The organism is Streptomyces sp. NPDC023527, from assembly GCF_055560115.1.
Map to the genome: position 1 here is coordinate 355222 of NZ_JBVHJJ010000003.1, position 56328 is coordinate 411549.

Annotated in this window: 51 protein-coding genes and 1 pseudogene (2 of these 52 cut by a window edge); 20 read left to right on the top strand and 32 right to left on the bottom strand. The window is 71.3% G+C overall.

Translation table 11 applies throughout. The annotated features are described in order from the left end of the window. Both ACZ303_RS08560 and ACZ303_RS08565 read right to left on the bottom strand, forming a co-directional pair. A protein-coding gene (locus ACZ303_RS08560) for a nitroreductase family deazaflavin-dependent oxidoreductase (protein ID WP_467336460.1) crosses the window boundary here: on the bottom strand, positions 1-181 show its start. 299 nt of this gene lie to the left of the window's left edge; the window shows 181 of its 480 coding nt (coding positions 1-181); the start codon lies at positions 179-181; its stop codon lies off the left edge, out of view. After that, the gene (locus ACZ303_RS08565; protein WP_467336462.1) at positions 178-1392 is read right to left on the bottom strand and encodes an acyl-CoA dehydrogenase family protein; all 1215 of its coding nucleotides are present in this window, start codon (positions 1390-1392) and stop codon (positions 178-180) included. The genes ACZ303_RS08560 and ACZ303_RS08565 overlap by 4 nt, the downstream gene beginning before the upstream one ends. Positions 1393-1479: 87 nt before the next feature. Here ACZ303_RS08565 and ACZ303_RS08570 point away from each other — a divergent pair, with 87 nt between their 5' ends. Next, on the top strand, positions 1480-2655 hold the full coding sequence (locus tag ACZ303_RS08570; protein WP_467336464.1) for a thiolase C-terminal domain-containing protein: 1176 nt from the start codon (positions 1480-1482) through the stop codon (positions 2653-2655). Positions 2656-2706: 51 nt separating this feature from the next. Further along, positions 2707-3426 (top strand): pyridoxine/pyridoxamine 5'-phosphate oxidase, encoded by a 720-nt coding sequence (locus tag ACZ303_RS08575; RefSeq protein ID WP_467336466.1) that lies wholly within the window; start codon positions 2707-2709, stop codon positions 3424-3426. Here ACZ303_RS08575 and ACZ303_RS08580 read toward each other — a convergent pair. Together ACZ303_RS08580 and ACZ303_RS08585 are read right to left on the bottom strand one after the other, a co-directional pair. Next, positions 3404-4003, bottom strand: a complete 600-nt coding sequence (locus ACZ303_RS08580) for a GNAT family N-acetyltransferase (protein ID WP_467336468.1) — start codon at positions 4001-4003, stop codon at positions 3404-3406. The genes ACZ303_RS08575 and ACZ303_RS08580 overlap by 23 nt on opposite strands. A gap of 8 nt (positions 4004-4011) precedes the next feature. Beyond that, positions 4012-4431, bottom strand: a complete 420-nt coding sequence (locus ACZ303_RS08585; RefSeq protein WP_467336470.1) for a Zn-ribbon domain-containing OB-fold protein — start codon at positions 4429-4431, stop codon at positions 4012-4014. 182 nt (positions 4432-4613) lie between these two features. On the opposite strand from ACZ303_RS08585, the gene ACZ303_RS08590 reads away from it, so the two are divergent. The 3 genes from ACZ303_RS08590 (at position 4614) to ACZ303_RS08600 (ending at position 8686) form a co-directional block, all read left to right on the top strand. Beyond that, on the top strand, positions 4614-6839 hold the full coding sequence (locus tag ACZ303_RS08590) for an acetate--CoA ligase family protein (RefSeq protein ID WP_467336472.1): 2226 nt from the start codon (positions 4614-4616) through the stop codon (positions 6837-6839). Positions 6840-6996: 157 nt separating this feature from the next. Beyond that, positions 6997-7953: an enoyl-CoA hydratase/isomerase family protein gene (locus tag ACZ303_RS08595; RefSeq protein ID WP_467336474.1), complete on the top strand. Its 957-nt coding sequence runs from the start codon at positions 6997-6999 to the stop codon at positions 7951-7953. Between the two features lie 94 nt (positions 7954-8047). Further along, on the top strand, positions 8048-8686 hold the full coding sequence (locus ACZ303_RS08600) for a flavin reductase family protein (RefSeq protein WP_467336476.1): 639 nt from the start codon (positions 8048-8050) through the stop codon (positions 8684-8686). Between the two features lie 15 nt (positions 8687-8701). On the opposite strand, the gene ACZ303_RS08605 is transcribed toward ACZ303_RS08600, so the two are convergent. Together ACZ303_RS08605 and ACZ303_RS08610 are read right to left on the bottom strand one after the other, a co-directional pair. Further along, on the bottom strand, positions 8702-9712 hold the full coding sequence (locus tag ACZ303_RS08605; RefSeq protein ID WP_467336478.1) for a hypothetical protein: 1011 nt from the start codon (positions 9710-9712) through the stop codon (positions 8702-8704). Positions 9713-9862: 150 nt separating this feature from the next. Further along, a complete protein-coding gene (locus tag ACZ303_RS08610) occupies positions 9863-11230 on the bottom strand; it encodes an MFS transporter (protein ID WP_467336480.1) in 1368 nt (455 codons plus the stop codon). A gap of 120 nt (positions 11231-11350) precedes the next feature. Between ACZ303_RS08610 and ACZ303_RS08615 the strand changes: the two genes are divergently transcribed. Beyond that, positions 11351-12403 carry a GlxA family transcriptional regulator gene (locus ACZ303_RS08615; RefSeq protein ID WP_467336482.1) on the top strand — a complete coding sequence of 351 codons (1053 nt, stop codon included), beginning with the start codon at positions 11351-11353 and terminating at the stop codon, positions 12401-12403. Between the two features lie 38 nt (positions 12404-12441). Here ACZ303_RS08615 and ACZ303_RS08620 read toward each other — a convergent pair whose 3' ends face one another. The 4 genes from ACZ303_RS08620 to ACZ303_RS08635 all read right to left on the bottom strand — a co-directional run bounded on the left by ACZ303_RS08620 (position 12442) and on the right by ACZ303_RS08635 (position 17214). After that, positions 12442-13512 carry a Zn-dependent alcohol dehydrogenase gene (locus ACZ303_RS08620; protein WP_467336484.1) on the bottom strand — a complete coding sequence of 357 codons (1071 nt, stop codon included), beginning with the start codon at positions 13510-13512 and terminating at the stop codon, positions 12442-12444. Positions 13513-13669: 157 nt separating this feature from the next. Further along, positions 13670-15133, bottom strand: a complete 1464-nt coding sequence (locus tag ACZ303_RS08625; protein ID WP_467336487.1) for an aldehyde dehydrogenase family protein — start codon at positions 15131-15133, stop codon at positions 13670-13672. Continuing rightward, a complete protein-coding gene (locus tag ACZ303_RS08630; protein WP_467336489.1) occupies positions 15130-16290 on the bottom strand; it encodes an acyl-CoA dehydrogenase family protein in 1161 nt (386 codons plus the stop codon). Before ACZ303_RS08630 ends, ACZ303_RS08625 begins: the two co-directional genes overlap by 4 nt. A gap of 12 nt (positions 16291-16302) precedes the next feature. After that, positions 16303-17214 (bottom strand): SDR family NAD(P)-dependent oxidoreductase, encoded by a 912-nt coding sequence (locus ACZ303_RS08635; protein ID WP_467336491.1) that lies wholly within the window; start codon positions 17212-17214, stop codon positions 16303-16305. 145 nt (positions 17215-17359) lie between these two features. Between ACZ303_RS08635 and ACZ303_RS08640 the strand changes: the two genes are divergently transcribed. Then, positions 17360-18286, top strand: a complete 927-nt coding sequence (locus ACZ303_RS08640) for a cyclase family protein (RefSeq protein WP_467336493.1) — start codon at positions 17360-17362, stop codon at positions 18284-18286. Positions 18287-18622: 336 nt separating this feature from the next. Here ACZ303_RS08640 and ACZ303_RS08645 read toward each other — a convergent pair whose 3' ends face one another. The 4 genes from ACZ303_RS08645 to ACZ303_RS08660 all read right to left on the bottom strand — a co-directional run bounded on the left by ACZ303_RS08645 (position 18623) and on the right by ACZ303_RS08660 (position 22981). Next, on the bottom strand, positions 18623-19099 hold the full coding sequence (locus ACZ303_RS08645; RefSeq protein ID WP_467336495.1) for an ATP-binding protein: 477 nt from the start codon (positions 19097-19099) through the stop codon (positions 18623-18625). 400 nt (positions 19100-19499) lie between these two features. Beyond that, a complete protein-coding gene (locus ACZ303_RS08650; RefSeq protein WP_467336497.1) occupies positions 19500-20603 on the bottom strand; it encodes an acyl-CoA dehydrogenase family protein in 1104 nt (367 codons plus the stop codon). A gap of 2 nt (positions 20604-20605) precedes the next feature. Then, entirely contained in the window at positions 20606-21775 is a 1170-nt protein-coding gene (locus tag ACZ303_RS08655) for an acyl-CoA dehydrogenase family protein (RefSeq protein WP_467336499.1), read from the bottom strand. Between the two features lie 6 nt (positions 21776-21781). Next, the gene (locus ACZ303_RS08660) at positions 21782-22981 is read right to left on the bottom strand and encodes an amidohydrolase family protein (RefSeq protein ID WP_467336501.1); all 1200 of its coding nucleotides are present in this window, start codon (positions 22979-22981) and stop codon (positions 21782-21784) included. A 140-nt stretch (positions 22982-23121) separates the two neighbouring features. On the opposite strand from ACZ303_RS08660, the gene ACZ303_RS08665 reads away from it, so the two are divergent. Next, entirely contained in the window at positions 23122-24717 is a 1596-nt protein-coding gene (locus ACZ303_RS08665) for a class I adenylate-forming enzyme family protein (protein ID WP_467336503.1), read from the top strand. Here the strand turns inward: ACZ303_RS08665 and ACZ303_RS08670 are convergent. Both ACZ303_RS08670 and ACZ303_RS08675 read right to left on the bottom strand, forming a co-directional pair. After that, positions 24702-27416 carry a protein kinase gene (locus ACZ303_RS08670; RefSeq protein WP_467336505.1) on the bottom strand — a complete coding sequence of 905 codons (2715 nt, stop codon included), beginning with the start codon at positions 27414-27416 and terminating at the stop codon, positions 24702-24704. The genes ACZ303_RS08665 and ACZ303_RS08670 overlap by 16 nt on opposite strands. Positions 27417-27683: 267 nt before the next feature. Then, entirely contained in the window at positions 27684-29621 is a 1938-nt protein-coding gene (locus ACZ303_RS08675; RefSeq protein WP_467336507.1) for a serine/threonine-protein kinase, read from the bottom strand. Positions 29622-29820: 199 nt separating this feature from the next. Here ACZ303_RS08675 and ACZ303_RS08680 point away from each other — a divergent pair, with 199 nt between their 5' ends. After that, positions 29821-30921: a serine hydrolase domain-containing protein gene (locus ACZ303_RS08680; protein WP_467336701.1), complete on the top strand. Its 1101-nt coding sequence runs from the start codon at positions 29821-29823 to the stop codon at positions 30919-30921. On the opposite strand, the gene ACZ303_RS08685 is transcribed toward ACZ303_RS08680, so the two are convergent. After that, entirely contained in the window at positions 30918-32624 is a 1707-nt protein-coding gene (locus tag ACZ303_RS08685; RefSeq protein WP_467336703.1) for a glycerol-3-phosphate dehydrogenase/oxidase, read from the bottom strand. The genes ACZ303_RS08680 and ACZ303_RS08685 overlap by 4 nt on opposite strands. Positions 32625-32892: 268 nt before the next feature. Here ACZ303_RS08685 and ACZ303_RS08690 point away from each other — a divergent pair, with 268 nt between their 5' ends. After that, positions 32893-34158, top strand: coding sequence for a nucleotide sugar dehydrogenase (locus ACZ303_RS08690; protein WP_467336509.1), 1266 nt, complete (start codon positions 32893-32895; stop codon positions 34156-34158). 19 nt (positions 34159-34177) lie between these two features. Here the strand turns inward: ACZ303_RS08690 and ACZ303_RS08695 are convergent, their stop codons facing one another. Then, complete coding sequence (locus ACZ303_RS08695) at positions 34178-35332, bottom strand: rod shape-determining protein (protein ID WP_467336511.1); 1155 nt, start codon at positions 35330-35332, stop codon at positions 34178-34180. Between the two features lie 189 nt (positions 35333-35521). Between ACZ303_RS08695 and ACZ303_RS08700 the strand changes: the two genes are divergently transcribed. Beyond that, the gene (locus tag ACZ303_RS08700; protein ID WP_467336512.1) at positions 35522-36073 is read left to right on the top strand and encodes a hypothetical protein; all 552 of its coding nucleotides are present in this window, start codon (positions 35522-35524) and stop codon (positions 36071-36073) included. A gap of 73 nt (positions 36074-36146) precedes the next feature. On the opposite strand, the gene ACZ303_RS08705 is transcribed toward ACZ303_RS08700, so the two are convergent. The 4 genes from ACZ303_RS08705 to ACZ303_RS08720 all read right to left on the bottom strand — a co-directional run bounded on the left by ACZ303_RS08705 (position 36147) and on the right by ACZ303_RS08720 (position 40592). Continuing rightward, a complete protein-coding gene (locus tag ACZ303_RS08705; protein ID WP_467336514.1) occupies positions 36147-37274 on the bottom strand; it encodes a GuaB3 family IMP dehydrogenase-related protein in 1128 nt (375 codons plus the stop codon). Between the two features lie 109 nt (positions 37275-37383). Continuing rightward, the gene (gene guaB, locus ACZ303_RS08710) at positions 37384-38886 is read right to left on the bottom strand and encodes an IMP dehydrogenase (RefSeq protein ID WP_467336516.1); all 1503 of its coding nucleotides are present in this window, start codon (positions 38884-38886) and stop codon (positions 37384-37386) included. A 120-nt stretch (positions 38887-39006) separates the two neighbouring features. Then, positions 39007-39612, bottom strand: a complete 606-nt coding sequence (locus ACZ303_RS08715; RefSeq protein WP_467336518.1) for a sigma-70 family RNA polymerase sigma factor — start codon at positions 39610-39612, stop codon at positions 39007-39009. 368 nt (positions 39613-39980) lie between these two features. After that, positions 39981-40592 (bottom strand): response regulator transcription factor, encoded by a 612-nt coding sequence (locus ACZ303_RS08720; RefSeq protein ID WP_003948568.1) that lies wholly within the window; start codon positions 40590-40592, stop codon positions 39981-39983. 453 nt (positions 40593-41045) lie between these two features. Here ACZ303_RS08720 and ACZ303_RS08725 point away from each other — a divergent pair, with 453 nt between their 5' ends. Further along, positions 41046-41354 carry a WhiB family transcriptional regulator gene (locus ACZ303_RS08725; RefSeq protein WP_467336520.1) on the top strand — a complete coding sequence of 103 codons (309 nt, stop codon included), beginning with the start codon at positions 41046-41048 and terminating at the stop codon, positions 41352-41354. A gap of 68 nt (positions 41355-41422) precedes the next feature. On the opposite strand, the gene ACZ303_RS08730 is transcribed toward ACZ303_RS08725, so the two are convergent. Next, positions 41423-42334, bottom strand: a complete 912-nt coding sequence (locus ACZ303_RS08730) for a LysR family transcriptional regulator (RefSeq protein ID WP_467336522.1) — start codon at positions 42332-42334, stop codon at positions 41423-41425. Between the two features lie 248 nt (positions 42335-42582). Between ACZ303_RS08730 and ACZ303_RS08735 the strand changes: the two genes are divergently transcribed. Beyond that, a complete protein-coding gene (locus tag ACZ303_RS08735; RefSeq protein WP_467336523.1) occupies positions 42583-43356 on the top strand; it encodes an SDR family NAD(P)-dependent oxidoreductase in 774 nt (257 codons plus the stop codon). A gap of 70 nt (positions 43357-43426) precedes the next feature. Here ACZ303_RS08735 and groL read toward each other — a convergent pair whose 3' ends face one another. The 4 genes from groL to ACZ303_RS08755 all read right to left on the bottom strand — a co-directional run bounded on the left by groL (position 43427) and on the right by ACZ303_RS08755 (position 47604). Beyond that, positions 43427-45049 carry a chaperonin GroEL gene (gene groL, locus ACZ303_RS08740; protein ID WP_467336525.1) on the bottom strand — a complete coding sequence of 541 codons (1623 nt, stop codon included), beginning with the start codon at positions 45047-45049 and terminating at the stop codon, positions 43427-43429. Positions 45050-45178: 129 nt separating this feature from the next. Continuing rightward, positions 45179-45487: a co-chaperone GroES gene (groES, locus tag ACZ303_RS08745; protein WP_010986397.1), complete on the bottom strand. Its 309-nt coding sequence runs from the start codon at positions 45485-45487 to the stop codon at positions 45179-45181. Positions 45488-45899: 412 nt separating this feature from the next. Next, a complete protein-coding gene (locus ACZ303_RS08750; RefSeq protein WP_467336527.1) occupies positions 45900-46769 on the bottom strand; it encodes a polysaccharide deacetylase family protein in 870 nt (289 codons plus the stop codon). Positions 46770-46848: 79 nt separating this feature from the next. Further along, positions 46849-47604 (bottom strand): GbsR/MarR family transcriptional regulator, encoded by a 756-nt coding sequence (locus tag ACZ303_RS08755; protein ID WP_467336529.1) that lies wholly within the window; start codon positions 47602-47604, stop codon positions 46849-46851. A gap of 223 nt (positions 47605-47827) precedes the next feature. Between ACZ303_RS08755 and ACZ303_RS08760 the strand changes: the two genes are divergently transcribed. From ACZ303_RS08760 to ACZ303_RS08770, 3 genes and pseudogenes are all read left to right on the top strand, one after another. Beyond that, entirely contained in the window at positions 47828-47986 is a 159-nt protein-coding gene (locus tag ACZ303_RS08760; protein ID WP_467336531.1) for a hypothetical protein, read from the top strand. Between the two features lie 90 nt (positions 47987-48076). After that, a complete protein-coding gene (locus tag ACZ303_RS08765) occupies positions 48077-49285 on the top strand; it encodes a THUMP-like domain-containing protein (RefSeq protein WP_467336533.1) in 1209 nt (402 codons plus the stop codon). A gap of 41 nt (positions 49286-49326) precedes the next feature. Further along, positions 49327-49569 (top strand): annotated as a pseudogene (locus tag ACZ303_RS08770) (MFS transporter); the annotation flags it as partial. Here the strand turns inward: ACZ303_RS08770 and ACZ303_RS08775 are convergent. The 5 genes from ACZ303_RS08775 to ACZ303_RS08795 form a co-directional block, all read right to left on the bottom strand. Next, positions 49547-50212, bottom strand: a complete 666-nt coding sequence (locus ACZ303_RS08775; protein ID WP_467336705.1) for a Uma2 family endonuclease — start codon at positions 50210-50212, stop codon at positions 49547-49549. The pseudogene ACZ303_RS08770 and the gene ACZ303_RS08775 sit on opposite strands and share 23 nt — an antisense overlap. Then, on the bottom strand, positions 50209-50787 hold the full coding sequence (locus ACZ303_RS08780; protein ID WP_467336535.1) for a Uma2 family endonuclease: 579 nt from the start codon (positions 50785-50787) through the stop codon (positions 50209-50211). Before ACZ303_RS08780 ends, ACZ303_RS08775 begins: the two co-directional genes overlap by 4 nt. 58 nt (positions 50788-50845) lie before the next feature. After that, entirely contained in the window at positions 50846-51739 is an 894-nt protein-coding gene (locus tag ACZ303_RS08785; RefSeq protein ID WP_467336537.1) for a hypothetical protein, read from the bottom strand. A gap of 335 nt (positions 51740-52074) precedes the next feature. After that, on the bottom strand, positions 52075-53154 hold the full coding sequence (locus tag ACZ303_RS08790; RefSeq protein ID WP_467336539.1) for a cobalamin-independent methionine synthase II family protein: 1080 nt from the start codon (positions 53152-53154) through the stop codon (positions 52075-52077). Next, positions 53151-53699 carry a hypothetical protein gene (locus ACZ303_RS08795; RefSeq protein WP_467336541.1) on the bottom strand — a complete coding sequence of 183 codons (549 nt, stop codon included), beginning with the start codon at positions 53697-53699 and terminating at the stop codon, positions 53151-53153. The genes ACZ303_RS08790 and ACZ303_RS08795 overlap by 4 nt, the downstream gene beginning before the upstream one ends. Before the next feature lie 248 nt (positions 53700-53947). Between ACZ303_RS08795 and ACZ303_RS08800 the strand changes: the two genes are divergently transcribed. From ACZ303_RS08800 to ACZ303_RS08815, 4 genes are all read left to right on the top strand, one after another. Continuing rightward, a complete protein-coding gene (locus ACZ303_RS08800; RefSeq protein WP_467336544.1) occupies positions 53948-54478 on the top strand; it encodes an EF-hand domain-containing protein in 531 nt (176 codons plus the stop codon). A gap of 186 nt (positions 54479-54664) precedes the next feature. Continuing rightward, positions 54665-55063, top strand: a complete 399-nt coding sequence (locus tag ACZ303_RS08805; RefSeq protein ID WP_467336546.1) for a WXG100 family type VII secretion target — start codon at positions 54665-54667, stop codon at positions 55061-55063. A 24-nt stretch (positions 55064-55087) separates the two neighbouring features. Next, complete coding sequence (locus ACZ303_RS08810) at positions 55088-55390, top strand: WXG100 family type VII secretion target (RefSeq protein ID WP_467336548.1); 303 nt, start codon at positions 55088-55090, stop codon at positions 55388-55390. After that, positions 55390-56328: the 5' portion of an RNase A-like domain-containing protein gene (locus ACZ303_RS08815; protein WP_467336550.1), read on the top strand. Its footprint extends 864 nt past the window's final position; 939 of the gene's 1803 nt are visible here — the first part of the coding sequence; the start codon lies at positions 55390-55392; its stop codon lies beyond the right edge, outside the window. The genes ACZ303_RS08810 and ACZ303_RS08815 overlap by 1 nt, the downstream gene beginning before the upstream one ends.

The window sequence follows — 56328 nt, forward strand, 5'->3', positions numbered from 1 at the left end:
CGCTCCTGGCGCCCGTCGACGTGAGGACGACGCTCGGCAGCATGCGCGCGCTGAGCAGCGTCCTGCCACCTGTCAGCCGGTGCACCGCGCGGTCCAGTGCCGGTACGAAGTGCGGCGCGAGCCGCGCGAACGTACGGGTCGAGGAGACCCTCTGCACGATGCGTTCCACGGCGGCGGTCACAGGGCCACCGCTTCCCGGCCGGTCCGGCCGGCAAACAGCCCGGCCGTCTCCGCCGCGTGCGCCCTCAACCGATGCGCGGGACCGAACAACAGCTCGTCCGAGGCCGCCCGTTTGAAGTACAGCTGCACATCGTTCTCCCACGTCACTCCGATGCCGCCGTGCAGCTGCACGGCCTCTCCCGCGACCTGCCGGAGGGCCTCCAGCGCTTGTGCGAGCGCGAGCCCCCCGGCGCCGCCATCCTCCGCCACACCGCCACCGGCCGCCCACGCCGCGTAGTACGCCGCCGAGCGGGCCGCCTGGACCGCCACGTAAAGATCCGCGAGCCGGTGCTTGACCGCCTGGAAGGAGCCGATCGGGCGGCCGAACTGCTCCCTCGTCCGTGCGTACGCGACCGTCCGCTCCAGCGCCCGGTCGGCCGCGCCCACGGCCTCGGTGGCGAGCATCGCGGCCACGCTCCGGCCCAGCAGGGAGAGCGCGCCCGGAACATCGGCCTCGGTGGCCCCCAGGAGCTCGGCTCTGGCGTCGCGCAGTTCGACGCGGGCCTGCGGCCGGGTCTCGTCCAGGGCGGTCAGGCGCGTACGGACCACACCGCGCGCCCCCTCCGGTCGCAGTGCGAACAGCAGCGTGCGGCTCCGCGCGTACCCGCCCGTATGGGCCGCCACGAGCAGCAGGTCCGCGCTGTGGCCGTCGAGCACCTGCGACGCCTCGCCGTACAGCCGCCAGCCCGAACCGTCCTCCGAGGGGCGCGCCTGTACGCCGCCCGCGCGGCCGCCACCGGACCAGTCGCCGCCGTTCGGGCCGGTCAGGGCGAGCGCCGTCGGGAGGGCGCCCGGCACGGCGAGCGTCCCCGTGAGCTCCCCGCGGGAGAGGCGCGGCAGCAGCTCGACACGCTGCGCGTCCGTCCCCAGCGCGGCGATCAGCGGCGCCACGAGGCCGGCGGTGGCCAGGAGGGGGGAGGGCAGCAGCACCCGGCCGGTCTCCTCGCAGGCCAATGCCAGCTCGGTGGGCCCGCAGCCGGCTCCGCCGTAACGCGTGGGCACCGCCAGCCCCGGCAGTCCCATGCGCTCCGCGAGCTGTCGCCACAGCGCTTCGTCATGGCCGGCCCGGGTGCGGACCGCGGCCTTGACCTCTTCCGCGCCGCAGGACTTGAGCAGCACATCGCGCACGGTACGCCGGATCTCTTCCTGCTCCTGGCTCAACGCCGCGTCCATGGGCGCACACCTCCGGATCTGACGGAGCGTCATCCTAGGCAGTCGGAGCTCAACTTCCCACCCCCGGGCTGATGTACCGTCAGATTCATGAGTCCCCGCAGCACGCGCAAGGTGGCCGTCGTCGGCGTCTCGCTCTCCGACTGCGGACGCGTCGACTCGGCCACCTCCTACGCCCTGCACGCACAGGCCGCCCGGCGCGCCCTCGCCGACTCCGGCCTCGACAGGTCCGTCATCGACGGCCTCGCCTCCGCCGGTATGGGCACGCTCGCCCCCATGGAGATCGCGGAATATCTGGGCCTGCGGCCCACATGGGTCGACTCGACCACGGTCGGGGGCGCGACATGGGAGGTCATGGCCGCCCACGCGGCCGACGCCATCGCAACGGGCCACGCGAACGCGGTCCTCCTCGTCTACGGTTCCACCGCCCGCGCCGACCTCAAGGCGGGCCGCCGCACCGCCGCCCTCTCCTTCGGCGCGCGGGGCCCGGCGCAGTTCGAGGTGGCGTACGGGCACACCCTCATCGCCAAGTACGCGATGGCCGCGCGCCGCCATATGCACCAGTACGGCACCACGATCGAACAGTTTGCCGACGTCGCCGTTCAAACCCGCGCCAACGCCTTTCACAACCCCCACGCCATGTACCGCACCCCGATCACGGTCGACGACGTCCTCGGCGGGCCGATGATCGCCGACCCCTTCACCAAGCTCCACTGCTGCGTACGGTCCGACGGCGGCTGCGCGGTACTGCTGGCCGCCGAGGAGTACGTCGCGGACACCGCGAAATCACCCGTGTGGGTGTTGGGCGCGGGCACCTCGGTCTCCCATACGACGATGTCGGAGTGGGACGACTTCACCGTCTCCCCCGCCGCGGTCTCGGGCCGGCTGGCCTTCCGGAGAGCGGGGGTCACCCCGGGGGATATCGACGTGGCGCAGCTGTACGACGCCTTCACCTATATGACCCTGGTGACCCTGGAGGACCTGGGCTTCTGTGCGAAGGGCGAAGGCGGCGCGTTCGTGGAGAAGGGAAGGCTGACGGTCGGCGGCGCGCTGCCGGTCAACACGGACGGCGGCGGGCTGTCCGCCTGTCATCCGGGCATGCGCGGCTTGTTCCTCCTGGTCGAGGCCGTACGTCAACTCCGCGGCGAGGCCGAGGAGGGGCGGCAGGTGCGCGGGCGCGACGGCGGGCTGCCACGTCTGGCCGTCGCTTCGGGGACGGGCGGCTGGTTCTGCTCGTCGGGAACGCTGGTTCTCGCTCGCGACTGACCGCCGCGGCCCTTCCGTCGGATCGGGGCCGCGGCGGGGTTTGATGAGGCCATGAGCAGTGACGCCGATGACCACCGCCGTGACTCCCGCAACGAACTCCAGGAGTCACGCGAGTCCCATGAGTTCCATGAGCTTCTGCGTTCCCTGCGGGTGTGGGACACCGAACTGCCGCGCTTCGATCCGGGCTCCGCGCCCGCCGAGCCGCTGCCGCTCTTCCGGCGCTGGCTGCGCGAGGCGGCGGCGGCCGGCAGCCCGGAGCCGCACACCATGAGCCTGGCCACGGCGGACGCCACCGGAAGGCCGTCGGTGCGGACGGTGATGCTCCACGACGCGGACGAGCGCGGCTGGCACTTCGCCACCCACCGCACGAGTCGCAAGGGCAGAGAGCTGGCCGCCCGGCCCGAGGCCGCGCTGAGCTTCTACTGGCCGGCGGTCGGGCGCCAGGTCCGCGTGCGGGGGAGGGTGGCCGAGGCGAGCGCGGCGGAGAGCCGGGCCGACCTCGCCAAGCGCTCGACCGGCGCCCTGGCGGCCGCGCTGGCGGGACGGCAGAGCGAGGAGCTGGCATCACGGGAGGAGCTGGAGCGGGCCTCGGACGCGGCTTGGGAACGGGCCCGGCGGGAGCCCGACGCGCCGGTGGAGAGCTGGACGCTGTACGTCGTGGACGCGGACGAGGTCGAGTTCTTCCAGGGGGACGCGGAGCGGCGGCACGTACGCCTCGTCTACCGCCGCACCGAGGGCGGCGCCTGGGTCACCGGGCTGCTCTGGCCCTGAGGTCGGGCGCGGGGTCGGTGGCGATCCGGGCGTGGACGTGGATGTCCCACATGCCACCGTCGATGCCCGCCATCGCGCCGCGCAGGGTGCCTTCGAGGGCGTACGCGCAGCGCTCGGCCACCCGGCACGAGGCGTGGTTGGCGAGGGCGTGACCCAGCTCGACTCGGTGCAGGCCCGGATCCTCATGGAAGGCCCACCGGGTGACGGCGTCCAACGCCCGGCAGGCGTAACCCCGGCCCCGGTACTCGGGCAGGAGCCAGTAACCGGCACGGGCGCTGCGATGAACGAAGTCGATCATGGCGAGGGAGACATTGCCGACGACGGTGTCGGGGCCCTCCGCCTGCGTGGTGATCGCGAACGAGGCGGCGTCACCCTGTTCCCACCCGGCGGCGCGCCGCTCCAGGAAGTCGCGGGCCCCTTCCTCGTCCGGAGTGGGGACGTTGACGACGTTCCAACGGCGGAAGCCGGGGTCCGATATGCCGCGCCGTACGGCGTCGAGGTCCCCGTCCTCCCAGGGGCGCAGCAGAAGGTCGTACTCACCGATCCAGACCGGGGCCAATCCCTTCGATTCCATCATGCCGTCATTCAACACGGGCCGAACACCGGTATTTTCAGCGGGGGTTCGGGGCCTGGGCGGAAGGTGACCCGGAGCGCCATGCCGATGCGCAGCGCACTCTCCGGGCAGCCGACGACCTCGGTCATCATGCGGGGCCCTTCGGCGAGGTCCACGACGGCGGCGACATAGGGCAGGCGGTCACCGAAGGGCGGCAGGTCGTTCATATGGACGACCGACCAGGTGTAGAGCGTGGCGTGGCCGCTCGCCTCGACCCAGACGACGTCCTCGCTCCAGCAGCGGGGGCAGAACTCGCGCGGATAGTGATGCGCGCTGCCGCACCCGGGCGCGCGACATCGGCGTATCAGCAGCCGGCCTTCCGCCGCCGCGTCCCAGTAGGGGCGGGTGAAGTCATCGATCTCGGGCACATCGAAGCGTCGCGTCGCACTCAAGATGCGGACCTCCCAACCGGTGCCGCCACTCGGCCGGCACCCACCCGACTCGATGATGCCGAGCCCGCGCTCCGCCCGTTGTGCCGCGGCTCCGGTCCCGCGCACCATTCCTGACGTCGCGTCAGATCTGTAGCCTGACCGTACGTCAGCTTATCGGCCATGAGCAGGAGTGGACGAGACCGATGCTTGGATCGACTCACGGCACCCTCACCACCACCTCCCGTCCGGCCCGCGTAGTGGCCTGCGGCGAGCGCCCGGGCCCCGCCGTCCACGGCATGGCCACCGGCGCCGACGACGTCGATGTCAGCGGTCGGCCGCTGCACTCGGACGTCCCCGACCTGGACCGCTTCTTCCACCCCGAGACCGTCGCCGTCATCGGCGCCTCGGACGCCGAAGGCCGTCCCCACACCGGGATCACCCGCCGACTCGTCACCTGGTGCGAGCGGGCCGGTGCCCGCCTGCATCCTGTGCACCCCACCCGTACGACCGTCTTCGGCCTCCCCTGCCATCCGTCCGTCAAGGATCTCCCCGAGCGGATCGACCTCGCCGTACTCCTCGTCGGCGACCCGCTCCCCGTGGTCGAGGAGCTGGCCGGCGCCAAGGCAGCGTTCGCCGTCGCCTTCGCCTCAGGCTTCGCCGAGACCGGGCCCGAGGGCGCCGCCGCCCAGGCCCGCCTCGCCGCCGCGGCCCGGCGGTCCGGCGTCCGGCTCCTCGGCCCGAACACCAACCTCAACGCCTTCGAGCACTTCCGCGACGACCTCGACGGTCCGGCCATCGCCCTGGTCACCCAGTCAGGCCACCAGGGCCGCCCCGTCTTCGCCCTCCAGGAGCTCGGCATCCGGCTCTCGCACTGGGCGCCGACCGGCAACGAAGCGGATCTGGAGTGTGCGGACTTCATCTCCTACTTCGCCACCCGGCCCGAGGTCGGCGCGATCGCCGCGTATGTGGAAGGGCTCAAGGACGGCCGGTCCTTCCTGCTCGCCGCGGACCGCGCCGCCCGGCACAAGGTTCCGGTCGTCGCCGTCAAAGTCGGCCGGACGGAGGCCGGCGCCCGCACCGCCGCCTCCCACACCGGCAAGCTCACCGGCGCGGACGCGGTGGTGGACGCGGCCATGCGGCAGTTCGGCGTGATCCGCGTCGACGGCCTGGACGAGCTCCAGGACACCTCGGCGCTGCTCGCCCGCGCCCGTCCCCCGCAGGCCACCGGCGTCGCCGTCTATTCGATCTCCGGCGGCACGGGCGCGCACTTCGCGGACCTGGCCACCGCGGCAGGGCTCACCCTCCCCACGCTCCCCGCCGCCCGACAGCGCGAGCTCCACCAGTGGATACCGGAGTATCTGACCGTCGCGAACCCCATCGACAGCGGCGGTCACCCCGTGGGCGACGCGCGCGGCCGCAAGATCATCGACGCGGTGCTCGCCGACCCGTCCGTCGGCGTCCTCATCTGCCCGGTCACCGGCCCCTTCCCGCCCATGAGCGACCGGCTCGCGAGCGACCTCGTGGCGGCCGCGGAGGAGACGGACAAGCTGATCTGTGTGGTGTGGGGCTCGCCCGTCGGCACGGAGGACGCCTATCGCACCACCCTCCTCGGATCCTCGCGCGTGGCCACCTTCCGCACCTTCTCCAACTGCGTCACCGCCGTCCGCGCCTATCTCGACCACCACCGCTTCACCGCCGGCTACCGCTCCCCCTTCGACGACGCGCCCCGCACCCTCTCCCCCTCCGCGCGCAAGGCACAGGAACTGCTGCGCCCCGGCGAGCAGCTCAGCGAACACGCGGCGAAGCAGCTCCTGCGCGCGTACGGCATACGCGTGCCACGGGAACAGCTGGTGACCAGCGCCGCGGCGGCCGTCCGGGCGGCCGCCCTGGTCGGCTACCCCGTCGTGATGAAGGCATCGGGCCCCCAGCTCGCCCACAAGACGGAGCTCGGCCTGATCAAGGTCGGACTGACCTCGGCCAGCCAGGTCCGCGACGCCTATCGCGAACTGATCGACATCGCCCGCTACGAAGGGCTGCCACTGGACGGCATCCTCGTCTGCCAACTCGTGGGGAAGGGAGTGGAGATGGTCGTCGGGATCTCCCCCGATCCGCTTTTCGGCCCCACGGTGACCGTGGGCCTCGGCGGCACCTTGGTGGAAGTGCTGCGCGACACGGCCGTGGGCGTCCCGCCGTTCGGTGAGAACCGTGCGCGGACGATGCTCACCGACCTGCGCGGGCGCGCCCTGCTGGACGGCGTCCGGGGAGCTCCCCCGGCCGACGTGGACGCGCTCGTGGAGACGGTCCTGCGCGTTCAGCGGATGTCCCTGGAGCTGGGCGACGGACTCGCCGAGCTGGACATCAACCCCCTCGTGGTGCTGGAACGCGGCCAGGGAGCCGTGGCCTTGGACGCGCTGGCCTTCTGCCACTGAGCCTTCCGCCAATGGCCCTTCCGTCCGTGAGCGCTCTGCCGCTGAGCCTCCGACCATTGGGCCCTCGGCCGCCCCGCCTCCGACCGTTGAGACACCGACCGCTGGGTCGCCTGACGCGGCGCCGCGCGCGACGGCTCGTAGAAACAGGAGTTCCCCCATGCCCGTATCCCCCCGTGCACACTCCGCGGAGCCCGTCGAGCCAGGGAATTCCCAGGCATCGGCGGAATCCGTCGAGCCCGTCGGACCCGATGACTCAGTGATACTCCACGCCACTGACAACGGCGTCTCGTGGATCACTCTCAACCGGCCCCGAGCGCGCAACGCCATCGCCCCTGACCAGCGCGAACACCTGATCTCACTTTTTTCCGCCGCCTCCGCGGACCCGGCCGTGCGAGCCGTCGTGCTCACCGCCACGGGCACGGCGTTCTGCGCGGGAGCCGACCTGCGAGCGACCTCGTCGGCCTCTCCGACCTCCTCCGTCTCGTCGGCCTCGCCCCACTCCTCGGCCTCAACCACCTCTACCAACTCCTCCACCCCACCCGACCACCGCGCGGCCGGCGACGTCGCCCGCACGATCCGTCGCGGCGCCCAGCGGCTGATCAGCGCGGTGCTGGACTGCGAGAAGCCCGTGATAGCCGCCGTGAACGGCACCGCCGCCGGCCTCGGCGCGCATCTCGCCCTGGCCTGCGACCTGGTCCTGGCGGCCGAATCGGCGACGTTCATCGAGGTGTTCGTCCGTCGCGGCCTGGTTCCCGACGGCGGGGGCGCGTATCTCCTGCCGCGCCTGGTCGGCCCGCAGCGCGCCAAGGAGCTGATGTTCTTCGGGGACGCGCTACCAGCGGTCGAGGCGCAACGCATGGGGCTGGTGAATCGGGTGGTGCCCGAGGCCGAGCTGGCCCGCACCACAAGCGCCTGGGCCGCGCGGCTCGCGGCCGGGCCGACCCGCGCGCTCGCCATGACGAAGCAGCTGGTCAACGCGTCACTCGACAGCGACCGCGCGACGGCCTTCGCGGCCGAGGCGGCGGCACAGGAGATCAACATGACGACGGCGGACGCCCGCGAGGGCCTCGCGAGCTTCGCGGAGCGCCGCGCCCCCGTCTACCGGGGCAGCTAGCGCGCACCCGCCAGGTATGGAAGCCGCAGATGCGTACGCGCACCCATCACGCGCCGCCCTTCCGACCTGACAGCCCATCAGTTTCAATGGAGGCATGATGGGACACGCAGGGATGGCCGCCGTCGCCGTGCGCTATCTGCGGTCGGCCGGCTCGCCGACCTCCGCCGCGCCACGGCCCGTCGAGCCCATGCCCCGCCCCGAGCTGCGGTCCGTACGGGCGGACGAGCGGCCCGCTCCGTCCCCGGACGAGTTCCGGCGGGTCCTGGGCCACTTCGCCAGCGGTGTCACGGTCGTGACGGCGCCGGGGGCGGGCGGGGAGCCCCCGGCGGGCTTCGCCTGCCAGTCCTTCGCCGCGCTCTCCCTCGACCCGCCACTGGTCGTCTTCATGGTGGCCCGGACGTCCACCACCTGGCCGCGCATCGCCCGGGCCGGGGTCTTCTGCGTCAACATCCTCGGCGCCGGCCAGGGGCAGCTGTGCCGGGCCTTCGCGGTCAGCGGTTCACGGACGGCCGACAAGTTCGCGGGCCTGCGGTACGAGCCGTCGCCGGTGACCGGATCACCCCGGCTCGCGGACGTACCCGCCTGGGTCGACTGCGTGGTCCACGCCGTGCACACGGGCGGGGACCACCTCATCGTCGTCGGTCGCGTGGAGGCGCTGGGGACGGACGAGGAGGCGGCGGACGGCGGGCCGCTGCTCTTCCACCGGGGCGCGTTCGGCACGTTCGGCCCATGAGCCGCAGCGCCGGACCTACCGCTTGGACTTCACGATCTTCGTCAGCTCGTAGCGCTTGCCCGAGCCGGGCTTGCCGACCTCGTGATAGATCCGCGGCGCCTTCTCGGTGCCGCTGACGCTCCAGTTGCGGCTGAGCTCGCAGGCGCCTATGCGCAGGGTCACGCCCTGGACCCTGCCGCCGTCCTTGACGGCCGTCCACTTGCCGGAGCCGTCACAGTCCTTCGGCTTGTCCTTGCCGGTGTCGTCCCACGCGTAGTTGTCGAGGCCGTTGGCGACCGCGACCCCGTCGGAGCCCAGCTCGACCGTGCCGCCGTGCCCGTCGGTCCACATGCCGGCCATGTCCGCCTTGCCGAACCGGGGTGGTTCGTGGACCTTCACCAGACCCGTGCCGTACGCGCCCGCGCCGAGCGCGGCGACCACGAGCCACGCGAGCGCGCCGTCGCGCACCACCCTCCGGGCCACGCCCCTCGCCCGGCCCGCACGGACGCGCCGGCCCGCGATGCCGGCGACGAGGGTGGCGGGCAGCAGGCCGGCCGTGAGAGCGCCCCACCATGCGAGATACCTCAGCGGTGACGCCAGGGAAAGGCTGCCGAGCGCGGCCACACCTCCGAACACCGCGACCGCGGCGGCCGACACCACCGGGACGGCGGCCGCGTTCCACCACCAGCGCTCGGCGCCTCCCGCGCGCCGTGCGATCCGGCGGGCGATCCCCAGGGCGGGCATCACCGTGACGGCCGTGACGAAACCGCTGACAAGTACTGCGAGAAGCGCCGCCCCGAGGACCACTCCGACGATCATGACGAGGTGGTCAGGCAGGCCCTCGTGTTCCCGGGAAAGCTTCACCAGGATCGCGATCGTTCCGCCTATGAGGGCTTCGGCGCACAGAGCGGCCATGGACGCACAGAAGGCGGCACCGAAGCCGTCCGCGTGCATCGCGCGCTTCGGCACCCGAGAGGTTTCCTCGGGTGCGGCGTCCTCCGCCTTCGCGTCGGCCGGCATCGCGTCCGGCTCAGCCTGCTTTGTCATAACCGCCCCTCTCTGCAAGAGAGATTCCCCCAGAGGCCGGGAGGTTGCTTCTGTGAGCCGAACGACACGGTGGGTGGCCCTCGGTGAGGCGCCGAGTGAGGCGGCGCGGCCGCGCCCCTCGAAGGGCCAGGGCGGCGCACAAGGGCTCGCTCAGACCGTCACCAGGGCGGCCGGTGTCGGCCGCCTGCGGATGATCAGGGCCATCAGCGCCGCCACCGCGCACAGCGCGCCCGAGGCGTACCAGACGAGGTCGTACGACCCGAAGGCGTCCCGCGCCACACCACCGAGGAAGGCGACGAGCGCTGCGCCCACCTGGTGGGAGGCCAGCACCCAGCCGAAGACGATCGCGCTGTCGTCGCCGTAGTGCTCGCGGCACAGGGCGATGGTGGGCGGCACGGTGGCGACCCAGTCGAGGCCGTAGAAGACGATGAAGAAGATCATCGGCGGGTGTACGGAAGGGGCCATCAGCATCGGCAGGAACATCAGGGACACGCCGCGCAGTCCGTAGTAGACCGCCAGCAGCCGGCGCGCCTCGAAGCGGTCGGTGAACCAACCGGAGGCGATCGTCCCCACGACGTCGAAGACGCCGACCACCGCGAGCAGTCCGGCGGCCGCCGTGACCGGCATGCCGTGATCGTGCGCGGCGGGCACGAAGTGCGTCTTCACCAGTCCGTTGGTGGACGCCCCGCAGATCGCGAAGGTGCCGGCCAGCAGCCAGAACGGTCCGGTGCGGGCCGCCGTGAACAGCGCCTTCAGAGCGCGCCGTGCCGCCCCCGGCGCGGGGGCGGGCTTGGGGGCGTACGACTCGGCCCCGTACGCCGCCAGTCCGACGTCCGCCGGGTGGTCGCGCAGCAGCAGCCAGACGAACGGGACGACGGCGAGGGCCGCGATGGCGACGATCACGGCGGCGGGGCGCCAGTCGTGGTGCTCGACGACCCAGGAGAGCAGCGGCAGGAAGATCAGCTGGCCGGACGCGCCGGCGGCGGTGAGGATTCCGGTGACCAGCCCGCGGCGGGCGGCGAACCACCTGTTGGTGACGGTCGCCGCGAAGGCCAGGGCCATCGAGCCGCTGCCGAGGCCGACGAGCACGCCCCAGCACAGGACGAGCTGCCAGCTCGCGGTCATGAAGACCGTCAGCCCCGCACCGGTCGCGATCACGGTCAGCGCGCAGGCGACGACCTTGCGGATGCCGAAGCGGTCCATGAGGGCGGCGGCGAACGGTGCCGTGAGCCCGTAGAGGGCGAGGTTGACGGAGGCGGCGAAGCCGATGGTGCCGCGCGACCAGCCGAACTCCTTGTGCAGGGGTTCGATCAGCAGCCCGGGCAGTGAGGCGAAGCCGGCCGCGCCGATCACCGTGACAAAGGTGACGGCGGCGACGAGCCACGCGCGGTGGACGCGGGTCCGGCGCGCCGGGGGCACTGAGCCGCTGTCGGGGTGGGCGATGCGTTCGGTTGTCTGGGCCACGCGAGCAGCATCGAACGCGCCGAACACGGGAACGAGTGGCCCGAGGGACAGCATTCGCAAGGATCGGGCCACGGCAGTGCGGGAATGGATGGTTCCGGGGCAGGCTTGTCAGTCAGAGGCCGGCAGACAGGTGGCCGGCAGACAGCGGGAACCGCTTGAGGGGGACGTACGCCCATGTCGCACAGGACCGAGGTCAGGCGGTCGGACCGGCATCCCGACGCGCCGCCCCACCGAGTCGTCGTGCTCGCCCTGACCGGCGTCATCCCGTTCGAGCTGAGCATCCCCTACCGCATCTTCGGCAAGGCCCTCACGTCCGCCGGGGAGCCGCTGTACGAGGTGACGACCTGCGCGCTCGCCCCCGGCCCGGTGCGTACCGACGCGGACTTCTCGATCACGGTGGAGCAGGGCCCGGAGGCCCTGGCCGACGCCGACACGGTCGTCGTGCCCGCCTCGTACGAGCTCGGCAGCCCGTTCACCGAGGGAACGCTCGAAGCGGACCAGGCCGCGGCACTGGAGCACATACGGCCCGGTACGCGCATGGTGTCGATCTGTACCGGATCGTTCATCCTCGCGGCCGCCGGGCTCCTCGACGGACGCCCCGCGACGACGCACTGGAGCAGCACGGAGCACTTCCAGAGGTTGTACCCGTCCGTCCGGATGGACGCCGATGTGCTGTTCGTCGACGACGGCGATCTGCTGACGTCCGCGGGGGTGGCCTCCGGCATCGACCTGTGCCTGCACATCGTGCGGCGCGACCACGGCGCGGCGGTGGCCAATGAGGTGGCGCGTCGCAGCGTGGTGCCACCGCACCGCGACGGCGGCCAGGCGCAGTACATCCAGCGGCCGGTGCCCGAGCCACAGCTCGCGACGACCACCACGGCGCGCGCCTGGGCGCTGGGCCGGCTGAACGAACCGATCCAGCTGCGGGACATGGCCGAGCAGGAAGCCATGAGCGTACGGACCTTCACGCGCCGCTTCCGCGAGGAGGTCGGCATCAGCCCTGGTCAGTGGCTGACGCAGCAGCGGGTGGAGCGGGCACGGCATCTGCTGGAGGACACCGATCTGCCCATGGACCAGGTGGCAAGGGATGCGGGGTTCGGGACGGCGGCGTCCATGCGGCAGCACCTTCAGGTGGCGCTCGGTGTCTCGCCGAGCGCCTATCGCCGTACGTTCCGGGCGGCTCCTGCGGAGTGGACGGGGGCGGGCGCGGGCAAGGCCCGCCGCTGACCCACAAGGGCCGGACAGTGGGCTGCTCCATGGGGCCGCTAGGTGAAGGTGAGGACCGCGCGGGCCACCCGGCCGTGGTGCACGTCGTCGGCGGCTTTCGCGAAGTCCTCGACGGGGTAGGTACGGGTGACGAGCTCGTCCAGCAGGAGCTTTCCCTCGCGGTACAGGCGCGCGTAGAGGGCGATGTCCCGCTGGGGGCGCGATGATCCGTAGCGGCAGCCGAGTATCGACTTGTCGAGGTACAGCGAGGAGACGAGGAAGGACGCCTGCGCGTCGGCGGGCGGCACACCGAGCAGGACGGCCTGGCCGTGCCGGTCGAGGAGGTCGACCGCCTGCCGGATGAGCGTGGTGTCGCCGACGCACTCGAAGACGTGGTCGGCGCCTGTCGGCAGGATCGCGCGAACGGCGTCCGTGGTACCGGGCGCGGCGGTGGCGTCGACGAAGTGCGTCGCCCCGAACCGCCGGGCCGCCGGTTCCTTGGCGGGGTTGGTGTCGACGGCCACGACAGTCGACGCGCCCGCCAGACGCGCTCCCTGGAGGACGTTCAGGCCGATGCCGCCCGTGCCGATGACGACCACGGACTCCCCGTGGCGGACCGCGGCGCGGTTGAGGACCGCGCCGACGCCGGTCAGGACCCCGCAGCCGATGACGGCCGCCGAGGTCAGGGGCATGTCCGCGGGAATCCTCACCGCCTGGACGGCTTTGACGACCGTGCGTTCGGCGAAGGCGGAGTTGGAGGCGAACTGGTGGAGTCGGGCGCCACGCCGGGAGAAGGGGCGGCCCGACCGGCCGATCGCGGTGCGGCACATGGTCGGACGGCCACGGTCGCAGTCGCCGCACGTGCCGCAGTTGGCGAGGGTGGACAGGGCGACGTGATCGCCGGGCGCGACGTGCCCCACCCCGGGCCCGACCGCTTCGACGACGCCCGCGCCCTCGTGGCCGAGGACGACGGGGAGGGGGTAGGGGATGGTTCCGTCGATAACCGAGAGATCGCTGTGGCACAGTCCGGCGGCGGCCAAGGCGACGAGGACCTCGCCGGGGCCCGGCTCGCGCACCTCCAGGTCGTCCACGACGTGAGGTCGGTCGCCGTCGAAGATCACGCCTCGCATGGGTGGGGTCCTCTCGGCCGGGTGCGTGGGGTAGTTCGGGTGGGGTGGATCGAGATCGGTGGTTTCGGTTGTGGTCGGTTGTAGTCGGTCGGGGCCATGGAGGCGGATGGGTTCGTCGCAGCAGTCGGGATGCCCGGGAACGGCGTGACAGGTGCGGTCAGGAAGGCCAGACCACCGACTGGAGTTCGCTGTACGCGTGCAGGGCGAAGGAGCCGCCGTCGCGGCCGATGCCGCTTTCCTTGAAGCCGCCGAAGGGTGTTTCGGGGTGCCGTTGAGCGGTGTTGATGCCGATGTTGCCGCTGCGCAGCCGGGCGGCGAGGCCCCAGGCATGGGCGGTGTCGGCACTGAAGATGTAGTCGTAGAGCCCGTACGAGGTGCTGTTGGCGATGCGGACCGCTTCGTCCTCGTCCTCGAAGGCGATCACGGCGACGACGGGCCCGAACAACTCCTCGCGGGCGACGGTCATGTCGGGGGTGACGTCGGTGATCAGGGTGGGTGCGGCGTAGAAGCCGGATTCGAGGTCGGGACGGGTGCCGCCGACGGCGATCCGGGCGCCTTGCGTACGGGCTCCGGCGATGTACGCCTCGACGCGGTCGCGTTGGGCGGCGGAGATCAGCGGGCCGACGATCGTGGAGTTATCCACAGGGTCCCCGATCGTCAGTGTCCCGGCGTAATGTGTGAGGCCGGTGACGACCTTCTCGTACAGCGATCGATGGACGAGCACCCGGGTCGGCGCCGTGCAGATCTGCCCACTGTGAAATGCCCAGACCGAACCGACCGCCCCGATCGCCGACTTGACCGCTTTTCCGTCGGCATCCCCCAGGACGATGGCCGCGCCTTTGCCACCCAGTTCCATCAAGATGCGCTTCATCGACCTCCCCGCGGCCTCGGCGATCTCCTTTCCCACAGCGGTGGACCCGGTGAAACTGATCATGTCGACGCCGGGGTGCGACACGAGCGCCTCGCCTGCGGCGGCGCCCGATCCGGTGACGACGTTGAAGACGCCGTCCGGGAGGCCGGCCTCCCGCAGGAGCGGGCCGAGGGCGAGGCAGCTGAGGGGGTCCTGCGGAGCCGGTTTCGCAACGACCGCGTTCCCCATGGCCAGAGCGGGTGCGGCCTTGCCCGCGAGATTGACGACCGGGAAGTTGTAGGAGGTGATGCAGCCGACGACGCCCACAGGGCGCCGGATCGCGGCGGCGCCGATCAGGCCGCCGGAGGCGAGCGGGCTGCCCGTTACGGTCCACGGCGCGAGCGGGATGACGGCCGGCTCGACCGCTCCCCGTGCGTAGCGGCGGAAGCGGTCCGCGGCCACGGGCACCTGTACGGCCGAGGTGACGCGCGTCGTCGCACCGGTCTCCGCCTGGAGGAGGCGTGCGAGCTCTTCTCCGCGTTCAGTGATCAGATCCGCTACCCGGTCCAGCACCGCCGCGCGCTCGCGCGGTGGTGTACGGGACCAGCCGTCCTGAGCGGCCCGCGCGGCGGCCACGGCTCGGGCGACTTCGGCGGGAGTCGCCTCCGGGGCCTCCCCGACGACCTTTTCGGTCGCCGGATTGACAATTGGATAGTGCCCTTTTTCCGGCGTGTGCCAGGAGCCGTCGATCCAGTGGCCGTACGAGGTCATGGGCGCGGCTCCTTGGGCAGGCCGAGCACGCGCTCGGCTATGACGGTGCGCTGGATCTCGTCCGAGCCGCCGTAGATGGTGTCGGCGCGGGAGAAAAGGAACTGGCGCTGGTCGTCGTCCAGTTCGTACGGGCGGTCGGGGCTCCAGTCGTACGGGCCGAGGGTGGCGGTCCGGCCCCGGACCTGGATGGCCAGTTCGCCGAGCCGCTGGTGCCAGCGGCCCCACAGGAGCTTGGCGACGCTGGGCGCTCCGGCGTCGGGTGCCGTTCCGAGGGTACGCAGGGCGTTCCAGCGCATGGTGCGCAGCTCCGCCCATTGCCGTACGAGCCGGTCGCGCGTCACCGGCTCCGCTGCGGCTCCCGTGTCCAGGGCCAGCCGGATCACGTGCGCCAGCTCGGCGGCGAAGCCGATCTGCTGGGCGAGGGTGGACACTCCGCGTTCCCGTCCGAGGAGGTCCATGGCGACCCGCCAGCCGTTGCCCTCGCCGCCGACGACATGGTCGGCGCGGGCCTGGGCTCCGTCGAAGAACACCTCGTTGAAGTCGGCGGCTCCGGACATCTGCCGGATCGGCCGGACGTCGATCCGGCCGGGCTGGTCTATCGGCACGAGCAGAAAGGAGAGCCCGTGATGCCGGTGGGACCCTTCGGTGGTGCGGGCCAGCAGGAAGCACCAGTCGGCCTCGTGGGCGTGGGAGGTCCAGATCTTCTGTCCGTTGATCCGGTAGGTGCCGCCTCCGTCGGCCCGTACCGCGGCGGTACGCACGGAGGCGAGGTCCGAGCCCGCTCCGGGTTCGCTGTAGCCCTGGCACCACAGTTCCTCGCCGCGGGCGATGGCAGGGAGGAAGCGGCCGCGCTGGGCGGCGTCGCCGTGGGCGAGGAGGGTGGGCGCGAGGAGGTTCTCGCCCATGTGACCGAGGCGGGCGGGTGCCTGGGCCCGGGCGTATTCCTCGGCCCATACGACCTGTCCGGCCAGGGTGGCGGTGCGGTTGCCGTAGGTGCCGTGGGTTCGGTCCCAGCCGAGGCCGATCCAGCCATCCGCGCCGAGCAGGCGTTCCCAGTCGCGGCGGCCGGGGGTGGGGGCGTTGGCGAGGTGTGCGTCGAGCCAGGCGCGCGCCTCCTGGCGGAACGCCTCGTCCTCCGGCCCGAATGCGAAGTCCACGCTCTCTCCTCGTCAGGCGTTGGGGCGTTCCTTGGAGGCTGCTGCCTTGGCCATGTCTTCGAGGCGGGCGAGCAGGGGCATCGGGTCGGTGCCGACGGTGCCGGGGAGGAGGTCGGCGATCTTCTCGGGGGTCCAGGCGCCTTCCGCGTAGGCCGCGCGCAGTTCGCGGGGCTGGGCCCAGACGGCGAGCTTGGGGCCGGCCACGGTATAGACCTGCCCGGTGATCCCCTCGCTCCGGGCCCGCTCGCTGAGCAGGTAGACGACCAGGGCCGCCACGTCCCGCGGTTCGCCGATCTCCGTCAGTTCCATCGGTACGTTGGCCGACATGCGGGTACGGGCCACTGGAGCGACGCAGTTGGCGGTGACGCCGTATTTGTTGAGGCCGAGGGCGGCACTGCGGACGAGTGAGATGACACCGCCCTTGGCGGCGGAGTAGTTGGCCTGGGCCACGCTGCCCTGGTGGTTGCCGCTGGTGAATCCGATGAGGGTGCCCGCTCCCTGGCGACGCATGACGGCGGAGGCGGCGCGGAAGACGGTGAAGGTGCCCTTCAGGTGGGTGGCGATGACCGGGTCCCACTCCTCCTCGGTCATGTTGAACAGCATCCGTTCCCGCAGGATGCCGGCGGCGCAGACGGCACCGTCGAGTCGCCCGTACCGCTCCAGGGCCGTGTCGACGATCCGCAGGCCGCCGGCCATGGTCGACACGTCGTCCGCGAGGGCGACGGCCTCGCCGCCGGCCGCTTCGATCTCCTTGACGACGGCCGCGGCGATGTCACTCGCCGGTTCGCCGCCGTCGATGGACACGCCGTAGTCGTTGACGACGACCTTCGCCCCCTCGGCCGCGCAGGCCAGGGCCACGGCCCGGCCGATGCCACGGCCGGCGCCGGTGACGGCGACCACCTTGCCGGCCAAGAAGTTCCCCATGCGGCGCCCCTCTCCGGGCTTCCGGCAGACACGCCGCGGAGGTACCGACGGACATGTCGCGGAGTTTCTGACGGACCGTTAGATTTTTGAGCAGAGCGGGCGCGGGCACAAGACCCGCACACGCCCCGATCCGTGGAGGGATCACATGCCACTGCCGCCGGAGTTCCACGACATCGCCAAGCGGGTGAACAACTGGGGTCGATGGGGCGAGGCCGATGAGATCGGCACGCTCAACCTCATCACGAACCCGGTGGTGCGGGAGGCCGCCTCGACGGTACGGACGGGCCGTCGCGTTCCGCTGGCCCTGCCGCTGCGACAGGACGGGGTGCAGATCGGATTGATCCCCGGCCGGGTCAACCCGTTGCACACGATGGTCGCGATCAATATGGAGGTCTTCGGGCCGGACACGGTGGCCACGAGCGACGACGCCGTGACGATGGGCCTGCAGGCGGCCACCCACTGGGACGGACTCCCCCACGTCTCGCACGGCGGGAGGATTTACAACGGCCGCCCGGCGGCGTCGATCACCGCCCATGAGCGCGCGGCCTTCAACGGGATCGACAAGGCCCGGGACGTCGTCTCACGCGGCGTTCTGCTCGACGTGGCCCGCGCACTGGGGGTCGAGCGGCTGGAAGCCGATCACGCGGTCGGCCCCGAGGATCTCGACAGGGCGGAGGAAATGGCCGGGGTCACGGTCCGCTCGGGCGACATCGTGCTCGTACGGACCGGACAGATGCAGCTGTATCTGGCGGGCGACAAGGAGGCGTACAGCTATCCGTCGCCCGGACTGTCGATCCGGACGCCCGAGTGGTTCCACGCCCGCGATGTCGCCGCGGTCGCCAATGACACGCTCACCTTCGAGATCTTCCCCCCGGAGATCCCTGACCTCTGGCTCCCGGTACACGCGCTCGATCTGGTCGAGATGGGAATGCTGCAAGGCCAGAACTGGAACCTGGAGGAGCTGTCGAAACTCTGCGCGGAGGAACGGCGTTACGAATTCCTTCTGGCCGCCACTCCGGAGCCGTTCGTCGGCGGGGTGGGCTCCCCTGTCGCACCGGTCGCGGTGCTCTGAACGCCGAATCCACCCGGATGGCCCACCCGAACCACCCCGCCCACCAGCTCACCGGGCGGAGAGCCCGATGCCCCGACGCCAAGTCCTCTCCGGCCCCTTGAGTCGCCGGCCCATGAAAGACGGGCGGGCGGCGACGCGCCGATGCGCACCCCGAGCACGGCACCGCACGTCGCCGCCAGCTCCGGCGCTGAAGCCCTGTGTGCGCCGGATCGCGACCCGCACTCGCCAAGGCAGCCCTTACGAACGGGCCTCTCGACGTCCCCTCGCAACGAATCGCTGCATCCAAGGGTGATCACGTGGACACTTCACGTCAACACCTGGTCTGGACTTTGTCGATTAAGCCCCATTTGTCACGGCGCGCGAGGACTCGAAGGCGCCGACCCATGACGATGCCCCTCGGTCGACCTCGCACCAGATGCGCTTGCCGTTGCCTTCCGCCTGCCAGCCCCAGCGGTCGGCGAGGCCGTCCACCAGCTCCAGGCCCCTGCCACCGGTGTCATCACCTTCCGCACGCCGTCGGCGGGGCGGGCGGGAGCTGATGTCGGCGACCTCGACGCGGACGGTGCCCGAGCAGACCTCGGCGGCGCCGGCGGGACCGCCGGCATCCGGGAAGAGCATGCGCAGCACGGCGGGGCAGCCGGTGTGCACCACGGCGTTGGTGACGAGCTCCGAGATCAACAGGATCAGCGTCTCGGCCAGGGGCTCATCGACGCCTATCCCGGATCCCGCGAGCCGCGACCTTGCCCACTTGCGGGCCCGCCCCACCTCCGCGGGGTCGGCCCGGACCTCCATCTGCATCTGAAGCACCTGCACCGCTCACACCATCCGAACCGGCGGACACAACGCCTCGCGTCTCCGAGGGATCACGGAACGTGATCTCCTTCCGAGACAGCATGATTGACGCTCAGTCACCTCAACAAGCGCTTCGGGCATATTCCGGCGCAAAGGAGTATGCGTACTGCATACTGTGCGACGCGCGCTGCGGAGACTCGAACATCGGGGGACCACGGGCCCCGTTCCGATACGAGCGCCAGGTTTTTTCCCGCCCGACGTCGCCACATGAGTAACGTCCGACTCGCTGCGCCTCTGAACCACTCGCATCCTAGGGAGAGTACCGGAGGGGGAGGTCGACTCCGGTGTGTAACGAGTAACACACAGGACACAGCCTGATATCGACGGTCTGTGATCGGTTATGTATGACATGGGCGGCATTTCACCCATGCCGATTAAGGCCTGACATTTTCTCCAGCCGACCCCCGGCCAAAACACGCGACGGCACTTCCGCCTCCGCGTCGATGAGCAGACTGTTCGCAAGGAATTCCTCCGCCTCCGCGGCCGACTGCCACTGACCGGCGTGTATCCAGGCGCGTTTGAGGTGCAGGTGGACATCCGCCGCCCAGGTGAAGCCCAGGCCACCGTGCACTTGCAGACAGTCACGGGCATTGCGGATGGCTGCACTGTCCGCAAGCAGCTTCGCCCCGGCGACATCGGCCGGGTCCTCGGTCAACGACGCCGCGTAGACGCTCGCGCGAGCCATCTCCAGGCGTATGTGCATCTCGGCGCACAGATGTTGGACGGATTGGAACATACCGATCGGGCGGCCGAACTGGATTCGGCGCCCGGCGTGGGTGACGGCCATCTCGACGGTGCGCCGGGCGCTGCCCAGTTGCTGTGCGGCGGTCAGCAGAGCGGCCTCGCGGCGCATGCGCGCGGCATCCGCCGTGACGCCAAGTGAGCCTGTCACCAAGGGCGCAGGGAACCGCGGGGCATGGTGCAGGGGCGTCGCGGGGTCGACCGAGCGGATGGGGCGCGCGCCGAGCGCCTCGGGCGCCTTTCCCACGCCCGTCTCCAGCGGGCGGACGTCGGCGCCGTGGAGCAGCAGCACGGCGTCCGCCGACGCGAGGTGCTCGGCCGTTCCGGGCCGGTCCAGGGCCGTGACGATCCGGCTGCCGTCGGCGGCGCCCGGCACCAGGCCCGCGGCGAGGTGCGTGGCGACCAGCGGACCGGGCAGCAGCGCCCGCCCCGCCTCCTCGAAGAGGAGCACGGCCTCCGGCAGCCCCAGCCCCACCCCGCCGCTCTCTTCGGGCAGCCGCAGCGCGAAGAGGCCGGCTTCCCCCAGGGCTCGCCACAGCACCCGCCCGGGGACCTCGGCGATGCCCTGACCGCCTCCCTCGCCGCCCTCGCCGGCCCCGTCGCCCCCGCCGCCCTCACCGCCGTCGACCAGGGCCCGTAGGCGCTCGCGCGGGAACCGTGCCGCCAGGAGCTCGCGCATGCCCGCCCGGAGCGCGCGCTGGTCGTCGGTCAGCCGGAAGTCCATGATCACCGAGCCTTGGGGAGGCCGAGGAGGCGCTCGGCGACGATGTTCCGCTGGATCTGGGAGGTGCCCGCGGCGATCGTGTACGAGAGCGAGGAGAGGCGGTCGGCGGTCCACTCCTGGCCGACGTCGAGGGACTCGGGCCCCAGGACCTCGGCGGCCGCCTCGTAGAGCTCCTGGCGCGCCTGGGAGTAACGCAGCTTGAAGACGGAGCCCGCGGCGCCCGGCACGCCGCCCCGGCCGCTGCGGGAGGCGTGTTCGGCCGCGCTGACGTTCCACTGCGTCAGCCGCCACAGGGCACCGAATTCGGCGTGCAGGCGACCGAGGCGGCGGCGCAGTACGGCGTCGTCCCAGCGGCCGTTGGCCCGGGCCGTCCGGGCGAGTTCGGCGAGGGTGCGGCGGCAGGCGACGACCTCCCCCACGAAGGCCGTGCCGCGCTCGAAGGAGAGGGTGACCATGGTGACGCGCCAGCCGTCGTTCTCGGCGCCGAGACGGTGGCCGACGGGTACCCGCACCTCGTCGAGGAAGACCTCGGCGAACTCCGTGGACCCTGCGAGGGTGCGCAGGGGCCGTACGGTCACGCCGGGCGCGTCCATGGGCAGGGCGAGCCAGGAGATGCCCCGATGGCGGGGGGCGGTGGGGTCCGTACGGACGAGGAGTTCGCACCAGTCGGCGACCTCGGCGTGCGAGGTCCACAGCTTGGTTCCGGTGACGACGTAGGTGTCGCCGTCGCGGACGGCGCGGGTGCGCAGGGCGGCGAGGTCGGAGCCGGCCTCGGGCTCGGAGAAGCCCTGGCACCAGATCTCCTCGCCGCGCAGGATGGGCGGCAGCCAGCGCGCCCGCTGCTCGGCGGTTCCCTCCGCCGCGATGGTGGGTCCGGCGTGGAGGAGGCCGACGAAGTTGGCGCCCACATAGGGCGCGCCGGCCCGTTCGGTCTCCTCCAGGAAGATCAGGTGCCGGGTGGGGCCGGCGCCCTGGCCGCCGGCGTCGGTGGGCCAGTGCAGTCCGGCGTAACCGGCGTCGTAGAGGGCGCGTTGCCAGGCGAGGTCGTAGGCGCGGCGGGCGGGCCAGTCCGTGGCGGGCGGCGCGGGGGGAAGTGTCGGCAGTGTTTCCCTGAGCCAGGCGCGGAGTCGTTGCCGGAATTCTTCCTCAACTTCCGTTGTGGAGAGGTCCATCGACGCTCACGCGCCGGTCCGGTCGAGGTCCAGTCCGAGCATGCGGATGGCGTTGCCGCGCATCAATTTGTGGACGGTTTCGTCGTCCAGGCCCTTCACGTGGTCGAGCGCGACGTCCTTTGTGTGGGGGAAGGTCGAGTCGACATGGGGATAGTCGGTTTCGAAGGTGGCGTTGTCGCGTCCGACGGCATCGAGCGAGGCGACTCCGTGTTTATCGCGGAAGAAGCAGCAGAAGATCTGCCGGTAGTAATAGGTGGAGGGCGGTTCGGGGATCAGATCGCGCACTCCGCCCCAGGCACGGTGTTCCTTCCATACGTCGTCGGCGCGCTCCAGGGCGTAGGGAATCCATCCCATCTGGCCCTCGCTGTAGGCGAGTTTGAGGCGGGGGAACTTCACGAGCACGCCGCTGAAAAGGAAGTCGGTCATCGAGGCCATGGCGTTGTTGAAGGACAGCGTGGCCTGCACGGCGACGGGAGCGTCCGGGGAGGCGGCGGGCATCTGCGAGGACGAGCCGATGTGCATGTTGACGACGGTGCCGGTCTCCTGGCAGACGGCGAAGAAGGGGTCCCAGTAGCCGGAGTGGATGCTGGGCAGGCCCAGGTGGGTGGGGATCTCGCTGAAGGTCACGGCCCGTACGCCCCGGGCGGCGTTGCGCCGGATCTCCGCGACGGCGAGGTCGATGTCCCACAGCGGGATGAGGCAGAGCGGGATCAGCCGGCCGCCGCTGTCGCCGCACCATTCCTCGACCATCCAGTCGTTGTAGGCCCGTACGCACGCCAGGGCGACATCCTTGTCGTGGGCCTCGGCGAAGGTCTGGCCGCAGAAGCGCGGGAAGGTGGGGAAGCACAGGGACGCCTCGACGTGGTTGAGGTCCATGTCCTTCAGGCGCTCGGCCGGGTCCCAGCAGCCGGGTCGCATCTCGGCGCGGGTGATGCCCTCCAGGGTCATGTCGTCGCGGTCGAAGCCGACGGCGGCGATGTTGCGCTTGTACGGGAAGGCGAGGTCCTCGTAGATCCACCAGTCGGCGGGCGGCCCGTCGGGGTCCATGGTGATGGTGTAGGCGCCACCGGTGTACTTCAGTTCGCCGATTCCGGTGGTGAGGGGGTGGGGCCCGTGTTCGCGGTAGCGGGCGGGGAGCCAGGTGTCGAAGAGGTGGGCGGGCTCGATCACATGGTCGTCGACGCTGACGATGCGCGGCAGTTCCATCGGAACCCCTCTCGGCCAAATCTGACGGTACGTCAGCCAGCAGGTGAGAGGCTAGCCCGCACCCCCTGGACCGACAAGCCGCGACGCCCTACGCTTCCCGCCACACCTGCCGCCCAGCCAGTCGACGCGGGGAGACGCCCATGACCGGTACCGCCGACCTGGCCGCCTCCCGCACCCTGTGGGAGCTGCTCGAACGCCGCGCCGCCCGTACCCCTGACGCCAGTGCCCTCATCCAGGCCGACGACCCGGGGCCCACGGGAGCCGACCGGAGCGTCGCCTTCGGCGCTCTGCGGGACCGGGCGGAGCGTGTGGCCGCCGGGCTGTACGGGCTCGGGGTCCGCCCCGGCAGCACGGTCGCCTGGCAGCTGCCCACCCGTATCGAGACGGTCGTCCTGTCCTTCGCCCTGGCCCGCCTCGGCGCCGTCCAGAGCCCGATCGTCCCCTTCCACCGCGACCGGGAGGTCGGCCACGCGCTCCGGGCCACGGAGGCCGGGTTCTTCGCGATGCCCGGCGTGTGGCGGGGCTTCGACCACAGCGTGATGGCCTACCGCCTCGCCCTCGGCCTGCCCTCACCCCCGCTGGTGTTCACGGCCTACGACGCGCTCCCGGACGGCGATCCGGCCCTCCTCCCGCCGCCACCGGCGGACGGCACCGCTGTCCGCTGGATCTACTGGACCTCCGGCACCACCTCCGCCCCCAAGGGCGCCCTGCACACGGACCGGAGTCTCATCGCCGCCGGGACCTCCCTCGCCAGGACCCTGCGCCCGAGCGCGGACGACATCGGCTCCATGGCCTTCCCCTACGCCCACGTCGCCGGGCCCGACTACACGGTGATGCAGATGCTGTGCGGCTTCCCCTGCCTGCTCCTGGAGCACTTCGCGCTCCCGGGCTCGCTCAGCGCCTACCGCCGCCACGGCGTCACCCTCGCGGGCGGCTCCACCGCCTTCTACTCCATGTTCCTCGCCGAACAGCGCAAGGACCCCGCCCACAAGCTCATCCCCACCCTGCGCCTGATGGCGGGCGGTGGCGCGCCCAAGCCTCCCGAGCTCTACCACCAGGTCGTCGGCGAACTCGGCTGCCGGCTCACCCACGGCTACGGCATGACCGAAGCCCCGATGATCACCATGGGCGATCCGGACGACACCGCCGACCACCTGGCCACCACGGACGGCCGGCCGCCCGAGGGGATGCGGATCCGCGTGGTCGACGCGGACGGCAAGCCCGTGCCACCCGGCACGGACGGGCACATACGGCTGCGCGGCGAGGCCGTCTGCCGCAGCTACCTCGACCCGTTCCAGAGCGCCGAGTCCTTCGACGCGGACGGCTTCCTCATCACCGGCGACATCGGCCACCTCACCCCCGACGGCCATCTCGTCCTCACCGGACGCGCGAAGGACGTCATCATCCGCAAGGGCGAGAACATCTCCGCCCAGGAGGTCGAACAGCTCCTCCACGGCCACCCCGCCATCGCGGACATCGCGGTCATCGGCCTCCCCGACCAGGCACGCGGCGAACGCGTCTGCGCGGTCGTCCAGCAGCGCGCCGGGGCCGCGCCGCTCACCCTCGACGACCTCGCGTCCTACCTCCGGGGCGCCGGCCTGTCCGTACACAAGATCCCCGAGCAGCTTGAGCTGGTCGAGGCGATGCCCCGCGACAACACGCTGCGCAAGGTCCTCAAGCACCAGCTGCGCGAACGCTTCTCCGACGGGGCCGGGGAGGATCAGCCGGTGCGGTAGGTGGCCGTGGCCTGGTCGAAGTAGCCGTCGACCGAGCGTTGTTCGTTCATCGGACCGATGACCTGGAGGACGTGATAGCTGCCGTCCAGGATCATCGCGGAGTTGCGCACATAGACCTGACGGCCGCTGCTGTCGTTCCAGTTGAAGGTGCCCTCCGCCGACGCCGTCCGGCCGACGTCCATGCGGCGCAGGCCGGAGGCGCCCGACCAGGAGGAGGAGCGGTACGCGTCCAGCTCGGGCTCCTTGCTCTGCTGGTACGCCATCGGATCGCCGCCGAACTCGGCCACCTTGTCCCGGCCCGGCACGACGATCAGCTGGAAGTCGCCGCCGGCGTAGACGACCTGGCCCCGGTCGTTCGCGCCCCGGCGCTGCCAGTCCTTGGCGACCGCCACGGTGAACTTCTCGGGGTCCCGGCGCAACGTGAAGCCCTTGGCGATCCCACTGGGCTCGGTCGTCGGCTCCGCCGCAGACCGGGAGGACGCCGGCCGCACCCCACCCGTCGGGGCCGCGCTCATCAACCCGGCCGCGCCCGTACGGTCCGCGGGCTCCCGCCCGGCGCTGTCCTTCGCGCCCGGCATGAACAGCATCGCGTACAGCACCGCGCCGATCAGCACGAGCAGTATCAGTCCCAGCAGCATCCGGCCGAGGCTGCGGGAGGTGCGCCGGGCGGGTACGCGCTGCTCCTGGAGGTGCCCTGTCGCATGGGTCCTGAGCCGCGGCCGCTCCTGCTCCTTGACCGTCTTCTTGTGCCGGCCGTGTGCGGTGGCCGCCGCCGGTTCCGCGGCGGCGGCCGGGCGGCCGCGTCTGCGGCGCACCAGCTCGCCCTTGCGCCGGACGATGGGCAGCCGGTGCTGGTCGGCGGGGGTGCCCGGGCCGAGCGAGGGCACGGTGACCGTGCGGGTGCCCAGGTCCGGTTCCGGCGCGGACCGGATCAGGGACCGCAGCCAGCCGCGGAGCTCCTCGAACTCCGGGCGCTCGGTCGGTTCCTTGCGCATCAGCGACTCGACGACGGGCCGCAGCGCCCCGCACTCCTCCGCATAGGCGGGGGGCTCGGCGCAGACGATCCGGACCAGGTCGGTGGTGCTCTCCTCCGGATACGGGGCGTGCCCCTGCACGACGCGGAAGAGCAGGGCACCCAGCGCCCAGAGATCGGCGGCGGGGCCTACGGGGGGCGCCAGCTGCCAGTTCTCCCGCACCGGCCACGCCTGCTCCGGCGCCCATCGCTCGGTGACGGCGCCGACCACCACCATGCGCGCCTGCCGCGCCCGCTCGGCGGCGAGGGCGCTCGCGGGCTGCCCGGCACCGTCCCAGCGGCCTGTGCCGGCCACCCCACCTCCGTACGCGCCCGAGTCACCCCGGTCCTGCCCCGAAGCGCAAACCGAAGCCGAAGCGTCAGCCGAAGCGGAAGCCGGATCAGCAGCCGAAGCGTCAGCCGAAAAGACGGCCGCAGTGGCATCCGCGGAAGGGGCCGCGCCGTCCTCGTCCGGCCGGGGTGTCCGCTGCGCCGGTCCCGGCGGCGGCGCACCGGGGCCGGTGCGCCGCGTACGGCCGGAGGACGTGCCGTGGACGAGGGAGTCGGCGGTCCACGGGGACGGCGCGGGGGCGGTGCCGCTGGCGGCGCTGCCCCCACCCCAGGTGGACGTGCCGGTGGAGGTGGGCGGCGCGCCTTCTACCGCGGCGCGCGCGGCGGCGGCCCGGGCGCCCGCGCGGTACGCGGCGATCGCCCCGGCTCGCACGGCGCGCGGGTCCTGCGGCGCGCTCCGCCCGTCGGCCGCGCCCGGCCGCGCCCCGGGCGGGGCGCCGGCGTCACGCGGCGGCCTGCTCCCGGACGGCGCGCCGCCCTGCGGCAGGAACCCGCCGGCCGCACCCTGATCGCGATACGCGGGCCCGCGCTCGCCTCCCTGCGGCGGGACCCCGGGCGCGCCGGACTTGCCGACCGGCCCGGCCTTACCGGCCGCCCCCGCCGAGGCGCCGCCACCGGATCCCGCCCCGGCGGAGCCGTTACGTCCGGCCCCGCCCTGAGAAGCGCCGCCACCAGCCGGGACACCTGGCCCACCCGGCCCACGCTGCCCGGGCAGAGCCACACCGGCCGCCGCCTCCGCACCCATCGCCCCCCGAGGGACGGGGTCGTATCCGCACAGCGCTTCCTCGGCGGCGCCGGCCGCCAGGCCGGTCAGTATGGCGCGGCCGTCGTCGCAGATCAGGACGGTCCGGGTGGTGATGTTGCGATGGGTCCAGCCCTGGGCGTGGAGGGCCCGGAGGGCGGTGAGGACGTCGGCGGCCACCTCGGCGGCGCGGTGGGGCGAGAGGGTCCGCTCCGTCAGGAGCGCGGCGAGGGGACGGGCCGAGACCAGTTCGCTGACGATCCACAGGCTGTCCCCTTCCGCGAAGACGTGGAAGACCTGGTCGAGCCGCGGATGGTCGGGGACCCGCGCGGCCGCACTCGCGGCCGCCAGCGCCCGGCGCACCGCCGGATCGCCCGGCTCCCGCGCGACGCCCCCCACGATCCCGCCGTCGCGGGCGCCCTCTTCACCGACGAGCTCGGCCTCGACGACCTCCGGCAACGGGATCTGCCGGACGCGGACTTCCTGACCGCTGTAGGTGTCGAAGGCGCGCGTCTCGACGAGTTCGAACACATCGGACGGCGGCAGCGGCAGGCGATAGCGGTCGGCGAGCACCCGTCCCGCGTAGTCGTCCACGACGCCTCCCCAAGCGCGCGATCCACGCCATCGCCCGAATACCGTCAACTCCGGCCATTAAGCTGCTCATGACCGCACTGATCGCCGCTCATTCCCGGTCGATCTCGGTTCACCACGGCTGCGCACGGTTCACGACGACTCACGATACGTGGCGAGCCCGCCCCTTCGGGCCCGTACGGCTCAGTACGTCGCACCCCGCGCCGTCAGTCCTGCCCCATCAGGCCGCCCGGCAAGCCGAACCCTCACCGGCAACGTGGTCGGGGTCGCTCAGTCCTCCGGACGGAAGGTCCTGAAGGCCGTGTCGCGCAGCTCCCGGCACTCGCTCTCCGCCCACTTGCCCTTCTCGCAAGTGATCATGATTGCGTAGCCGTGGCTGTCGTCCACCTTGAAGCCGCGGTTGAGGACCCGCACGCGCTTGTCGCTCTGGTCGCGCTCGAAGGACCAGTCCGCGACGGTCGGATAGTCGTGGCCGTCCCAGCCGTGGACCTCCTTGATGCCGAGGCCCTTGTACTTCGGCATGCTGGTCCTCGCGCCGGACTCGGCCTCGCGCCACGACTTGGCGGCGTCCGACTGCGGTTCGGGCCCGAAGTCGACCTGGACCCGCGGGAAGCCGCCCGACGCGCTGTAGATCGCGCCGGAGTGCTCGCCCGCCGTACCGGTCTGCTTCCAGCCCTTGGGTATGTCGATGGCGAAGTGGTACTCGTCGTTCTCGACCTTGGCGAACGCGGACTCGCCGGCCTTGCCGCCGGCGCCCTTGTCGCCGTCGTCCTTGCCGTCGCTGTCCTTGCCGTCGCTGCCCTTGCCGCCGTCCCGCTTGCCGTCGGGGGCCGCAGCGGCGCCGGCGCCGGGCGTCGGCATCGAGGCGGCGGCCGACGTGATCTCCTCGCCGTTCCTGCCGCCGAGCCCCTTGTCGCCCTCGTCGCCGCCGAGCGTGAAGGCGAGCACGGTGCCGACGACGGCCAGGACGACCACCACCGCCACGATGACGATCGTGCGACGCGGCACGACCTCCATGACCGAGGCACGCTCCCAGGTCACCCGGTGCGGGCTGGGACCGAGCGCGGTGGTCGGCGCGTCCGAGCGGGCGGAATGCGGAGCACCGGCGGAGTTCGCGGCCGACGCCGACCCCCGCGCGCCACCGGCTCCGGTCGCCGAGGCGGCGCCCGCCTTCTTCAACGGCGACTTCAAGGACGGCTTCCCCGCCGTCCCCGAAGCCTTCGAGGGCGCCCTGTCGGCCCCTCTCGCCCGCGCGTTCGTCTTCGAGGAGGGCCCGGGCCGCTCCGTCTCGGGAATCACCGGTATGGCCATGGCCTGCGTGGCGTCCACGTCCCGCGCCACGGGCGACGCCTTCGGGCGGCGCTCGTCGGGGGCGTTGACCGCGCCGTTCAACAGCGCCCGCGCGCCCGCCTCGTCCAGCCGCTTCTCGGGGTCCTTGGCAAGCAGCCCGTACATCACCTCGGCCAGCGGCCCCGCGTTCTTCGGCGGTCCCAGCGGCTCCGTCATCACGGCGGTCAGGGTGGCTATGGCCGAACCCTTGTCGTAAGGAGGAGCGCCCTCGACGGCGGCGTACAGCAGGCCGCCCAGCGACCACAGGTCCGCCGGCGGGCCGGGCTTGTGGCCGCGCGCCCGCTCCGGGGATATGTAGGAAGGGGCTCCGACCAGCATGCCCGTGGAGGTCACCGACGGGTCGCCCTCGACCTGCGCGATGCCGAAGTCGGTGAGGACGACCCGGCCGTCCTCGGCGATGAGCACATTGGAGGGCTTCACGTCGCGGTGGAGGATGCCCTGGCGGTGCGCCGCGCCCAGCACGTCGAGGACGGCCAGTCCGACCTCCGCGGCGCGCCGCCACTGCAGCGGCCCGTCCTCGCGGATGACATCGGCGAGCGAGCGGCCCTCGATGAGCTCCATGACGATCCACGGCCGGTCGTCCTCGTGCACCACGTCGTAGACGGTGACGGCGCCGGCGCTGCGGATGCGGGCGATCGCCTTCGCCTCGCGCAGCGTCCGTGTGATGAGACGGCGCTTTTCGTCCTCGTCGATATTGGCCGGGAACCGCAGTTCCTTCACCGCGACCGTACGGCCCAGGGTCTCGTCGGTCGCCCGCCAGACCGTGCCCATGCCACCACGACCGAGGACGCCCCCGAGGCGGTACCGCCCGGCCAGGAGGCGCCCTGCCGTGCCCTGCGTCTGCTCCGCCTCCGACATGCGTCCCCTCTGGCAATCAGCTCTGCGACCAACCGACCCTGGCAGAGCCACCATTGTCTCTCATCCGCGGACCGGCGGAAGGCCAGGGTCCGCGGCACCCGTGGATGATGAGCGCATGCCGCCGCATTCCACCTCATCGCGCCGCGCGCCGACCACTGTCGCGCTGACCTGGCTGACCTGTGCCGTCACGGTCCTGGCGATGACGGCGTGCGGCGGCGACAGCGGTGGGGCGCCGGCTCGCTCTTCAGTACAGGACCTCGTTTCGCGCGGGGCGGTTCCCGGCGCGGCGAAGCTGTCACAGGACGCTCATGGGGTGGCTCGATTCCATGCCGCGGGCGTCGCGGATGTACGCACCGGACGCCCCATCGGCCTCGCGGACCACTTCCGCGCCGGCAGTCTCACCAAGACGGTCATCGCCACGGTCACCCTCCAACTCGTGGCCGAGCACCGGCTGGGCCTGGACGACCCGACGGCCGATCACCTGCCGGCCGCCACCGCCGCGCTCCTGCGGAACCGGCTCCGGAGCCACCCGGATCACGCCGAGTCCGATAAAACCGACATCACCATCCGTCAACTCCTCAACCACACCAGCGGGCTGTTCTCCTACACCGACGACGACGCCTTCTTCCAGGAGTTCTTCGGCGAGGGATTCACCGCACACCGCTTCGAGAGCCACGATCCCGGCGCTCTGGTACGAACCGCCCTCGCCCACCCCTTGTACGGGCCACCCGGCACCCGATACCGCTACTCCAACACCGACTATCTGCTCCTCGGCATGGTCATCCGTCAGGTCACCGGGCACTCCTACGCGACCGAGGCCCGACGCCGCGTCATCTCTCCCCTGCGCCTCACCGGCACCAGCTTCCCCGGCACGCGCACCGGCCTCCCCGCGCCGCACGGCCGCGCCTACACCGGCGCGCGGGACGTCACCGACCTCAATCCCTCCGCCGCGGGCGCGGCGGGTGAGATGATCTCCACCCTCCCGGACCTCAACCGCTTCCTGGGCGCCCTGCTGAGCGGTGACCTCCTGCCCCCGGGCCTGCTCCGGGTGATGCGGGACACGGCACCCTCGCACGGCCGCTACGGCATGGGCCTCTTCCCCGTACACCTGCCGTGCCACCGCACGGTGTGGGGGCACAACGGCGAGATCAACGGCTCGTACGTGCAGGTCCTGGGCACCGCCGACGGGCGGCAGCTGGTCGGCTACCGCTCCAACAGCGACGCCCGGTTCCCCACCGCCGTCGAAAGGGAATTCCTGCGGGCCGAGTTCTGCCCAACCGCGGACGCGGGCCGACCCTAGACCGGCTGCACGTCCGGCGCGCCCAGCCGGGCCGCGTCCGCCGTCAGGTCGTCCGGCTGCCGCTGGGACTCGCGCTCCGCCTCCACCCGCTTCTCGTAGCGCTCGACCTCCTTCTCGATCTGGGCCTGGTTCCAGCCCAGCACCGGGGCCATCAGCTCGGCGGCCTCCCGGGCGCTGCGGGTGCCCCGGTCGAAGGTCTCGATCGAGATGCGCGTCCGCCGGGTGAGGACGTCGTCCAGATGGCGCGCGCCCTCGTGCGAGGCGCCGTAGACGACCTCCGCCCGCAGATAGTCCTCCGCGCCGCCGAGGGGCTCGCCCAGCGTGGGGTCGGCGATGACGAGGTCCAGCAGCTCGTCCACCATCGAGCCGTAGCGGTTGAGCAGGTGTTCGACGCGCGCCACGTGCAGGCCCGTGCGCTGGGCGATCTGGGCGCGCCCGTTCCACAGCGCACGGTAGCCCTCGGCGCCCACCAGCGGCACGTCCTCGGTGACACAGTCCGCGACCCGCTGGGCGAGGCCGTGCACCGCCTCGTCCACCGCGTCCTTGGCCATCACGCGGTAGGTGGTGTATTTGCCGCCCGCCACGACCACCAGCCCCGGCACGGGGTGGGCCACGGTGTGCTCGCGCGAGAGCTTGCTGGTCGCGTCCGACTCCCCCGCCAGCAGGGGACGCAGCCCGGCGTACACCCCCTGTACGTCGTCGCGGGTCAGAGGGACGGAGAGCACTTCGTTGACGTGCTGGAGCAGATAGTCGATGTCGGCGCTGGAGGCGGCGGGGTGGGCCTTGTCCAGGTCCCAGTCGGTGTCGGTGGTGCCGATGATCCAGTGCCGGCCCCAGGGGATCACGAAGAGCACGCTCTTCTCGGTGCGCAGGATCAGCCCGGTGGTGGAGTGGATGCGGTCCTTGGGTACGACCAGGTGGATGCCCTTGGAGGCTCGTACGTGGAACTGGCCGCGCTCGGCGATGAGCTGCTGGGTGTCGTCGGTCCACACGCCGGTGGCGTTGACGATCTGCCGGGCGCGGATCTCGAATTCGCCGCCCTGTTCGAGGTCGTGGACCCGGGCGCCGACCACCCGTTCGCCCTCGCGCAGGAAGCCGACCACGCGCGCCCGGTTGGCGACGTCCGCGCCGTAGGCGGCGGCGGTGCGCACGATGGTGGTGACGTAGCGCGCGTCGTCCATCTGGGCGTCGTAGTACTGGAGGGCGCCGATCAGGGCGTCCTTCTTCAGGCAGGGGGCGACGCGCAGCGCGCGCTTGCGGGTGAGGTGGCGGTGGGTGGGCAGGCCGCGCCCGTGGCCGGAGGAGACGGACATGGCGTCGTAGAGGGCGACGCCCGAGCCGGCGTAGAAGCGCTCCCAGCCGCGGTGCTGGAGCGGATAGAGGAAAGGCACGGGCTTGACCAGGTGCGGCGCGAGGCGCTCCAGCAGCAGTCCGCGCTCCTTGAGCGCCTCGCGCACGAGCGCGAAGTCGAGCATCTCCAGATAGCGCAGCCCGCCGTGGATGAGCTTGCTGGACCGGCTGGAGGTGCCCGCGGCCCAGTCCCGCGCCTCGACGAGCCCGGTGGCGAGCCCTCGGGTGGCCGCGTCGAGCGCGGTGCCCGCGCCGACGACACCCCCGCCGACCACCAGGATGTCCAGTTCCCGCTCCGCCATCCGGGCGAGCGCCTCGCCGCGCTCGACCGGACCGAGTGTCGCTGTCCTCACCGCTGCCTCCCGCTTGACCGCTGTTGCCGTCGCGCTCGCCGCCGTGTCCTGAGAACGCCGGTCACCGCTGCCGATGCCCGTGCCGTCCCGCGAAGCGGGCACACGCTCTCCCTCGATGCTGCCCCAGATCGGTCACTTTGGCCGTGCCGGGGACGTGGGAGCGAGAGCCACGCCGCAACAAACCCTGAATATCCCGAATGTCTGTCATATATCCGCTTAACCTTATGTAAATCGTCCAGAGATCGGCCTCCGGGAAGGATCGGCACCCATGCCCGCAGATCTCGCCGTCATCGGGCTCGGCCGGCTCGGCCTCCCCCTCGCCCAGGCCGCCACCGCCGCCGGCATCGACACCATCGGCTACGACCCCGATCCGTACACCGTCGACGAGCTCCGGGCCGGCCGGCTGCCCGCCGAAGGCACCGGCCTGTCCGCCGCCGACGTGCGCCGCATGCTCTCCGCCGGCTTCCGCCCCACGACCGCGGACGCCGAGCTCGGCCGGGTCCGTACGGCCGTCATCTGCGCCCCCACCCGGCTGGGCGAGGACCGCGCGCTCGATCTGCGCGCGCTCGGCGAGGCCGCCCGCGCGCTCGCGGCACGGCTGCGCCCGCACACCACTGTTCTGCTGGAGTCAGCCGTATACCCGGGGACCACGGAGGAATACCTGCGCCCCATCCTGGAGGCCGGCTCCGGGCTGGTCGCCGGAGGCGACTTCCACCTCGCCTACTCCCCCAGCCGGGTCGACCCCGGCGACCGGCAGCACGGCTACACCACCATCCCCAAGGTCATCGGCGGCCTCACCCCGGCCTGCACCGAGGCCGCCGCCGCCTTCTACGGGCGCATCTGCGAGAAGGTCGTCCGCGCCCGGGGACCGCGCGAGGCGGAGGCGGTACGGGTCCTGGAGACCAACTACCGGCACGTCAATATCGCGCTCGCCAACGAGATGGCGGTCTTCTGCCACGACATCGGCGTCGACCTGTGGGACGTCGTGCGCTGCGCGGAGACCAAGCCGTTCGGCTTCCAGGCGTTCCGGCCGGGGCCCGGCGTGGGCGGCCACGGGGTGCCCGTGGACCCCAATTACCTCTCCTACAAGGGCCGCAGCCTCGGCTATCCGCTGCGCATGGTGGAGCTGGCGCAGGAGGTCAACGGGCGGATGCCGCGCTATGTGACCCAGCGCTGCGCCGCGCTGCTGAACGAGCACGGCAAGTCCGCGCGCGGCGCGCGCGTGCTGCTGCTGGGCGTCGGCTACAAGGCCGACACCGGCGACGAGGAGGGTTCGCCCGCCCGCGAGATCGCCTCCCGGCTGATGGAGCTGGGCGCGCTGCTCAGCTACCACGACCCGTACGTGCCGCAGTGGCGCGTCATGGGCCGGCCGGTGCCCCGGGCGGACTGCCTCTACGAGTCCGCGGCCGAGGCCGACCTGACGGTGCTGCTCCAGCACCACCGCACGTACGACCTCCAGGGGCTCACGGTCAAGGCGCAGCTGCTGCTCGACACCCGCGGGGCGACCCCCGCGGGCGCCGCGCACCGGCTGTGACGCGCCCCGCGAGGAGGGACTACAGCCGGCCCGTGCCGAGCAGCCGGTTCGGCTGGGCGTCGAGGACGGTCCGCAGGGCGGCGAAGTCCTCGATGCAGCGGCCGGTGCCGATGGCCACGCAGTCCAGGGGCTCCTCCGCGACGAGGACCGGGATGTCGAGCTCCTTGCTCAGCCGGACGTCCAGGCCGCGCAACAGCGCGCCGCCGCCGGTGAGGACGATGCCGCGGTCCATGATGTCGCCCGCGAGTTCCGGCGGGGTCTCGTCCAGGGTCTGACGCACCGCCATGACGATGGCGTCCACCGGCTCGGCCAGCGCGTGCCGGATCTCGTCGGCCGTCAGCTCCAGCGTCTTGGGCAGGCCACTGACCTGATCGCGACCGCGAATCGTGAAGCGGTCCGGCGGCAGCAGGCCCTGGGTCTCCTCCGGGTCGCCTCCGGCGTCCTTCAGGCCGTCGTTCTTCTCCAGCTGCTTGGCGAGCGCGCTGAGCCCGGCCGCGGTCCACGAGCCCGTGGGGGAGGCCGAGCCGATGCTCATCTTGATTTCCTCGGCGGTCCGTTCACCGATCGCGAGAGCGAATTTCTTCTTCACGTACGAGGTGATCGCCGTGTCCATCGCGTCCCCGGCGGTCCGCACCGAGCGGGCCGTGACGATGCCGCCGAGCGAGATCACCGCGACCTCGGTGGTGCCGCCGCCGATGTCGACGACCATGCAGCCGGTCGGCTCGCTGACGGGCAGTCCCGCGCCGATCGCCGCCGCCATCGGCTCCTCGATCAGGTGCACCTGACGGGCCCCCGCCTGCGACGCGGCCTCGATGACCGCGCGCCGCTCGACGCCCGTGATGCCCGACGGCACACACACCACGACGCGCGGACGGGAGAAGAGGCGGTTGCCCAGGACCTTCTTCATGAAGTGGCGCAGCATGCGCTCGGCTATCTCGAAGTCGGCTATGACGCCGTCACGCAGCGGACGGACCGCGACGATGTTCGAGGGGGTGCGCCCGATCGTCTCCTTGGCCTCGAAGCCGACCGACAGCACGCTGCCGTCCTCGGCGTTGACGGCGACAACCGATGGCTCGTTGAGCACCACCCCCTTGCCCCGCACATACACCAGCGTGTTCGCCGTGCCGAGGTCGATTCCCATGTCCCTGCCGCTGAACGACTTGCTTTGCGCCATAAGTTGCCATTATTCCTTACGGTCGAACCTTTATGCGGAATTCACAGCGGTGTGCTCGCTGTCCGTGACACCATGTCGGATCCGGCTGCTAGCTTTGGCCGACGCTTTACGCCGAGTATGCAACCCGGCGTTCACACATCCAGCGTTCGCAGCACATCGCATTCGCTCTTCTTCGGGGGAACCCACACCATGAGCCAGCCCTGGCAGCAGCCGCCGCAGCAGCCGAACCCGTACGGCCAGCAGCCGCCCCAGCCCCAGCAGCCCTTCTACGGGCAGCAGCCCCAGCAGCCGTACGGCGCGCCCGGCGGCTATCCGCCCCCGCCCGCCCCGGTCCGCCAGGGCAACGCGGGCCTCGCCGTCGTCCTCGGCGTCGTGGCCATGCTGGTCGGCTCGGCGATCTACGGCGGCATCCTCAAGGCGTCCGACGGCGGCCAGATCGGTTACCTCGCCGCCGGCACCGGCGCCCTCATCGGCGCGGCCCTCGGCAAGTTCGGCGGCCGCAACCCCGCCCTGCCGGTCGTCGGCGCGCTGCTCGGGCTGCTCGGCGTATACCTCGGCCAGATCTTCGGCATCGCCCTGGAGCTGAGCGACCTCGCCCGCATCCCGGTCACCGAGGTGCTCCTGGAGCACTTCGACGACCTGAACGAGGCGTGGAAGGAGTACCTGGAGCCGATCGACGCGGTCTTCTTCGTGCTCGGCGCCGCGGGTGCCGTCAGCGCCGCCCGCAAGCTCGCCGGCTGACCGGCCCCGCCCCGCGCACGCCGAAGGGCCCGGACCGCCGAAGCGGTCCGGGCCCTTCGCGTCGGCCGGTGGCTCAGCGGTTGTCGTGCTGCGACGGCGCGACCGTCACCTCGACCCGCTGGAACTCCTTGAGGTCGCTGTAGCCCGTGGTGGCCATGGCCCGGCGCAGCGCGCCGAACATGTTCATCGACCCGTCGGGGGTGTGCGAGGGACCGGTGAGGATCTCCTCGGTGGAGCCGACCGTGCCCAGGTTCATGCGCTTGCCGCGCGGCACGTCCTCGTGGACGGCCTCCATGCCCCAGTGGAAGCCGCGGCCCGGCGCGTCGGTGGCGCGGGCGAGCGGCGAGCCCATCATCACGGCGTCCGCGCCGCAGGCGATGGCCTTCGGCAGGTCGCCGGACCAGCCCACGCCGCCGTCGGCGATGACGTGGACGTAGCGGCCACCGGACTCGTCCATGTAGTCCCGGCGGGCGGCGGCCACGTCGGCGACCGCGGTCGCCATCGGGACCTGGATGCCCAGGACGTTACGGGTGGTGTGGGCGGCGCCGCCGCCGAAGCCGACGAGGACGCCCGCCGCGCCGGTGCGCATCAGGTGCAGGGCGGCCGTGTAGGTCGCGCAGCCGCCGACGATGACCGGCACGTCGAGCTCGTAGATGAACTGCTTGAGGTTCAGCGGCTCGGCCGCGCCGGAGACGTGCTCGGCGGAGACGGTGGTGCCGCGGATCACGAAGATGTCGACGCCGGCGTCCACGACGGCCTTGGAGAACTGCGCGGTGCGCTGCGGGGAGAGCGCGGCGGCGGTCACGACACCGGAGTCGCGGACCTCCTTGATGCGCTGCCCGATCAGCTCCTCCTTGATCGGAGCCTCGTAGATCTCCTGGAGGCGCTTGGTGGCCGCGGTCCCGTCCAGCTCGGCGATCTCCGCGAGCAGCGGCTCCGGGTCCTCGTAGCGGGTCCACAGACCCTCGAGGTTGAGCACGCCCAGCCCGCCCAGCTCACCGATGCGGATGGCGGTCTCGGGCGAGACCACGGAGTCCATCGGGGCGGCCAGGAACGGCAGCTCGAAGCGGTAGGCGTCGATCTGCCAGGCGATCGAGACCTCCTTCGGGTCGCGCGTACGGCGACTCGGGACGACGGCGATGTCGTCGAATGCGTACGCCCGGCGGCCGCGCTTGCCGCGCCCGATCTCGATCTCAGTCACGTTTGTGGCCTTTCCTTCTTCGTCTGCCGCGTTCCAGTATCCCCGACGCGGCGGAGCCCGCGGCCTGACGGTCGCGGGCTCCGTGGAAACGCGGGTCTACCGCCGTCTACTACCGACGGGAGTAGTTCGGCGCCTCGGTCGTCATCTGGATGTCGTGCGGGTGGCTCTCCTTGAGGCCCGCCGACGTGATGCGGACGAAGGTGCCCTTGTCCTTGAGCTCCTGGACGTTCGCCGAGCCGACGTAGCCCATGGAGGCGCGCAGGCCGCCGATGAGCTGGTGGGCGACGGAGGACAGCGGGCCGCGGTAGGGGACCTGGCCCTCGATGCCCTCGGGGACGAGCTTGTCCTCGGAGAGGACGTTGTCCTGGAAGTAGCGGTCCTTGGAGTACGAGCGGGCCTGGCCGCGCGACTGCATCGCGCCCAGCGAGCCCATGCCCCGGTAGGACTTGAACTGCTTGCCGTTGATGAAGACCATCTCGCCCGGCGACTCCTCGCAGCCCGCGAGCAGCGAGCCGAGCATCACCGTGTCCGCGCCGGCCGCGATCGCCTTGGCGATGTCGCCGGAGTACTGCAGACCGCCGTCGCCGATCAGCGGCACACCGGCCGCGTGGCAGGCGCGGGCGGCCTCGTAGATCGCGGTGACCTGCGGGACGCCGATGCCGGCGACGACGCGGGTGGTGCAGATCGAGCCCGGGCCGACGCCGACCTTGACGCCGTCCACGCCGGCGTCGATCAGCGCCTGGGCGCCGTCGCGGGTGGCGACGTTGCCGCCGACGATGTCGACGTTGATGTTGGACTTGACCTTGGCGATCATGTCGAGGATGCCGCGGCTGTGGCCGTGGGCGCTGTCGATGACCAGGAAGTCCGCACCGGCCTCGACGAGGGCCTGAGCGCGCTCGTAGGCCTCGTCACCGACGCCCACGGCGGCACCGACGACCAGCCGGCCCTCGGAGTCCTTCGCGGCGTTGGGGTACTTCTCGGCCTTGACGAAGTCCTTGACCGTGATGAGGCCCTTGAGGACACCGGCGTCGTCGACCAGCGGCAGCTTCTCGATCTTGTGCCGGCGCAGCAGCTCGATCGCGTCCTCGCCGGAGATCCCGACCTTGCCCGTCACCAGCGGCATCGGGGTCATGACCTCACGCACCTGACGGCTGCGGTCCAGCTCGAAGGCCATGTCGCGGTTGGTGACGATGCCCAGCAGCTTGCCCGCAGGGTCGGTGACCGGCACACCGCTGATGCGGAACTTCGCGCAGAGCGCGTCGGCCTCGGCGAGCGTGGCGTCCGGGCGGACCGTGATCGGGTCGGTGACCATGCCCGACTCGGAGCGCTTGACCAGGTCGACCTGGTTGGCCTGGTCCTCGATGGAGAGATTGCGGTGCAGCACGCCGGCGCCGCCCTGACGGGCCATGGCGATGGCCATGCGCGCCTCGGTGACCTTGTCCATGGCGGCGGACAGCAGCGGGATGTTCACCCGTACGTTGCGCGAGACCCGGGAGGAGGTGTCGACGCCGTTCGGCAGGACCTCGGAGGCGCCCGGCAGCAGCAGGACGTCGTCATATGTCAGACCGAGCATCGCGAATTTCCCGGGCATTCCGTCGACGTTGTCAGTCATGACACCTTCCCAATGGTCTTGCCCCAGCGCGGACTCCCATGCTAACGGCCGTGACACGTGGTCCATTCCACGATGACTGAGTCCCGCGTCACTTGGAGGTTCGCACCAATTCGGCTGCTGTTATTGCTCCGCGAGCGCCCGGAGCCGGCTCAGTGCCCGGTGCTGGGCGACCCGCACCGCGCCCGGTGACATGCCCAGCATCTGGCCGGTCTCCTCGGCGGTCATGCCGATGGCGACCCGCAGCAGGACCAGCTCGCGCTGGTTCTCCGGGAGGTTGGCCAGGAGTTTCTTGGCCCACTCGGCGTCGCTGCTCAGCAGCGCCCGCTCCTCCGGTCCCAGGGAGTCGTCGGGCTGCTCGGGCATCTCGTCCGAGGGCACGGCCGTGCTGCCCGGGTGGCGCATGGCGGCCCGCTGGAGATCGGCGACCTTGTGCGCGGCGATGGCCACGACGAACGCCTCGAAGGGCCGCCCGGTGTCGCGGTAGCGCGGCAGGGCGCACAGCACCGCCAGGCAGACCTCCTGCGCCAGGTCGTCCACGAAATGCCGGGCGTCCCCCGGCAGCCGGGACAGCCGGGTGCGGCAATACCGCAGCGCCAGGGGGTGCACCCGGGCGAGCAGGTCATGGGTGGCCCGCCGGTCCCCCTCCACCGCGCGAGAGACGAGTGCGCCGATCTCCCCCGGGGCGGCGGGGGCCGCCGGGGACCTCGTCGTGTCGTCGTCGCGCATCGGTCCATGGTGCCTTGACGCCATGCGATCCACGGCACCGCCTTCGAAGTCGTGCGTCGAACCGTTACGCGCCGGTGTCCTCGTACCCACGTCTCGCGTCTCCCCCTTTCGGGTATACCCGCCCCGGCTCTCACGACTCCACCGATAGCTTGTGCCCGTGCCAGGAGGCAGCGGGCAGGGCTCGTCCGTCATGAGGTCTCGTCTGGCCGAGCGAGAAGCTTCGGCCTCCGCCGGGGAAGGGTCACACTCCAAGGATGCGGCATCCCTCGGAGTTTCGGCGTCGGACGCCGACGCGGTGAGGCCCGGTGGGCGCTGCCTGGCCGGGCGGCGCGCACCGTGACCTCACGACGCTGCGCGCCACGCCAGGCTCAGCGGACCAGGCCCCAGCGGAAACCGAGCGCCACGGCGTGCGCCCGGTCCGAGGCGCCCAACTTCTTGAAGAGGCGCCGGGCGTGGGTCTTCACGGTGTCCTCGGAGAGGAACAGCTCCCGGCCGATCTCGGCGTTGGAGCGGCCGTGGCTCATTCCTTCGAGCACTTGGATCTCGCGCGCGGTGAGGGTGGGCGCGGCCCCCATCTCCGCCGAGCGCAGCCGCCGCGGCGCGAGCCGCCACGTCGGGTCGGCGAGCGCCTGCGTCACGGTGGCCCGCAGCTCGGCGCGCGAGGCGTCCTTGTGCAGATACCCCCGCGCCCCGGCGGCGACCGCGAGCGCGACGCCGTCGAGGTCCTCGGCGACCGTGAGCATGATGATGCGGGCGCCGGGGTCCGCGGAGAGCAGCCGGCGCACCGTCTCCACACCGCCGAGTCCGGGCATCCGTACGTCCATCAGAATGAGGTCCGAACGATCGGCGCCCCAGCGGCGGAGGACTTCCTCGCCGTTGGCCGCCGTCGTCACACGCTCGACGCCGGGCACGGTCGCCACCGCACGGCGGAGCGCCTCTCGGGCAAGCGGGGAATCGTCGCAGACGAGGACGGATGTCATGACCGTCCTCCGCAGCTGATGCGCGTCACCTTGAGCCTCCAGGCTGGTACTGATCGTCACCTGTGCGATCGACGACTCTCAGGCGAGTTCGGACATCTGCCCGACTGCTTCATCCGTCAACCGCCTCGCCCTCTCAACGACGGTCACCCGAAAGAGTTACGGGGTCGGTCGGCCACCTTCGGCACTCTACGTGAGGGCGCGGACACGGAGCAGGGCGCATTGGGGGCGCCCTTCCCGGCGCACAAGCTGTGCCCCATTTGCCCATGCAGCGCAGTCTTTCTTCCCATTTGCTGCCGTCTATGACTAGATTCGCAATCAGTCATATTTACATCCGCGTCTCGGGCGGATGTAAGGGCAGAGGTAGTGCGTCCGCATCAGATCGCTCATGCCGGGTCCCCACCCGCCGGATCCTCCGGCGGGATCGCCCCGGCGGATCGCTTCGAGGGGATAGCAATGGCAGATTTCTCCCGACTTCCCGGTCCCAACGCCGACCTGTGGGACTGGCAGCTCCTGGCCGCCTGCCGCGGGGTCGACAGCTCCCTGTTCTTTCATCCCGAGGGCGAACGCGGCGCTGCCCGCAGCGCCCGTGAGACCTCGGCCAAGGAGGTGTGCATGCGCTGTCCGGTACGCGCCGAGTGCGCGGCTCACGCGCTGGCCGTGCGGGAGCCCTACGGCGTGTGGGGCGGCCTGACCGAGGACGAGCGCGAGGAGCTGATGGGCCGCGCGCGACACCGGGTCATCGCGGTGAGCGCGAACGCGTAGACCCTGAGGCAGACACTTGGCGCGGAAACGTTCCGGCGCACACCGGGACCCCCGATGCCGCCCGGCGGCTACCGTGCGGCCGCCGCCGCGAGGTGGTCCAGCATCGCCGCGACAGCCGGCACGCGGGCCAGGTCGGGAAGGGTGAGCGCCACGATCTCGCGCTGCACCACGGGCTCGACGGGAACGATCCGGGCGCCCTTGGGGCGTACGGACTCCAGCGCCAGCTCGGGCATCACCGCGACCCCGAGCCCGGCCCCGACCAGCCCGAACACCGACGGATAGTCATCGGTGGCGAAGTCGATCCGGGGCGTGAAGCCCGCGCTCTCGCAGACCTCGACGAGATGCCGCCGACAGCGCGGACAGCCCGCGATCCACGGCTCGTCGGCCAGCTCCGTCATCCTGATCCGCTCCGCCCCCGCCAGCGGGTGCCCCTCCGGCACCACGCCGATGAGCCGGTCGGTCAGCAGCGGCCGTACGACCAGGTCGTCCCACTCGGGCCCGGCGGCGGGGTCCGCGCCGCGCACCTCCGGGTAACGGAAGGCCAGCGCGATCTCGCAGTCGCCGTCGCGCAGCATCGCCACCGACCGCGGCGGCTCGGCCTCCACCAGGGACACGCGCGTGCCGGGATGTGCCGAGCGCATCGCCGCGAGCGCGCCGGGCACCAGCGTGGAGCTGCCGCTGGGGAAGGACACCACTCGCACCCGCCCCGCCCGCAGCCCGGCGATCGCCGCGACCTCCTCCTCGGCGGCGGTCAGCCCCGCCAGGATCCCGGACGCGTGCCGCACGAGGGCCTCGCCGGCCTGGGTGAGCCGCATCTCGCGGCCCGTACGGATCAGCAGCGGCGTGCCGGTGGACTGCTCCAGGGCCTTCATCTGCTGACTGACGGCGGGCTGGGTGCAGCCGAGCTCGCGGGCGGCGGCGGAGAAGGAACGGGTGGTCGCGACGGCTCGCAGCACTCTTAGGTGACGTGCCTCGATCATGTCTTGAGCATAAGCGAGTCTTGGAGCGCGCCGGAAACGTGGCGGAACGGCTTTGGGCTTTCCCCTGGGAAGGAACAGCTCGTGCGGGTGATCCCGTGACCGATGGGCCGCCACCAGCCCCCGCACCCCCACCGCCAAGGTTTTGGCTGATGGAAAAGGCCTCCCGCGCGAGCCACCCCCTGGCCTGAAGATCACCCAAAACCCACGCGCCATCCCCACCGGCACCCCCCACGCCCTACCGTGCCGGTATGACGACTGTATTGATCACAGGAGCAACCGCCGGAATCGGCGCCGCGTTCGCCCGCCGTCTCGCCGGTGACGGCCACGACCTCGTGCTCGTCGCCCGGAACGAGGAGCGGCTGAGCGAGCAGGCGACCGAGCTGCACGACCGCCATGGCGTGGAGGTGGAGGTTCTCAGCGCGGACCTCTCCGAGGACAAGGGCATCGAGGCCGTGGAGGCCCGGCTCCGGGACACCGCGCGCCCGGTGCATCTGCTGGTCAACAACGCCGGTTTCGGCAACAAGGGCGCCTATCTGGAGGTGCCGCTCGCCGACGAGCTGAAGATGCTCAAGGTGCACTGCGAGGCGGTGCTGCGCCTGACGTCGGCGGCGGCCGAGACGATGCGGGAGCGCCACCGGGGCGCCGTCGTCAACGTGGCGTCGGTGGCCGCGTTCACCGCGCGGGGCACGTACGGGGCGAGCAAGTCGTGGGTCGTGCAGTTCACGCAGGGCGTGGCGCGGGACCTCGCGGGCAGTGGGGTGCGGCTGATGGCGCTGTGCCCCGGCTTCGTACGGACGGAGTTCCACGAGCGGGCCGGGATGGGGACGGACAACGTCCCGAACTGGCTGTGGCTGGACGCCGACAAGGTGGTCGCCGCGGCGCTGCGCGACCTGGGCCAGGGCAAGTCGCTGTCCATTCCGGACCCGCGGTACAAGGCCATCACCGGTCTGATGCGGCTGGCCCCGCGCGGCGCGGTGTCCCGGGCGTCGTCCTCGACGGGCCGCAAGTACGGACCGAAGTAGGCGGCAGGAAGAACGCCGAGGCCCGGCGCCCCCGAAGGGGTGCCGGGCCTCGGTCGTGCGGCGTCAGCGCCTAGTGGGAGTGACCGTGGCCGTGGCCGGCCTCGGGCTCCTCGTCGGCCGGCTTCTCGACGACCAGGGTCTCGGTCGTGAGCAGCAGCGACGCGATGGACGCGGCGTTCTCCAGCGCGGAGCGGGTGACCTTGACCGGGTCGATGACGCCGGCCTTCACCAGGTCGCCGTACTCGCCGGTCGCGGCGTTGAAGCCCTGGCCCTTGTCGAGCTCGGCGACCTTGGAGGTGATGACGTAGCCCTCCAGGCCGGCGTTCTCGGCGATCCAGCGCAGCGGCTCGACGGCGGCGCGGCGGACCACGGCGACACCGGTGGCCTCGTCGCCGGTCTTGCCCAGGCCGCCCTCCAGCACCTTGACGGCGTGGACGAGCGCGGAGCCACCACCGGAGACGATGCCCTCCTCGACCGCGGCGCGGGTCGCGGAGATGGCGTCCTCCAGACGGTGCTTCTTCTCCTTGAGCTCGACCTCGGTGGCCGCACCCACACGGATGACGCAGACGCCACCGGCGAGCTTGGCGAGGCGCTCCTGGAGCTTCTCGCGGTCCCAGTCCGAGTCCGTGGACTCGATCTCGGCCTTGATCTGGTTGACGCGGCCGAGGACGTCCTCGTGGCTGCCGCCACCGTCGACGATGACCGTGTCGTCCTTGGTGATCGTCACGCGGCGGGCGGTGCCCAGCACGTCCAGACCGGCCTGGTCGAGCTTGAGGCCGACCTCCTCGGCGATGACGGTGGCACCGGTGAGGGTGGCCATGTCGCCGAGCATCGCCTTGCGGCGGTCACCGAAGCCGGGCGCCTTGACGGCGACGGCGTTGAAGGTGCCACGGATCTTGTTGACGACGAGGGTGGAGAGCGCCTCGCCCTCGACGTCCTCGGCGATGATCAGCAGCGGCTTGCTGGCGCCACCCTGGATGATCTTCTCCAGCAGGGGCAGCAGGTCCTGGATCGAGGCGATCTTGCCCTGGTGGATCAGGATGTACGGGTCGTCGAGGACGGCCTCCATACGCTCCTGGTCGGTGACCATGTACGGCGACAGGTAGCCCTTGTCGAAGGCCATGCCCTCGGTGAAGTCGAGCTCCAGGCCGAAGGTGTTGGACTCCTCGACGGTGATGACACCGTCCTTGCCGACCTTGTCCATCGCCTCGGCGATGAGCTCGCCGACCTGCTTGTCCTGGGCGGACAGCGCGGCCACGGCGGCGATGTCGGACTTGTCGTCGATCGGGCGCGCGGTGGCGAGCAGCTCGTCGGAGACGGCCTTGACCGCGGCGTCGATGCCCTTCTTCAGGGCGGCCGGGGAGGCGCCGGCGGCGACGTTGCGCAGGCCCTCGCGGACCAGCGCCTGGGCCAGCACGGTGGCGGTGGTGGTGCCGTCACCCGCGATGTCGTTGGTCTTGGTCGCCACCTCCTTGACGAGCTGGGCACCAAGGTTCTCGTACGGGTCGTCGAGCTCGACCTCGCGCGCGATGGTGACACCGTCGTTGGTGATGGTCGGAGCGCCGAACTTCTTGTCGATGACGACGTTGCGGCCCTTGGGGCCGATCGTCACCTTGACCGTGTCGGCCAGCTTGTTGACGCCGCGCTCGAGGGCGCGACGGGCGTCCTCATCGAACTTCAGGATCTTCGCCATGAGTTGCTTCAAGTCCTCTCAAACGAACTGCGCCCCGGGCGCCCGGTTGTTTAGACGCGGGAACCAGGGGCGCAGATCAAAAACAGCTGGGTGCAGTACCGGATCCGGGGAGCGACCCCGGACCCCCGGCTACTTCTCGACGATCGCGAGAACGTCGCGGGCCGAGAGGACGAGGTACTCCTCGCCGTTGTACTTCACCTCGGTACCGCCGTACTTGCTGTAGAGCACGACGTCGCCGACGGTCACGTCGAGCGGAAGACGGTTGCCGTCCTCGAAGCGGCCCGGGCCCACGGCCAGGACGACGCCCTCCTGGGGCTTCTCCTTCGCGGTGTCCGGGATGACCAGGCCAGAGGCCGTGGTCTGCTCGGCGTCGAGCGGCTGGACCACAATGCGGTCCTCGAGCGGCTTGATGGCAACCTTGGAGCTGGCGGTCGTCACGATCCGACCTCCCCCTTCGGAGATCTCACGGGGTTAACTGTCTGAGGTGGCGACCAGGTCGGATCCGTCGTCGCGGGTGCCGGAGCTGCCCGTCGCCGTGTCTGGCACTCCCCGGTGGAGAGTGCCAACGGAGCCGAGACTATGACGCGGTTAGCACTCGGTCAAGCGGAGTGCCAATTCGCCGTGCGGCGGGCTCGCGGTTCCCTCGGGGTTTCCCCGTGCGGGAGCCGGTCGTACGGGCGCGGCGGCGCCCACGCCGCGGCCGCACGCGGCATACCGGCCGGTCAGGGCCGATCGGCTTCGCGTTCGGGCGGGGAGAGGACGCGGGAATGGATCTGCCCGCGCGCCGGGCGGCGTAACCCTCCGCGGGAATCGTCATACGGAATCCCCGGCGGCGGGCGGATCGCCGCTCTCAGACGTAGTCCTCCAAGCGGGCCACCGTGTAGCCCTGGCGCTGGATGCTGCGGAGCATGTTCGTCGTCATCCGGGTCATCGACGTGCCCTTGAGTTCCTGGGGGCCGCGGAAGTGGGCGAGGACGATGTCGCCGGGGCGCAGGCCGTCGCCCTGGGCGTAGCGCATGTCGTTGATCTGCATGGTCGCCTCCCACAGCACGACCGACTTCACCCCGCAGCCGGCCGCGGCGGTCAGCGTCGCGTCGTTGTAGTTGCCGTACGGCGGCCGGAACAGCGGCGGCCGGGTGCCGAACCGCTTCTCCAGCGCCTCCTGCTGGCCGCAGATCTCGCGGCGCTGGGCGTCGGGGCCCAGGGTGCGCAGGTTGGGGTGGGAGAGCGTGTGGTTGTGGACGCCGTTCCCGGAGGCGGCCTTCAGCTGGTCGAAGTAGCCGTAGCCGCGGCCCGCGCGGGCGATGTCGTCCGTGAGGAACATCGAGATCGGCAGCTTGAGCTCCTTGACCATCTTCACGAACTCGGGGTTCTTCTCGGCCCCGTCGTCGATGGTGATGAAGACGACCTTGTCCTGGGTGGGCACCCGCCGGATGACCTTGGGCGTCTCCCCCGCCTTCATCCCGTCCGTCAGCTTCTTCGCGGGCGGCTTCGGCGGTGCGGCGAGCGGCTTGTCCAGGCCCCAGCGGCGGTACGCGTCGTCGGGCGTCGCGGAGGCGCCGGGGGCGGCCGGGCCGCTCGTACGGGCGGAGGGGCCCGCCTTGTCCGAGCCGGAGGCGCCGGACGACGAGCCGGAGCACCCCGAGAGCAGACCGGCGAGGAGGAGGGCGGCGGACAGCGTGGGGAGGGCGACCCGAAGGCCGGATATAGGCGAGCTCACCCGCTCGATTCTTGTGCACGCGTTCGAGACGGTGATCGGCGGGCGAGGCGACGCGACCGCTCGGCGGGCCCCGCTGCTTCTATCCGCGATCCGAATGCGACGCGGCGGTGCCGTCCGAAGGCTTTTCGGGTTCGGTGTGGAGGATCTCGCGGGCCTGCTCCGCGGCGCGGGCGATGCTCTCGCTGACGAAGTCGACGAAGCGGGCGATGTTCTCCAGGCGGGCGGCGGCCGGGGTGTCGCGGCCGAGGACGGAGACGCCCTGCCGTGCGATCTCGACGAGGTGGGCGGTGGCGCGGGCGCTGGCCATCATCGACTGGTACCAGACGTCGTCGTCGACCACGTAGCGCTCGCGGCGGCGTTCGTCGCGTTCCCGGCGGACGAGGCCCTGGCCTTCGAGGAACGCGATCGCCTTGGAGACGGACGCCGGGCTGACCTCAAGGCGATGGACGAGTTCGGACGCGGTGAGGCTGCCCGCGTCGGTGAGGGTGAGACAGGCCAGCACCCGGGCCATCATCTTGGGCACGCCCGAGGCCATGAGGACGGTGGTGAACGTCTCCTCGTACTCCCGCACGGCCCCGGCGTCGCGTCCGTGGACCTGCTCGGGTGCCCGCGCCTCCCGGGGTGCGGGCTGCCTTCGGCGTTGGGCGCGGCGTTCGGTGGCGCGGTGGGCCAGCTCGGCGCGGTAGGCGGTGGGGCCGCCGTTGCGCGTCACCTCACGCGTGATCGTCGAGGTGGGGCGGTCGAGACGTCTGGCGATCTCCGCGTAGGCGAGGCCGTCGGCCAGCCCCAGCGCGATCTGCTGGCGTTCCTGCTGGGTGAGCCTGCCTCCCGGCATCGCGGTCTCCTTCGTGGTCCGTGGAGCCTCCAGCATAGCGTTCACCTCCAATCCATTGCAACGAACAGATGGCCATCATTGCATTAATCCATAGACCCGTTGCAACGATTTCCTGGCTGTAACCTGCATAAATGACGATTGTGCGCAACGATAACGTTAAAGGATATTTGAATGCAACGTAGCTTTTCCCTCGTTCGAAACAACGAGTCGCAAGGAGAGCGCCATGCAGAAGTTCGACACCTCCGCCCCGGTCGCCACCGCCTACGTCCGCAAGCGCTGCTGGGACTTCCTGGTGCGCGAGCTGATGGGCACGCGCCCGCCCGCCTACCGCCCCGCCCCCATCCCCATCGGCCCCGAGTTGCTCGGCGAGCTGTTCGCCTGAGCGTGTCAGGAGCCCGGAGCCGTGGCCGTGGTCCGGGCGGACACGCCGGGCCCGTCCCCTCGCTCCTCGGCGTCGGCGAGAATGAGACACGTGCCCGCACCGAACACGCCGACGACCGACGCCACCGGCGCCTTCGCCGCCCTCCTCACCGACGAGGGCCGGCGGCTCCTCGACGAGCTGCGGGAGTACGACCCCGCGAAGGAGCTCGCCACGGCGACCCGGCTGCGCCGCGAGTACCCCGCCGAGCTGGTGTCCGCGGCCCTCGGCCAGGCGCGGCTGCGGCAGCGCGCGGTCGCGAAGTTCGGTGCCGAGGACGCGTACCGCATGTTCTTCACGCCGAACGGCGTCGAGCAGTCCACCCGGAAGTCGGTCGCCGAGTACCGCGCCGCCCGCTTCGCCGCGCTGGGGGTGCGCCGCCTCGCGGACCTGTGCTGCGGCATCGGCGGCGACGCGATCGCGCTGGCGCGCGCCGGTGTCTCCGTCCTTGCCGTCGACCGCGACCCGCTGACCTGCGAGGTCGCCCGCGCCAACGCGGCGGCGCTGGGGCTGGCGGAGCTGATCGAGGTGCGCTGCGCCGATGTCGCGGAGATCGACACCTCCTCGTACGACGCCGTCTTCGTCGACCCGGCCAGGCGCGGCGGCCGCGGCCGGATCTTCGACCCCGAGGCGTACTCCCCGCCGCTGTCCTGGGCCGTCGGTGCCGCCCGCCGCACCCCGCACGCCGCACTCAAGATCGCGCCCGGTGTCCCGCACGAGGCCGTGCCGGACGACGCCGAGGCCGAGTGGATCTCGGACGGCGGGGATGTGAAGGAGGCCGTGCTGTGGTTCGGCACGGCGGCCGGCACGTACCGGGCGACGCTGCTGCCGGGCGCGCACTCGCTGGTGGGCGCGGGCCTGCCCGACCCGGCCGTGCGGCCCGTGGGCCGCTATCTGTACGAGCCCGACGGCGCGGTCATCCGCGCGCACCTGGTCGCGGACGTCGCGCGGGACGTGGACGGCGGCCTGATCGACGAGACGATCGCGTATGTGACGTCGGACCGGCTGGTGGGGACGGCGTACGCGTCGGCGTACGAGATCACCGACGTGCTGCCCTTCAATCTGAAGAAGCTCAAGGCGCTGCTGCGCGAGCGGAAGGTCGGCGTCGTGACCGTGAAGAAGCGCGGCTCGGCGGTGGAGCCGGAGGAACTCCGCAAGAAGCTCAAGCTCGACGGCGCGAATTCCTGCACGATTCTGCTCACGCGGGTGGCGGGCGCCCCGACGATGCTGCTGGGGCAGCCGGTGAAGGCTCAGCCGGTTTAGCGTTTCTCACCCGCACATTCCTCACCCTGTTCGTCCAGAACGTGCTGGGATTCAGCCCGTTGCGGGCCGGGCTGGCGTTCCTTCCGGTCAGCGCCGTCATCGCGGTCGGCGCCGGACTCGCCTCCCAATTGCTGCCGAAGTACGGGCCGAAGCCGTTCATGGTGATCGGCGCGATCCTGGCCGCGACCGGCCTGAGCTGGCTGACCCTGACCGATGTCCACTCCACGTATCCGGGCAGCATCCTGGGGCCGATGCTCGTCTTCAGCCTGGGCATGGGCATGCAGTTCGTATCGCTGACGCTGATGGCCGTCTCCGGCGTCCCCGCGCGCGAGTCGGGGGCGGCGTGGAGGCCGCTGGTGTGCTGGAGCAGGTTCCGGCGTCCCCGCGCGCGAGTCGGGGGCGGCGTCCGGTCTGCTCAACTCGATGCAGCAGGTGGGTGGTTCGCTGGGGCTGTCGACCCTGGTCACGGTCTTCGGCACGGCCAGCCGCAACGAGGCGAAGGACCAGATAGACGGGGATACCGGCAGCGGCGTAGCCATCGCGCTTCTCCCTGCCGTCACGGCGGTCGGTGTCACGGTCGTGCGAGGTGACCTCGGCGGTCATCAGGACACCCTTGGGCTCGGCCCACTCGCCTTGGCCAACGAAGTGGTTCCGGGGCACCAGAGCGCCATCGGGTCGGGCACGACCGGAGCGGTAACTCTCGACCTTCAACCCCTGCTCGGGATACAGCCGCAGGTCGACGCGCTGCTGCATGCACTGCTCCAGGAGCCACATGACGATCGCTCCGTGATCTCCGTCCCTTCCCGGCTTGACCTCCAGCCTTCCGTTGATGAATTCCAGCCGCACGGCCTCCGGGGAGGTGCGGGAGAGCTGCTCGAAGTCCTCTACGAACATCTGCTGCCTGTCAGCGGTGTCGGCGGGAGTCAGTAGGTGTAGTCCCGCAGCTCTTCTGTTTGCAGGGTGATGGCCACCGGGTCCGGGAGCTTGACCGTGTCGCCGTACGGGTGGGACGTCCGGTTCCGGTACCGGCCGTCCCGGGGCTCGCTGTGAACCACCAGGGTGGACGCTTGGCGGTCGACCAGGAGGTAGACGGGGATATCGGCCTCGGCGTAGGCGTCGCGCTTCTCCTGGCGGTCGCGCCGGTCCGTGTCCCGGTCGTGCGAGGTCACCTCGACCACCATCAGCACACCCGTCGGCTCGGCCCATTCGCCCTGCCCTCGGAAGTGCTTACGCGGGGCCAGGGTGCCATCCGGGATGGCACGTCCTTTGCGGTAGCTCTCGACCTTCAGGCGGCGCTCCCGGTACAGCCACAGTTCGGGGCGCTGCCACATGCACTGTTCTACGAGCCACATGGCGATGTCGTCGTGGTCGCTGTCCGGCACCGGTTTGACCTTGAGCTTTCCGTTGATGAATTCCAACCGCATGGTTTCCGGGGCCGTGCGGGCGCGCTGCTCGAATTCCTCAACGGTCATCTGCTGCCCGTCAGTGATGCTGGGGGTCATGGCGTCGCCTCCTCCCCCCCCAATGGTGCCCCGACATCCGGGGGTACGTACTGCAAGGTCACGCGCTGCTCCTTTCGCGATTTCGGAGGGCCGCTCGGAGGCGGCTCATGTGGGTCCGGACATGGGCGGCCATCACGTCGTCGGAGTCGTCGGAGTCGTCGGGCCGGGCCTCGCCCCGGCAGTCGCGGCAGAGGCCGCCGGGGAGGGCTTCCGGGCGGCCGGGCGTGCGGCAGATCGTGCACTCCATGATGCGGAGGGTCGTGCGCACGGGCTCCGCGATCGGGGCCGGCGGTTCCGGCGGCAACTTGTCGATCAGGCGCCTGCGCGCCAGCGCCCCCGCGTGGTGGATCTCCGGCGGCAGGCCGGCGGTCAGCGCGCTGACGATCTCGCCCGCGCTCGCCCCTCGGGCCAGCCACTCCGTGGCCGATTCCTCCAGATCACGGCAGTCCGCCGCCGAAAGCGTCATCCGGGGGTCGGCCCGGCCCACCGACGCCAGCACGTCGTACGCCCGAGAGCGGGAGACCCTCGTCGCGGCGGGCCGCGGTGCCGTCCGCGGGACGTCCCCCGCCTGGAACGCCGCCCACCAGTCGTTGTCCCGCGCGGTACGGGAGAAGTACGTACGCGTCACCCAGTGCAGGCTCCCGCTGTCACCCTTGCGGCGCTCCGTCACCCGCCGCAGATGACCGGCCTCCGAGAGCCGGTTCAACGCGGTGCGGCAGGCCGCCTGGCCGTACGCGGGGATGTTGGCCGCCAGAGTTTTCGCGTCCATGGCCGCGCCTTCGGGCAGGCGATCGATGAACGCGGCGATGGACGCCTCACGGGCGGGCAGATGTGCGAAGTCGTCGCGGCGGCGCGGCTGCTGATCGGGCGCGGTGCGCTTGCCGTAGCCGGGACCGGCTTGGGGGTGTACGTGCGCGGGGCGCGGGGCAGCGTTAAAGTCGGCGTCAGCCATGAGATCGAGGTTCCTTAAACTTGTCGATCTTGTAGGTCAGACCCCGGCATTGGTGTTGGCGCACCGGCCGGGGTCGTTTGTTGCGACGAACGCTAGGGCGCGGCGACGCGTCGTCGCAACCCGATCACCGAAAGTTAACTCGCGTGGTATACGCGGGGTTTGGCAGGGAGGGTGGGTGGGTTGAACCCACCTCCCATTCCTTGAAAGCAGGGCTCGGAGTCCGAGGTCCGGCGCCCGGAGCTCAAGCCTCGTCGGAGGCGATCCGGGGTGGTCCGGCCGCCCTCCCGAGGGCCGGATCCCCCATGCGGTATCGGCCTGCCGCGTCGACCGTGCGGTCAGCCGTTCAGCTCGCGGCCGGCCAGGGCCGTGCCCTCGACCCGGGCGCGGATCTTGGCGAAGGCGGTCTCGCGGGAGGTGGAGGTGTCGTCGGCGAAAGGTGCGAATCCGCAGTCGTCGCAGGTCCCCAGGCGGTCTACGGGCAGGTGGCGGGCGGCGGCCAGGACCCGGTCGCGGACCTCTTCGGGGGTCTCGACGCGCGGGTCGATGGGGTCGATGACGCCGATGAACACCCGGGTGTGGCCGGGCAGGTGGTCGGCGAGGACGCCGAGGGCCTTCTCCGGTTCCGGCTCACTGGCCAGCTGGACGTAGAACGTGCCGGCTTTGAGCCGCAGCAGCTCGGGCAGCAAGGCGTCGTAGCCCACGTCGAGGCTGTGGGTGGAGTCCTGGTCGCCGCCGGGGCAGGTGTGCACGCCGATGCGGGCCTGCTCGGCGACGGAGAAACGCGCCAGGACACGGTTGTTGAGCGTGATGAACTGCTCCAGCAGGCCCCTTGACGGGTCCAGTTTCAACGCGAGGCGGGCCTCGGTGAAGTCGAGCTGGACGACGTGCGCCCCGGCGTCCAGGCAGCCACGGATGTCCGCCTCGGCCTCGGCGGCGAGGTCGGCGAGGAACGCTTCGCGGGGATAGCCGTCGATGCCGTCCGCCGGGTAGAGCAGGCTGAGCGCCGAGGGGGCGATGACGGCCTGTTTGACGGGGACGGTCGCGTGCCGGAGGGCGGCCCGCAGGTAGTGGTCGGCGTGCACGGCGTAGCGCAGGGGTCCGGCCGTCAGGCGGGGAAGCTGCCGCTCGTGCCCGTCGGCGAAGGGGATCACGGCACCGTCGGGTGCCAAGTGCTCCAGCCCCGCGAGGGGATACGTGGCGAAGCTGGGCTTGGACTGTTCGCCGTCGGTGACGACCGGCGAGCCGATGTCTTCCAGGCGGCGGATGGTGTCGCGGACCGCGTCGTCCTGGGCGGCGGCGAGTTCGTCGTCGCCGATCCGGCCGGCGGCGTGGGCCGTCATGGCCGCGAGCAGCTCGGGAGGCCGGGGGAGGCTGCCGATGGGTTCGGTGGGAATGCCTGCGTAGGTCTCGGTCATGACTGGATCTCCAGCCGCGCCTGGCCGCTGTTCCCCGCGAGACCGGAGGAGAGACATTCCGTCGGCAGCTCACGGGGCAGGGCGAGGAGCACGTCCCGCTGCGCCGACTGTCCCTTGCCGCGCCCCTTGACGACCCGGCCCGACAGGTGGACGTCGGCGATGCCCGCGATACGGATCGTGGTGCCGCTGTCGTAGACGATCAACGACCACTTGCCGTCGGCATACCGCACGCTCTCCGTGAGGCGCGGGTTGGTCAGGCCGTTGCAGGACGCCGCCGGTGACACCCCCTCCAGGGAACCGGTGGCCGCTACGGTCTTGCCATGGGCGACGGTGCACGAGTACCGGGCCTCGGTGTGGACGCGGGTCTCGCGTGACACGAGGGTCAGGGGCGGGTCGTACAGGCTCTCGCTGGGGCCCGCGCACGACACGGGCCCTGTGTCTCTGTGGCCGCCCTCGTGGGCCTGACCGGCCGGAGCCCCCACCCACGTCGAGCCCACCAGCACCAGGGAACTCAACGCCACCGCCGCACCGCGCCCACCGAACATGCGTCCTCCAGGAAAGCCGGGTCCACTGCCGGCCCATGGCTACCCCCGGGCACTGCCGCCACCCTGGCTGCCGGAAGCGCACCACCGCGCACGCCCCGCCCCGTGCGCCGGGCATGACGCCATGCGCACCCGCCTCATCAACACACAAGCCGCCGAGCCGTCTTGAACCCCCTGCGCGCCGGGTAGGGGCAGACAGCCGAAGGTGAACACAGCCCCCCACACCACACAGACCGGACAGAGGTACCGTCATGGACGACATCACCGCGAAACGACTCGTCTTCGCCATGCTGGACGCGGACGGGGACGGGGTCATCTCGAAGGACGAGTACGCCGCACGGGCCGACCGTGTGGCCCGGGCCTCGGGGCGCACCGAGGACGACCCCCTGGTCGTCGCCGCGCGCACGGCCGGCGCGGGGGCGTGGGCGGCGATGGACGCGGACGGCGACGGAGGGGTGACCTTCGAGGAGTACGCGGCGTGGGCCGGCGCCGAGGCGTTCGACACCGTCTGCGAGCCCGTGCTCGGCGCGCTGTTCGACCTCGTCGACATCGACGGGGACGGCGCCCTGGACCTGTCGGAGTTCACGAAGCTGCGCACGGCGCTGGGCAACCCGGTGAGCAATATCGAAGCGGCCTTCGTCGCCCTGGACGGCGACGGTGACGGGCTCGTCATCCGTGCCGACTACCTCGCCTCGGTCCGTGCGCACGTCTCCGGTGAGAGCTCCCCCGTGGGCGAGGCACTGTACAGCGGCGCGACGGCGGGGGTGCCGGGAGGAAGGTGAGGGCGGACCTCGGCCGCCCGGACCGGGCGTTCGCCGAGGGCCCCGACGCCGACCGCGTCAGCGGCTCCATATCTGCCCGAGGGCGGAACCGAACGGAATGTCCCTCGCCTCTGTCACTCGTGGCAACATCGTGATCGAAACAGGTGGCCTTCACGGCTCGCCGGACACGGGAAGGCAGGCTACGAGGTGGGCAGCGAACGATTCGCCGCGACGGACAAACAGCTCTCGACGCTCGCCGCCGACCTCGGCTCGATGGTGCGTTACCTCGAAAAGAAGGTCAGGCACCTGAACGAGCTGGTCGACTCCGTCGACGCCGGCTGGCAGAGCGCGGCCTCCGCCGCGTACAAGCAGTTGCAGAAGAGCGTGAACCAGGACGCGGCACGGATCGCGAAGTCGCTGGTCCTGATCGAAGAAGCGGTGGAGCTGAGCCGGGGAGGCTTCACCAAGCAGGAGCTGGACCTCCTGCATCGCTTCCAGCAGGCGCAGAAGGCGATCGCGGGCGAGGGTGGGGCCTTCGCGGCGACTCGCGCCGACGCCCGGACGCAAACAGCCGCCGCACCGCAGAGCAAGCTGGACCAGTACTGAGGAAGACAGCCGGGGGAAGAACGAGTGACAACCGACGATTCCATATCCGTGACGTTCAACAAGCTGCACGAACTGTCCAGCGACCTGGAAACCGTCCTGAAGGACCTGAACGAGAAGCTCGAAGCGCTGTACGAGCGTACCGAGAAGGTCGTCCTTTCCTGGGAGGGCGAAGCGCGTGACATGTTCGTCGACACCCTCGACAAGTGGGACGTGTCGATGCGGGACATGGAGGGCGCGCAGCGCTGGCTGCACGAAGTGGTCGTCAGCGGGCACGTGAATTACGCGGCAGCGCACAAAGCGGTCCTGCGCGGCTGGGGAACAGCCTGATGGCCGGCGGCTCCGACCACCTCCCCGGCGAAGCCGAACGCAAGAAGGAGCGCGAGGCGCTCAAGACACCACCGCCCAGCAGCGCCGGTGGCTTCGACGTCAAACCTCAGCACATCTACTACACCTCGCTCCTGGTCAGGGACGACCAGTTCACCTACGACGGCGGCGCGAAGCACCTCGTGGACAAGCTCGGCGGGAAAGCACAGCTCGCCGGCCGCGGCAGCGGCCCGGACGCGTTCGCGGCCTCGTACGCGAAGGTGGCGAAACGTTTCCTCGAAGTCTGGGCCAAGAGCGTGGTGAGCGTCGGCGGTGTGGCGGTCGGTCTGACGGTGACCGCGAACAACTACACGGCGGCCGACTGGTTCAGCAACAAAAAGATGTACGGGCCGCCGCCGCGCAGACAGCTCCCGGTCGTCATCAACAAGGAACCGCACTACGGAACGGTCCCCGACCTCAAGTGGCGGGGCACGTGGGCCGATTCCACCAGTGCCATCAAACGGGGAATCGGCCACGTTCCGGATTTCCTCACCGACTGCCTCGAAGAGGTCATTGACAAGGCGTTCCAGCTCGGCAAGATGTACGAGGTCACGCCTGGTGCGCATTCCTTCGACGACGAACTGAAGGAGATCGCGGGCCACTGGAAGGAAGCGGGCCAGGCCGCCCTCAAGGCCGGCGACGCGTTCGCCGGGCACATCGGCACCATCACGGACACCCACAACGATGACTGGCAGAACGCGATGCGGATGTTCTGCCAGAGCATCTGGGGGACGACGGCCTGGGGCGGCACCCGCTACGGTCAGGGCCACGACTGGCGCACCAATCCCGGCCTCGACCCGAAGGACCGCCGTCCGATCCTCACGGTTCTCAGCGACACGGCCAAGGCGGTGTCAAAGGCCTGCACGGATCTGGTGGACGCCGCGACCAAGCTGACGGATGTC

Excerpts from the sequence above, each read along its gene's own strand:
- ACZ303_RS08565 (WP_467336462.1), bottom strand. The coding sequence starts at position 1,392 with ATGGACGCGGCGTTGAGCCAGGAGCAGGAAGAGATCCGGCGTACCGTG.
- ACZ303_RS08570 (WP_467336464.1), top strand. The coding sequence starts at position 1,480 with ATGAGTCCCCGCAGCACGCGCAAGGTGGCCGTCGTCGGCGTCTCGCTC.
- ACZ303_RS08575 (WP_467336466.1), top strand. The coding sequence starts at position 2,707 with ATGAGCAGTGACGCCGATGACCACCGCCGTGACTCCCGCAACGAACTC.
- ACZ303_RS08580 (WP_467336468.1), bottom strand. The coding sequence starts at position 4,003 with ATGATGGAATCGAAGGGATTGGCCCCGGTCTGGATCGGTGAGTACGAC.
- ACZ303_RS08590 (WP_467336472.1), top strand. The coding sequence starts at position 4,614 with ATGCTTGGATCGACTCACGGCACCCTCACCACCACCTCCCGTCCGGCC.
- ACZ303_RS08595 (WP_467336474.1), top strand. The coding sequence starts at position 6,997 with ATGCCCGTATCCCCCCGTGCACACTCCGCGGAGCCCGTCGAGCCAGGG.
- ACZ303_RS08600 (WP_467336476.1), top strand. The coding sequence starts at position 8,048 with ATGATGGGACACGCAGGGATGGCCGCCGTCGCCGTGCGCTATCTGCGG.
- ACZ303_RS08605 (WP_467336478.1), bottom strand. The coding sequence starts at position 9,712 with ATGACAAAGCAGGCTGAGCCGGACGCGATGCCGGCCGACGCGAAGGCG.
- ACZ303_RS08610 (WP_467336480.1), bottom strand. The coding sequence starts at position 11,230 with ATGCTGTCCCTCGGGCCACTCGTTCCCGTGTTCGGCGCGTTCGATGCT.
- ACZ303_RS08615 (WP_467336482.1), top strand. The coding sequence starts at position 11,351 with ATGTCGCACAGGACCGAGGTCAGGCGGTCGGACCGGCATCCCGACGCG.
- ACZ303_RS08620 (WP_467336484.1), bottom strand. The coding sequence starts at position 13,512 with ATGCGAGGCGTGATCTTCGACGGCGACCGACCTCACGTCGTGGACGAC.
- ACZ303_RS08625 (WP_467336487.1), bottom strand. The coding sequence starts at position 15,133 with ATGACCTCGTACGGCCACTGGATCGACGGCTCCTGGCACACGCCGGAA.
- ACZ303_RS08635 (WP_467336491.1), bottom strand. The coding sequence starts at position 17,214 with ATGGGGAACTTCTTGGCCGGCAAGGTGGTCGCCGTCACCGGCGCCGGC.
- ACZ303_RS08640 (WP_467336493.1), top strand. The coding sequence starts at position 17,360 with ATGCCACTGCCGCCGGAGTTCCACGACATCGCCAAGCGGGTGAACAAC.
- ACZ303_RS08650 (WP_467336497.1), bottom strand. The coding sequence starts at position 20,603 with ATGGACTTCCGGCTGACCGACGACCAGCGCGCGCTCCGGGCGGGCATG.
- ACZ303_RS08655 (WP_467336499.1), bottom strand. The coding sequence starts at position 21,775 with ATGGACCTCTCCACAACGGAAGTTGAGGAAGAATTCCGGCAACGACTC.
- ACZ303_RS08660 (WP_467336501.1), bottom strand. The coding sequence starts at position 22,981 with ATGGAACTGCCGCGCATCGTCAGCGTCGACGACCATGTGATCGAGCCC.
- ACZ303_RS08665 (WP_467336503.1), top strand. The coding sequence starts at position 23,122 with ATGACCGGTACCGCCGACCTGGCCGCCTCCCGCACCCTGTGGGAGCTG.
- ACZ303_RS08675 (WP_467336507.1), bottom strand. The coding sequence starts at position 29,621 with ATGTCGGAGGCGGAGCAGACGCAGGGCACGGCAGGGCGCCTCCTGGCC.
- ACZ303_RS08680 (WP_467336701.1), top strand. The coding sequence starts at position 29,821 with ATGACGGCGTGCGGCGGCGACAGCGGTGGGGCGCCGGCTCGCTCTTCA.
- ACZ303_RS08690 (WP_467336509.1), top strand. The coding sequence starts at position 32,893 with ATGCCCGCAGATCTCGCCGTCATCGGGCTCGGCCGGCTCGGCCTCCCC.
- ACZ303_RS08695 (WP_467336511.1), bottom strand. The coding sequence starts at position 35,332 with ATGGCGCAAAGCAAGTCGTTCAGCGGCAGGGACATGGGAATCGACCTC.
- ACZ303_RS08700 (WP_467336512.1), top strand. The coding sequence starts at position 35,522 with ATGAGCCAGCCCTGGCAGCAGCCGCCGCAGCAGCCGAACCCGTACGGC.
- guaB (WP_467336516.1), bottom strand. The coding sequence starts at position 38,886 with ATGACTGACAACGTCGACGGAATGCCCGGGAAATTCGCGATGCTCGGT.
- ACZ303_RS08715 (WP_467336518.1), bottom strand. The coding sequence starts at position 39,612 with ATGCGCGACGACGACACGACGAGGTCCCCGGCGGCCCCCGCCGCCCCG.
- ACZ303_RS08720 (WP_003948568.1), bottom strand. The coding sequence starts at position 40,592 with ATGACATCCGTCCTCGTCTGCGACGATTCCCCGCTTGCCCGAGAGGCG.
- ACZ303_RS08725 (WP_467336520.1), top strand. The coding sequence starts at position 41,046 with ATGGCAGATTTCTCCCGACTTCCCGGTCCCAACGCCGACCTGTGGGAC.
- ACZ303_RS08730 (WP_467336522.1), bottom strand. The coding sequence starts at position 42,334 with ATGATCGAGGCACGTCACCTAAGAGTGCTGCGAGCCGTCGCGACCACC.
- ACZ303_RS08735 (WP_467336523.1), top strand. The coding sequence starts at position 42,583 with ATGACGACTGTATTGATCACAGGAGCAACCGCCGGAATCGGCGCCGCG.
- groL (WP_467336525.1), bottom strand. The coding sequence starts at position 45,049 with ATGGCGAAGATCCTGAAGTTCGATGAGGACGCCCGTCGCGCCCTCGAG.
- ACZ303_RS08755 (WP_467336529.1), bottom strand. The coding sequence starts at position 47,604 with ATGCCGGGAGGCAGGCTCACCCAGCAGGAACGCCAGCAGATCGCGCTG.
- ACZ303_RS08760 (WP_467336531.1), top strand. The coding sequence starts at position 47,828 with ATGCAGAAGTTCGACACCTCCGCCCCGGTCGCCACCGCCTACGTCCGC.
- ACZ303_RS08780 (WP_467336535.1), bottom strand. The coding sequence starts at position 50,787 with ATGACCCCCAGCATCACTGACGGGCAGCAGATGACCGTTGAGGAATTC.
- ACZ303_RS08785 (WP_467336537.1), bottom strand. The coding sequence starts at position 51,739 with ATGGCTGACGCCGACTTTAACGCTGCCCCGCGCCCCGCGCACGTACAC.
- ACZ303_RS08790 (WP_467336539.1), bottom strand. The coding sequence starts at position 53,154 with ATGACCGAGACCTACGCAGGCATTCCCACCGAACCCATCGGCAGCCTC.
- ACZ303_RS08795 (WP_467336541.1), bottom strand. The coding sequence starts at position 53,699 with ATGTTCGGTGGGCGCGGTGCGGCGGTGGCGTTGAGTTCCCTGGTGCTG.
- ACZ303_RS08800 (WP_467336544.1), top strand. The coding sequence starts at position 53,948 with ATGGACGACATCACCGCGAAACGACTCGTCTTCGCCATGCTGGACGCG.